Annotated in this window: 62 protein-coding genes and 1 tRNA gene (2 of these 63 running past the window's edge); 24 read left to right on the forward strand and 39 right to left on the reverse strand. The window is 51.9% G+C overall.

Going from position 1 to position 56,994, the window contains the following annotated elements:
- Nucleotides 1–1,109, reverse strand: partial view of an acetate--CoA ligase gene (acsA, locus tag AC0LWM_RS08165; protein WP_474674413.1) — the 5' portion only. Its footprint begins 616 nt before the window's first position; 1,109 of the gene's 1,725 nt are visible here — the first part of the coding sequence; it begins with the start codon at nt 1,107–1,109; its stop codon lies beyond the left edge, outside the window.
- 237 nt (nt 1,110–1,346) lie between these two features.
- Here acsA and AC0LWM_RS08170 point away from each other — a divergent pair, with 237 nt between their 5' ends.
- Nucleotides 1,347–1,979, forward strand: a complete 633-nt coding sequence (locus AC0LWM_RS08170; RefSeq protein ID WP_474674414.1) for a GNAT family N-acetyltransferase — start codon at nt 1,347–1,349, stop codon at nt 1,977–1,979.
- A gap of 26 nt (nt 1,980–2,005) precedes the next feature.
- The gene (locus AC0LWM_RS08175) at nt 2,006–3,184 is read left to right on the forward strand and encodes an acetoin utilization protein AcuC (protein WP_474674415.1); all 1,179 of its coding nucleotides are present in this window, start codon (nt 2,006–2,008) and stop codon (nt 3,182–3,184) included.
- Between the two features lie 82 nt (nt 3,185–3,266).
- Here AC0LWM_RS08175 and AC0LWM_RS08180 read toward each other — a convergent pair whose 3' ends face one another.
- The 15 genes from AC0LWM_RS08180 to crcB form a co-directional block, all read right to left on the reverse strand.
- Nucleotides 3,267–3,965, reverse strand: coding sequence for a 5'-methylthioadenosine/adenosylhomocysteine nucleosidase (locus AC0LWM_RS08180; protein ID WP_474674416.1), 699 nt, complete (start codon nt 3,963–3,965; stop codon nt 3,267–3,269).
- Between the two features lie 53 nt (nt 3,966–4,018).
- Entirely contained in the window at nt 4,019–5,023 is a 1,005-nt protein-coding gene (gene ccpA, locus AC0LWM_RS08185) for a catabolite control protein A (RefSeq protein ID WP_474674417.1), read from the reverse strand.
- A 180-nt stretch (nt 5,024–5,203) separates the two neighbouring features.
- Nucleotides 5,204–5,623, reverse strand: coding sequence for a hypothetical protein (locus tag AC0LWM_RS08190; protein WP_474674418.1), 420 nt, complete (start codon nt 5,621–5,623; stop codon nt 5,204–5,206).
- Between the two features lie 111 nt (nt 5,624–5,734).
- Complete coding sequence (locus AC0LWM_RS08195; protein ID WP_474674419.1) at nt 5,735–6,145, reverse strand: VanZ family protein; 411 nt, start codon at nt 6,143–6,145, stop codon at nt 5,735–5,737.
- Complete coding sequence (locus AC0LWM_RS08200) at nt 6,142–6,684, reverse strand: type 1 glutamine amidotransferase domain-containing protein (RefSeq protein ID WP_474674420.1); 543 nt, start codon at nt 6,682–6,684, stop codon at nt 6,142–6,144. Before AC0LWM_RS08200 ends, AC0LWM_RS08195 begins: the two co-directional genes overlap by 4 nt.
- 26 nt (nt 6,685–6,710) lie before the next feature.
- The gene (ptsP, locus tag AC0LWM_RS08205) at nt 6,711–8,447 is read right to left on the reverse strand and encodes a phosphoenolpyruvate--protein phosphotransferase (RefSeq protein WP_474674421.1); all 1,737 of its coding nucleotides are present in this window, start codon (nt 8,445–8,447) and stop codon (nt 6,711–6,713) included.
- Nucleotides 8,440–10,332, reverse strand: coding sequence for a glucose PTS transporter subunit IIA (locus AC0LWM_RS08210; RefSeq protein ID WP_474674422.1), 1,893 nt, complete (start codon nt 10,330–10,332; stop codon nt 8,440–8,442). The genes ptsP and AC0LWM_RS08210 overlap by 8 nt, the downstream gene beginning before the upstream one ends.
- A gap of 165 nt (nt 10,333–10,497) precedes the next feature.
- Nucleotides 10,498–10,824, reverse strand: a complete 327-nt coding sequence (locus AC0LWM_RS08215) for a spore coat protein (RefSeq protein ID WP_474674423.1) — start codon at nt 10,822–10,824, stop codon at nt 10,498–10,500.
- 32 nt (nt 10,825–10,856) lie between these two features.
- Complete coding sequence (locus tag AC0LWM_RS08220; protein WP_474674424.1) at nt 10,857–11,093, reverse strand: hypothetical protein; 237 nt, start codon at nt 11,091–11,093, stop codon at nt 10,857–10,859.
- Nucleotides 11,094–11,174: 81 nt separating this feature from the next.
- Nucleotides 11,175–11,645, reverse strand: coding sequence for a hypothetical protein (locus AC0LWM_RS08225; RefSeq protein WP_474674425.1), 471 nt, complete (start codon nt 11,643–11,645; stop codon nt 11,175–11,177).
- Between the two features lie 154 nt (nt 11,646–11,799).
- A complete protein-coding gene (thiE, locus tag AC0LWM_RS08230; RefSeq protein ID WP_474674426.1) occupies nt 11,800–12,456 on the reverse strand; it encodes a thiamine phosphate synthase in 657 nt (218 codons plus the stop codon).
- Nucleotides 12,437–12,871, reverse strand: coding sequence for a CoA-binding protein (locus AC0LWM_RS08235; RefSeq protein WP_474674427.1), 435 nt, complete (start codon nt 12,869–12,871; stop codon nt 12,437–12,439). The genes thiE and AC0LWM_RS08235 overlap by 20 nt, the downstream gene beginning before the upstream one ends.
- Before the next feature lie 36 nt (nt 12,872–12,907).
- Entirely contained in the window at nt 12,908–14,209 is a 1,302-nt protein-coding gene (gene aroA, locus AC0LWM_RS08240; RefSeq protein ID WP_474674428.1) for a 3-phosphoshikimate 1-carboxyvinyltransferase, read from the reverse strand.
- Nucleotides 14,210–14,231: 22 nt separating this feature from the next.
- A complete protein-coding gene (locus AC0LWM_RS08245) occupies nt 14,232–14,657 on the reverse strand; it encodes a fluoride efflux transporter FluC (protein ID WP_474674429.1) in 426 nt (141 codons plus the stop codon).
- On the reverse strand, nt 14,654–15,058 hold the full coding sequence (gene crcB, locus AC0LWM_RS08250; RefSeq protein ID WP_474674430.1) for a fluoride efflux transporter CrcB: 405 nt from the start codon (nt 15,056–15,058) through the stop codon (nt 14,654–14,656). The genes AC0LWM_RS08245 and crcB overlap by 4 nt, the downstream gene beginning before the upstream one ends.
- 123 nt (nt 15,059–15,181) lie before the next feature.
- Here crcB and AC0LWM_RS08255 point away from each other — a divergent pair, with 123 nt between their 5' ends.
- A complete protein-coding gene (locus tag AC0LWM_RS08255; RefSeq protein WP_474674431.1) occupies nt 15,182–15,487 on the forward strand; it encodes a rhodanese-like domain-containing protein in 306 nt (101 codons plus the stop codon).
- Here AC0LWM_RS08255 and AC0LWM_RS08260 read toward each other — a convergent pair.
- Nucleotides 15,474–16,001 (reverse strand): shikimate kinase, encoded by a 528-nt coding sequence (locus tag AC0LWM_RS08260; protein WP_474674432.1) that lies wholly within the window; start codon nt 15,999–16,001, stop codon nt 15,474–15,476. The genes AC0LWM_RS08255 and AC0LWM_RS08260 overlap by 14 nt on opposite strands.
- A 110-nt stretch (nt 16,002–16,111) precedes the next feature.
- Between AC0LWM_RS08260 and AC0LWM_RS08265 the strand changes: the two genes are divergently transcribed.
- The gene (locus AC0LWM_RS08265; protein ID WP_474674433.1) at nt 16,112–16,432 is read left to right on the forward strand and encodes a hypothetical protein; all 321 of its coding nucleotides are present in this window, start codon (nt 16,112–16,114) and stop codon (nt 16,430–16,432) included.
- Here the strand turns inward: AC0LWM_RS08265 and gndA are convergent.
- The 6 genes from gndA to AC0LWM_RS08295 all read right to left on the reverse strand — a co-directional run bounded on the left by gndA (nt 16,429) and on the right by AC0LWM_RS08295 (nt 23,658).
- Nucleotides 16,429–17,841 carry an NADP-dependent phosphogluconate dehydrogenase gene (gndA, locus tag AC0LWM_RS08270; RefSeq protein WP_474674434.1) on the reverse strand — a complete coding sequence of 471 codons (1,413 nt, stop codon included), beginning with the start codon at nt 17,839–17,841 and terminating at the stop codon, nt 16,429–16,431. The two genes, AC0LWM_RS08265 and gndA, sit on opposite strands and share 4 nt — an antisense overlap.
- 45 nt (nt 17,842–17,886) lie before the next feature.
- Nucleotides 17,887–19,527 (reverse strand): gluconokinase, encoded by a 1,641-nt coding sequence (locus tag AC0LWM_RS08275; RefSeq protein WP_474674435.1) that lies wholly within the window; start codon nt 19,525–19,527, stop codon nt 17,887–17,889.
- Nucleotides 19,528–19,686: 159 nt separating this feature from the next.
- A complete protein-coding gene (locus tag AC0LWM_RS08280; protein WP_474674436.1) occupies nt 19,687–20,283 on the reverse strand; it encodes a hypothetical protein in 597 nt (198 codons plus the stop codon).
- Between the two features lie 133 nt (nt 20,284–20,416).
- A complete protein-coding gene (locus tag AC0LWM_RS08285; protein ID WP_474674437.1) occupies nt 20,417–21,577 on the reverse strand; it encodes an ABC transporter permease in 1,161 nt (386 codons plus the stop codon).
- Nucleotides 21,570–22,700: an ABC transporter permease gene (locus AC0LWM_RS08290; RefSeq protein ID WP_474674438.1), complete on the reverse strand. Its 1,131-nt coding sequence runs from the start codon at nt 22,698–22,700 to the stop codon at nt 21,570–21,572. Before AC0LWM_RS08290 ends, AC0LWM_RS08285 begins: the two co-directional genes overlap by 8 nt.
- 22 nt (nt 22,701–22,722) lie before the next feature.
- Nucleotides 22,723–23,658, reverse strand: a complete 936-nt coding sequence (locus tag AC0LWM_RS08295; protein ID WP_474674439.1) for an ABC transporter ATP-binding protein — start codon at nt 23,656–23,658, stop codon at nt 22,723–22,725.
- A gap of 184 nt (nt 23,659–23,842) precedes the next feature.
- Here AC0LWM_RS08295 and AC0LWM_RS08300 point away from each other — a divergent pair, with 184 nt between their 5' ends.
- The 6 genes from AC0LWM_RS08300 to AC0LWM_RS08325 all read left to right on the forward strand — a co-directional run bounded on the left by AC0LWM_RS08300 (nt 23,843) and on the right by AC0LWM_RS08325 (nt 30,792).
- Nucleotides 23,843–25,012 carry a sensor histidine kinase gene (locus tag AC0LWM_RS08300; RefSeq protein ID WP_474674440.1) on the forward strand — a complete coding sequence of 390 codons (1,170 nt, stop codon included), beginning with the start codon at nt 23,843–23,845 and terminating at the stop codon, nt 25,010–25,012.
- The gene (locus tag AC0LWM_RS08305) at nt 24,987–25,652 is read left to right on the forward strand and encodes a response regulator (protein WP_474674441.1); all 666 of its coding nucleotides are present in this window, start codon (nt 24,987–24,989) and stop codon (nt 25,650–25,652) included. Before AC0LWM_RS08300 ends, AC0LWM_RS08305 begins: the two co-directional genes overlap by 26 nt.
- Before the next feature lie 27 nt (nt 25,653–25,679).
- Entirely contained in the window at nt 25,680–26,309 is a 630-nt protein-coding gene (locus tag AC0LWM_RS08310; RefSeq protein WP_474674549.1) for a YktB family protein, read from the forward strand.
- Between the two features lie 167 nt (nt 26,310–26,476).
- The gene (locus AC0LWM_RS08315; protein WP_474674442.1) at nt 26,477–26,968 is read left to right on the forward strand and encodes an AraC family transcriptional regulator; all 492 of its coding nucleotides are present in this window, start codon (nt 26,477–26,479) and stop codon (nt 26,966–26,968) included.
- Between the two features lie 165 nt (nt 26,969–27,133).
- Nucleotides 27,134–28,888: an ABC transporter ATP-binding protein gene (locus AC0LWM_RS08320; RefSeq protein ID WP_474674443.1), complete on the forward strand. Its 1,755-nt coding sequence runs from the start codon at nt 27,134–27,136 to the stop codon at nt 28,886–28,888.
- Nucleotides 28,885–30,792 (forward strand): ABC transporter ATP-binding protein, encoded by a 1,908-nt coding sequence (locus AC0LWM_RS08325; RefSeq protein ID WP_474674444.1) that lies wholly within the window; start codon nt 28,885–28,887, stop codon nt 30,790–30,792. Before AC0LWM_RS08320 ends, AC0LWM_RS08325 begins: the two co-directional genes overlap by 4 nt.
- A 525-nt stretch (nt 30,793–31,317) precedes the next feature.
- On the opposite strand, the gene AC0LWM_RS08330 is transcribed toward AC0LWM_RS08325, so the two are convergent.
- Nucleotides 31,318–32,016, reverse strand: a complete 699-nt coding sequence (locus tag AC0LWM_RS08330) for a phytanoyl-CoA dioxygenase family protein (RefSeq protein ID WP_474674445.1) — start codon at nt 32,014–32,016, stop codon at nt 31,318–31,320.
- A gap of 23 nt (nt 32,017–32,039) precedes the next feature.
- Complete coding sequence (locus AC0LWM_RS08335; protein WP_474674446.1) at nt 32,040–32,861, reverse strand: helix-turn-helix transcriptional regulator; 822 nt, start codon at nt 32,859–32,861, stop codon at nt 32,040–32,042.
- Nucleotides 32,862–33,122: 261 nt separating this feature from the next.
- Here AC0LWM_RS08335 and AC0LWM_RS08340 point away from each other — a divergent pair, with 261 nt between their 5' ends.
- The 3 genes from AC0LWM_RS08340 (at nt 33,123) to AC0LWM_RS08350 (ending at nt 35,646) form a co-directional block, all read left to right on the forward strand.
- Nucleotides 33,123–33,869, forward strand: coding sequence for an ABC transporter ATP-binding protein (locus AC0LWM_RS08340; protein WP_474674447.1), 747 nt, complete (start codon nt 33,123–33,125; stop codon nt 33,867–33,869).
- Nucleotides 33,866–34,894: an ABC transporter permease gene (locus AC0LWM_RS08345; RefSeq protein WP_474674448.1), complete on the forward strand. Its 1,029-nt coding sequence runs from the start codon at nt 33,866–33,868 to the stop codon at nt 34,892–34,894. The genes AC0LWM_RS08340 and AC0LWM_RS08345 overlap by 4 nt, the downstream gene beginning before the upstream one ends.
- 65 nt (nt 34,895–34,959) lie before the next feature.
- Complete coding sequence (locus AC0LWM_RS08350) at nt 34,960–35,646, forward strand: TetR/AcrR family transcriptional regulator (protein WP_474674449.1); 687 nt, start codon at nt 34,960–34,962, stop codon at nt 35,644–35,646.
- 71 nt (nt 35,647–35,717) lie between these two features.
- Here AC0LWM_RS08350 and AC0LWM_RS08355 read toward each other — a convergent pair whose 3' ends face one another.
- Nucleotides 35,718–36,899: an MFS transporter gene (locus AC0LWM_RS08355; protein WP_474674450.1), complete on the reverse strand. Its 1,182-nt coding sequence runs from the start codon at nt 36,897–36,899 to the stop codon at nt 35,718–35,720.
- Nucleotides 36,900–36,969: 70 nt separating this feature from the next.
- Nucleotides 36,970–38,253: an MFS transporter gene (locus AC0LWM_RS08360; RefSeq protein WP_474674451.1), complete on the reverse strand. Its 1,284-nt coding sequence runs from the start codon at nt 38,251–38,253 to the stop codon at nt 36,970–36,972.
- Between the two features lie 115 nt (nt 38,254–38,368).
- Between AC0LWM_RS08360 and AC0LWM_RS08365 the strand changes: the two genes are divergently transcribed.
- Nucleotides 38,369–39,838, forward strand: a complete 1,470-nt coding sequence (locus AC0LWM_RS08365) for an aminotransferase class I/II-fold pyridoxal phosphate-dependent enzyme (protein WP_474674452.1) — start codon at nt 38,369–38,371, stop codon at nt 39,836–39,838.
- Nucleotides 39,839–39,854: 16 nt separating this feature from the next.
- Here AC0LWM_RS08365 and AC0LWM_RS08370 read toward each other — a convergent pair whose 3' ends face one another.
- Nucleotides 39,855–40,145, reverse strand: a complete 291-nt coding sequence (locus AC0LWM_RS08370) for an SAV0927 family protein (protein WP_474674453.1) — start codon at nt 40,143–40,145, stop codon at nt 39,855–39,857.
- A gap of 134 nt (nt 40,146–40,279) precedes the next feature.
- On the opposite strand from AC0LWM_RS08370, the gene AC0LWM_RS08375 reads away from it, so the two are divergent.
- Entirely contained in the window at nt 40,280–40,699 is a 420-nt protein-coding gene (locus tag AC0LWM_RS08375) for a DUF1885 family protein (RefSeq protein WP_474674454.1), read from the forward strand.
- Between the two features lie 42 nt (nt 40,700–40,741).
- Here the strand turns inward: AC0LWM_RS08375 and AC0LWM_RS08380 are convergent, their stop codons facing one another.
- The 3 genes from AC0LWM_RS08380 to AC0LWM_RS08390 form a co-directional block, all read right to left on the reverse strand.
- On the reverse strand, nt 40,742–41,050 hold the full coding sequence (locus tag AC0LWM_RS08380; protein ID WP_474674455.1) for a DUF1292 domain-containing protein: 309 nt from the start codon (nt 41,048–41,050) through the stop codon (nt 40,742–40,744).
- 62 nt (nt 41,051–41,112) lie between these two features.
- Nucleotides 41,113–41,679 carry a stalk domain-containing protein gene (locus tag AC0LWM_RS08385; protein WP_474674456.1) on the reverse strand — a complete coding sequence of 189 codons (567 nt, stop codon included), beginning with the start codon at nt 41,677–41,679 and terminating at the stop codon, nt 41,113–41,115.
- Nucleotides 41,680–41,801: 122 nt separating this feature from the next.
- Nucleotides 41,802–42,011, reverse strand: coding sequence for a hypothetical protein (locus AC0LWM_RS08390; RefSeq protein ID WP_474674457.1), 210 nt, complete (start codon nt 42,009–42,011; stop codon nt 41,802–41,804).
- Between the two features lie 180 nt (nt 42,012–42,191).
- On the opposite strand from AC0LWM_RS08390, the gene AC0LWM_RS08395 reads away from it, so the two are divergent.
- Nucleotides 42,192–42,929 (forward strand): MBL fold metallo-hydrolase, encoded by a 738-nt coding sequence (locus AC0LWM_RS08395; protein WP_474674458.1) that lies wholly within the window; start codon nt 42,192–42,194, stop codon nt 42,927–42,929.
- A gap of 70 nt (nt 42,930–42,999) precedes the next feature.
- A complete protein-coding gene (locus AC0LWM_RS08400) occupies nt 43,000–44,583 on the forward strand; it encodes an ATP-binding protein (RefSeq protein ID WP_474674459.1) in 1,584 nt (527 codons plus the stop codon).
- Nucleotides 44,584–44,646: 63 nt separating this feature from the next.
- Here the strand turns inward: AC0LWM_RS08400 and AC0LWM_RS08405 are convergent, their stop codons facing one another.
- The 4 genes from AC0LWM_RS08405 to AC0LWM_RS08420 form a co-directional block, all read right to left on the reverse strand.
- Nucleotides 44,647–45,090: a GNAT family N-acetyltransferase gene (locus tag AC0LWM_RS08405; RefSeq protein ID WP_474674460.1), complete on the reverse strand. Its 444-nt coding sequence runs from the start codon at nt 45,088–45,090 to the stop codon at nt 44,647–44,649.
- 772 nt (nt 45,091–45,862) lie between these two features.
- Nucleotides 45,863–46,018 carry a hypothetical protein gene (locus AC0LWM_RS08410; RefSeq protein WP_474674461.1) on the reverse strand — a complete coding sequence of 52 codons (156 nt, stop codon included), beginning with the start codon at nt 46,016–46,018 and terminating at the stop codon, nt 45,863–45,865.
- A 63-nt stretch (nt 46,019–46,081) separates the two neighbouring features.
- Nucleotides 46,082–46,249, reverse strand: coding sequence for a hypothetical protein (locus AC0LWM_RS08415; RefSeq protein ID WP_474674462.1), 168 nt, complete (start codon nt 46,247–46,249; stop codon nt 46,082–46,084).
- A 98-nt stretch (nt 46,250–46,347) separates the two neighbouring features.
- Complete coding sequence (locus AC0LWM_RS08420; protein ID WP_474674463.1) at nt 46,348–47,112, reverse strand: YheC/YheD family protein; 765 nt, start codon at nt 47,110–47,112, stop codon at nt 46,348–46,350.
- 153 nt (nt 47,113–47,265) lie between these two features.
- Here AC0LWM_RS08420 and aepX point away from each other — a divergent pair, with 153 nt between their 5' ends.
- The 5 genes from aepX to AC0LWM_RS08445 all read left to right on the forward strand — a co-directional run bounded on the left by aepX (nt 47,266) and on the right by AC0LWM_RS08445 (nt 52,200).
- Nucleotides 47,266–48,168, forward strand: coding sequence for a phosphoenolpyruvate mutase (gene aepX / locus AC0LWM_RS08425; protein WP_474674464.1), 903 nt, complete (start codon nt 47,266–47,268; stop codon nt 48,166–48,168).
- Nucleotides 48,165–49,337: a phosphonopyruvate decarboxylase gene (gene aepY, locus AC0LWM_RS08430; RefSeq protein WP_474674465.1), complete on the forward strand. Its 1,173-nt coding sequence runs from the start codon at nt 48,165–48,167 to the stop codon at nt 49,335–49,337. The genes aepX and aepY overlap by 4 nt, the downstream gene beginning before the upstream one ends.
- Nucleotides 49,325–50,455 (forward strand): 2-aminoethylphosphonate aminotransferase, encoded by a 1,131-nt coding sequence (locus tag AC0LWM_RS08435; protein ID WP_474674466.1) that lies wholly within the window; start codon nt 49,325–49,327, stop codon nt 50,453–50,455. Before aepY ends, AC0LWM_RS08435 begins: the two co-directional genes overlap by 13 nt.
- Nucleotides 50,452–51,186: a YheC/YheD family protein gene (locus AC0LWM_RS08440; protein ID WP_474674467.1), complete on the forward strand. Its 735-nt coding sequence runs from the start codon at nt 50,452–50,454 to the stop codon at nt 51,184–51,186. Before AC0LWM_RS08435 ends, AC0LWM_RS08440 begins: the two co-directional genes overlap by 4 nt.
- A gap of 162 nt (nt 51,187–51,348) precedes the next feature.
- The gene (locus AC0LWM_RS08445; RefSeq protein WP_474674468.1) at nt 51,349–52,200 is read left to right on the forward strand and encodes an ATP-dependent DNA ligase; all 852 of its coding nucleotides are present in this window, start codon (nt 51,349–51,351) and stop codon (nt 52,198–52,200) included.
- Nucleotides 52,201–52,725: 525 nt separating this feature from the next.
- Here AC0LWM_RS08445 and AC0LWM_RS08450 read toward each other — a convergent pair.
- The 4 genes from AC0LWM_RS08450 to AC0LWM_RS08465 all read right to left on the reverse strand — a co-directional run bounded on the left by AC0LWM_RS08450 (nt 52,726) and on the right by AC0LWM_RS08465 (nt 55,437).
- Nucleotides 52,726–52,801 (reverse strand) — tRNA-Val (locus AC0LWM_RS08450).
- Nucleotides 52,802–52,876: 75 nt separating this feature from the next.
- Nucleotides 52,877–53,263, reverse strand: a complete 387-nt coding sequence (locus AC0LWM_RS08455) for a YhjD family protein (RefSeq protein WP_474674469.1) — start codon at nt 53,261–53,263, stop codon at nt 52,877–52,879.
- A gap of 216 nt (nt 53,264–53,479) precedes the next feature.
- Nucleotides 53,480–54,415 carry an aldo/keto reductase gene (locus tag AC0LWM_RS08460; RefSeq protein ID WP_474674470.1) on the reverse strand — a complete coding sequence of 312 codons (936 nt, stop codon included), beginning with the start codon at nt 54,413–54,415 and terminating at the stop codon, nt 53,480–53,482.
- A 20-nt stretch (nt 54,416–54,435) separates the two neighbouring features.
- Nucleotides 54,436–55,437, reverse strand: a complete 1,002-nt coding sequence (locus AC0LWM_RS08465) for a Gfo/Idh/MocA family protein (protein WP_474674471.1) — start codon at nt 55,435–55,437, stop codon at nt 54,436–54,438.
- A gap of 118 nt (nt 55,438–55,555) precedes the next feature.
- On the opposite strand from AC0LWM_RS08465, the gene AC0LWM_RS08470 reads away from it, so the two are divergent.
- A complete protein-coding gene (locus tag AC0LWM_RS08470; protein WP_474674472.1) occupies nt 55,556–56,389 on the forward strand; it encodes an AraC family transcriptional regulator in 834 nt (277 codons plus the stop codon).
- Between the two features lie 90 nt (nt 56,390–56,479).
- Nucleotides 56,480–56,994, forward strand: the 5' portion of a protein-coding gene (locus AC0LWM_RS08475) for a protease complex subunit PrcB family protein (RefSeq protein WP_474674473.1). Its footprint extends 427 nt past the window's final position; 515 of the gene's 942 nt are visible here — the first part of the coding sequence; the start codon lies at nt 56,480–56,482; its stop codon lies off the right edge, out of view.

Raw genomic sequence — 56,994 nt, forward strand, 5'->3', positions numbered from 1 at the left:
TTGCAAATGAGCTGAGCGCCCGTTTCCGTCATCCACCACGTGTCGTGAATACGCTGTTTGTACACTTTCAGGCCCCAACGGACGACTTCCGGATTAAGCGGCTCACCTACGCTGAGTACATGACGGAGGCTGGACAGATTGGACTGTGCCACGATTTCGTCGCCTGCGCTCATCAGCATGCGGAACGCGGTTGGCGCACTGTACCAGACGGTAACGCCATACTTCTCGATTGTTTTGTACCAGTCTTGCGGATTGAACCGTCCGCCGCGAATGACGTTCGTTGCGCCGTTCAGCCAAGGCGCAAAAATGCCGTACGAAGTACCCGTAACCCAGCCTGGGTCGCCCGTACACCAGTACACGTCGTTTTCTTGCAAATCAAGTACGATTTTGCCGGTATAATAGTGTTGGATCATTGCATTTTGAACATGATATACGCCTTTCGGCTTACCTGTTGAACCGGAGGTGTAATGAAGAATAAGCCCGTCCTCGCGGTCCAGCCATTCGATTTCGGCTTGATCCGAGGCTTGCGCCATTTCCGCATAATAATCGATTTCGTCTTCACCTGCACCCACATCGTTGCCGACAAGAACGACGTGCTTCAGCTCTGGCAAATCCGCGCGGGGAACCCGCTCCTTCAAGGCCGGCGTCGTAATGATCGCAATCGCGCCGCTATCCTGCAAACGGTCGCGTACCGCGGTTTCCATGAACGCTTCGAACAGCGGGCCAACAACCGCGCCGATCTTGAGCGCGCCGAACAAGCAGAAATAAAGTTCCGGGGTACGCGGCATAAAGATAAAGACGCGATCACCCTTCTTCACGCCGTGGTTTCGCAGCACGTTCGCGAATTGGTTCGATTTCTTGCTCATCTCTTCAAACGTATATTTTTCTTCTCGTTGATTGTCGCTATAATACAGCGCGATTTTATCTTTTTTCGCTGATGCGGCATGACGGTCGATCGCCTCGTACGCCATGTTGACTTTGCCCGTTTCATGCCAGGAAAACGCCTTTTCTACCTCTTCCCAACGAAACGACGCATACGTTTCTTCATAATTGCCCAAATTCGAGTTGGCCGCCGTTACGGCTACCACTTCACCTTGCAAGTTGCCCATCTCTGATCTCCTCCTATTGACAAATAAATGCATACCTGACTCTTATACCGCTTTCAGTTAACGCTTACAACAATATGGGTTGGGACATGCGTTTCATATGGTGAAACCCGATGCCAAAAAATATGTACATTTTATGGCATGACTATTATAGCATAACGTTTCGTATTCGCCTATCGCTTTTCAAACATTCGTTTTTTTGCTATAAGTGAGTAGAGATAACGAAAAGGAGCTGCTGTTGTGGAATACATCAAATTGTATCATGCGACAAGCGTCCCGTTTCGCGGCGAGACGTTGATCGTTGAAGGACCGGTGAGCGGCGAGGAGCTGCGCAAGCTTACGATGCACGCCGATTTGCGCGCATTTCGCCGTCCCCACGAGCAGCACGAAGCTCTAATCGAAATTGCCGGACTGCCGGAGGGGCGTATCATCGTTGCGAGGCACGGAGAAATGATCGTCGGTTATGTCACCTTTCACTGCCCGGATGAAATGGAAAGCTGGTCGGATGGCAATATGCCGGATTTAATCGAGCTCGGGGCAATCGAGGTCGCCAAAGACTACCGCGGGGTCGGACTCGGCAAGCTGATGATCCAAACGGCGTTTCTGGAAGACCAAATGGAAAATTTGATCGTGTTTACGACCGAATATTATTGGCACTGGGATTTGGAAGGAAGCGGGTTGAACGTCTGGGAGTATCGCAAAATGATGGAAAAGCTCATGGAATCCGTCGGCATGATCTGGTATGCGACGGACGATCCGGAAATATGCTCTCATCCGGCCAATTGCCTGATGGTGCGCATCGGCAAGCGGGTCCCGCTTTCGTCCGAGGAAAAATTCGACCGCGTTCGTTTTCGCCAGCGGTTTATGTACTGATGTACCAATAGGGGGTTCGATAAGGAATGTCCGCAAAACCCGCATTTATATATCACGAGGATACGTTGAAATACCGTTTTAACTCCGAGCATCCGTTCAATCAGCAGCGGGTGACGATGGCGATCGATTTGCTGCACAAATCCGGGGCGCTTGCACTGGATGACATATACCGCCCCCGCAAGGCGGCCGATGACGAATTGCTCTGGATTCACGGGCAATCTTACATCGATGCGGTGAAAGCGTTAAGCGTGGATGTACCTAACGAGTCATGGCAGGAAAAAGCCGAAAAGTTCGGTCTGCATACGGAGGACACGCCATTTTTCCCCGGTATGCACGAAGCGACGTCCACCATTGTCGGCGGCTCGATCGAAGCGGCGGAGCTTGTCATGTCCGGCAAGCGTCCCCACGCGCTCCATTTGGGCGGCGGATTGCATCATGCGATGGCGAACCGGGGCTCCGGCTTTTGCGTTTACAATGACGCCTCTGTCGCAATAGCTTACATAAGACAGCACTATGGCGGCAAAGTCCTTTACATCGATACGGATGTCCATCACGGCGACGGCGTGCAGTGGTCGTTTTATACCGAACCGGACGTATGCACGTATTCGATACACGAAACCGGCAAATATCTGTTTCCCGGAACCGGCGCCGTTAACGAACGCGGCGACGGCACCGGGTTCGGATATTGCTATAACATTCCGCTGGAACCTTACACGGAGGATGAATCGTGGCTTGCCAACTTTCGTACATCCATCGAAAGGGTAACCGCTTTCTTCAAACCCGACGTGATCATCAGCCAGCATGGCTGCGATGCGCATGCCTTCGATCCGTTGTCCCATATTCATTGCAGCATGAATATTTATGCGGAGATGCCGCGCATCATTCATGACTTGGCTCACCAAGTTTGTAACGGACGTTGGATTGCACTCGGCGGCGGCGGATACGACATATGGCGGGTCGTCCCGCGGGCATGGAGCATGCTCTGGCTGGAAATGTCGGACCATCCGCTGATGGAAGCCATACGCCGCGACCCGCTTTTGCCGCTACCGGCCGAATGGCACGCGTTCTGGCAAAGAAATGCGCCGGTGCCGATGCCGACGACGTGGCTGGACGACATCTCCGTATGGCCGGCCATGCCCCGTCGCGAAGCGATTACGGAGAAAAATACGCAAACCACGGAAATCGCCATGCAATACATTCCGTAATATCCTAAACATAAGACGGACCCAGCGCTAGATGCGATGGGTCCGTTTCTATGATGAGCATATCGTTGATGTGAGCCGAATCTTACAGCTGACCCAGCATCTCTTCGATAATGCGATACGAACGATCAGCCGCAAGTACCGTGAATTCGTTAAAGTTCACATGGGCCGAACCGTCCGCTTTATCCGACATGGAGCGGATGATAACGAACGGCGTGCCGTTCATATGGCATACTTGCGCCACGGAAGCGCCTTCCATCTCCGTGCAAGCGCCCGACAACTCGTCGTACAGCGATTTAACGGCTTCGCGGCTGGCAACGAACTGGTCGCCGGACAATACTTTGCCTTTGACGAATTTGCCGTACAGCTTCTCCGTTGCGCCGCAGGCCGCTTCGACAAGCTTGCCGTCCGCAGCGTATTCCGAAACGTCCTGGAACGGGATCACGCCGCGAGCAAAGCCTAACGCCGTGACGTCCACGTCATGCTGCAGGCAAGTCGATGAAACGACGATATCGCCGATCTCCAGCGCGGGGTCTACCGCCCCCGCTACGCCGGTGAATAGGATCGAATCCACGCCGAAGTGATCGATCAAAATTTGCGTACAAACCGCCGCATTCACTTTACCGACGCCGGATTTGCACAGGACGACCCGCTTTCCGGCAAATTGTCCTTCATAATATGCGATCCCGGCTTTCACCGTTTTGTTCGCTTGCTCCATATGCTCCAATATGCGCTCGATTTCCTCGTTCATTGCGCCGATTAATCCGATTTTGTTATAGCTCATCCGAATGGCATCCTCACTTTCGTTCATCACAATCAGTCAACAGAAAAGGCTCATTATGCATGAGCCACGGAAAGTCTCGTTATGATTTCGTGCGGCAATACAACACGCGTGTTCTCTACCGTTTCCTTCTTCATCAGCTTCGTCAGCAATCGCATCGATACGGCGCCGATATCGTACATCGGCTGAGCGACCGTCGTCAGCTGCGGACGTACCATCGAAGCCATGCGAATGTTGTCCACGCTAATCACGGAAATGTCTTGCGGCACTTTTAAGCCAGCATCTTGAATGCAATGGATGGCGCCGATCGCCATTTCGTCCGTTGCGGCAAACACGGCCGTAGGTCGTTTCTTCAATTCCAGGAAATATTTCATCGCATCGATACCGGATTCATACCGGTAGTTTCCGATCCGAACGTAATTTTCATCGTAATTCAAGCCGGCTGCTTCCAATGCATTCTTGTATCCGTGGAAACGGGCATATCCATTGGACGGATCCTGCAGCGTACCGCTAATCATCGCGATATCGCGATGTCCTTCCTTGATCAGCGTTTCCACGGCGTCATAAGCCGCTTTCTGATGATCGATATCGACCGAAGGAATCGTACCGCTCTCGTCGGAAGTCGCGCACAAAACGATCGGCACGGAAGAGGTTTGGAAAGCTTGAATATGCTCGTCCGTTACGGCACCGCCCATGAACAACAGCCCGTCCACTTGTTTTTCAAGCAGGGTGTTGATGACGCGGATTTCCTTATCCTTCTTCTTGTCGGCGTTACACAAAATAATATTATAGTGGTACATATTCGCTATATCCTCGATACCGCGGGCAACCTCCGAAAAGATCGGATTCGAAATATCGGGAATGACGACGCCGACAGTCGTTGTTTTTTTGCTTGCCAATCCGCGGGCGACCGCATTCGGACGGTATCCTAATCGTTCGATCGCTTCAAATACCTTTTTACGCGTCTGCGGCTTCACATTCGGGTTATTGTTCACGACCCGTGAAACCGTGGCCATCGATACTCCAGCTTCTCGTGCTACATCATATATCGTTACCGTCACGTTCTTCTCTCCAATAACAAAAAATTTTTTTTCGTCCATTCCATATTACGTCAATGATACGATAATTTCGACCTTTTCGCAACCTGTGGGCAGGATTCCGACAAAATTCCAACTTCATTGATGTGACACGAAACGCCCTTATCCTTACGGGGAACCGTAAACATTCGGGCGCTGATAATGTTACATCCGATAACCGGACGTCGAATAGCTTGCGATTTGCGACAAACGATTGCGGATTTCTTCGGCCCATTGCTGATCGCCGATCGACCCGGCAAGCAGAAGCATATCGAGAAGCTGGTTCACCCGTTCCTCGATGATGGCACTGATGGATTGATTGACTTGATCCTTCTCCGATACGCGGAACATCAAGTTCGACACTTCATTGATATCGTTGAACAACAGTGATTGGCGCTCTGGATCTACGCCGAGCGTTGCGATCAATCCGGTCAAGTCCGGCTTCACTTCCGGGAGAACCTCGCTGCGGTTACAGGATGAACATGAAAAGATCGGCACGTTATCGATCTCAACCTTATTGGAATAGATGACCGTCCTAAGCTTGACTTCCATCTCTATACCGCACTTGCAAACTTTCAGCAACACGACCCTCTCCTTCGCCGACTATACGACCTAACTATGTATGTAAGATGTATATTCGACCTTCCTCGTTTAACTCCTTCAACGAGAGAGATAGTATTTTTTACCGCACCGAAGCTACAATCTTAGCTTCTTGTACGTGCGCTCGAAAGCGGGAATCGTCGTCGCCAGCATGGCGAGCGCCGCGCCGATCGCATCGTTGCGCAGGTCGGCGACATCGGGCGAACGTCCGGCGACGAACGTCTGATGATACTCGTCCGTGACCCCGTATACAACACACAGGGCAATAACGAGCAGCTTGCCCTTCCATGTCGTCGACAAGGATCCGAGCGCCCAGTAGAAACTTAAAGCCAAGCCGAAATAAGCGATAAAATGTCCCCAGTCGAAGCTGCTCATTTGAGGAAACAACGTATGGAAAAAGGGCAACAGCGTATTCAAATCGTCCCCGGTGCGACTTGACGCATAAAAAATAAAGGCCATCACAACGATGGCCGGAATAAAGTGGAGCAATCGCTTTGCCCGCATCATACTGTCCGCTTTCCTGCTTTGCTCGCCAGCACGTCGACAAAAGCTTTCGTGAAGGCCGGCAAATCCGGCGGACGCCGTCCGGAGACGATATTACGGTCCACGACAACCTCTTCGTCAACCCATGTCGCGCCGGCGTTTTCGATGTCATCCTTAATGCCCGGAGTCGAAGTCATCGTATAGCCTTTGCATATTTTGGCCGATATCAATACCCAGCCCGCATGGCAAATTTGAGCGATCGGCTTCTCGTCGTTGTGAAATTCCTGTACGAGCTGCAGCACTTTTGCGTAACGGCGCAATTTGTCCGGCGCCCAGCCGCCGGGAACATACAATCCGATATAATCGGCGGACTGCACGTCGTCGAACGAATAATCCGTCGTCAGCGGAACGCCGTATTTGCCGTGATATACAGTTCCGCCCTTCGGTCCGACCAGATCCACCTGTGCGCCGGCTTCACGCAGCCGGTACACCGGATACCACATCTCCAAATCCTCGAATTCTTCGTCGACAAGCGCAAGTACTTTGAAGCCTGACAGTTCCATTCCAATCCACTCCTCTATTGTCTGTTTCAATTCGCTTTCGAAAAATGCCGCTCCGAAAAATCGCCCAGCAGCTTGCCGATTTGTTCGCTCGTCCGGCAAGCGAGCACCTGCTCGACAAGCTGCTTGCAAACGTCCGCATCGCTTTCCAAGATCCGGTTTTTGACCGGCAGCATCGATTGCACCGACATGCTCAAATCCTGAACGCCAAGCCCGAGCCAGATCGGTACGGCTTTAACGTCGCCGGCCATTTCGCCGCATACGCCGACATGGATGCCTTGGCGCTTCGCCGCATCAACCGTCGCCTTCAGCATGCGCAAAACCGCCGGATGAAACGGATCGTACAAATGTGCAATTTGCTCGTTCATCCGGTCAACCGCCAGCACATATTGGACAAGGTCGTTGGTGCCGATGCTGAAGAAGTCGACTTCCTCCGCCAAATAATCGGCGATGACAACGGCGGCGGGCACCTCGATCATAATGCCGACCTCGATCTTTTCATTGTACGGCTTTCCTTGAGCGGTCAGTTCCTGTTTCGCCTGCTCAAGCAATGCGTTCGCGCCGCGAATTTCATCAAGCGAGGAAATCATCGGATACATCACTTTGACGTTGCCGTGATGGCTCGCCCGCAAAATCGCCTTCAATTGGGTTTTGAACATTTCCTTGCGGTCGAGGCTGATCCGGATCGAACGATAGCCGAGCACCGGATTTTCCGATTCCGGCAGCGGAAAATAATCCAATTCCTTGTCTCCCCCGATATCCAGCGTACGAATAATCAAAGGTCGGCCTTCAAGCTTCTCGGCGGCGGAACGGTAAACTTCATACTGTTCGTCTTCCTTCGGAAACGTATCGCGGTCCATATACAAAAATTCGGTACGGAACAAACCGACGCCCGCGGCATTATACTGCAACGCCAGCTCCAGATCCTTCACGGAGCTGATATTGGCATCCAAGTGCACTTCGAAGCCGTCAGCGGTCCGGGCCGGAACGGAGATCAGCGTCTGCAGCCGGCTGTTCCATTCGCGCAGCCTTGCCTGACGGTTCACGTATTGCTGTACGGTCTCTTCCTCCGGGTTAATATGAACGATGCCTTCCTCGCCGTCGACGACAAGAAAATCTCCCGTCTGAATCGGATTGTCCAGTTTGCCTTCCAACCCAAGCACAAAAGGAATGCCCATCGCACGCGCCATGATCGCGGAGTGCGAGGTTTTGCCCCCCATCATCGTGACGATGCCGAGCACATTGGTAGGGTTCAAATGCGCCAGTTGGGACGGCGACAGCTCCTTGGCAACCAGAATATATGGCTGCGTATCGGATGGAAGCGTTACTTCCGGTGCGCCGAGCAGATGCTTGAGCAGCCGGTTTCCGACATCCTTGATATCAAGCGCGCGTTCCTTCATATAGTCGTCATCCAATAGATCGAACATCGTGACAAAATGATCGATGACTTCCTTCACGGCAACCTCCGCGGCCTTATATTGCCGCTGAATGATACCTTGAATCTCGTTCATGAACACCGGGTCTTCCAATATAGCGAGATGAGCGTCAAATATATTCGATTCTTCGTAGCCGACTAGATCGGAAATTTCCTTCTTAATAAATTCCAGCTCGTTTTTGGAAGTACGAACTCCCTCGTACAGCCGTTCGAATTCCATAGCCATGTCAGTGACGTCGATGCGCTGATCGGGAAGCTCCCACTCCCAATGCGGCAGAACGAATGCCTTGCCGATGGCGATTCCCGCCGAAGCGCCGATGCCGTTAACCATGATGTTCTCCCCCTTCGACCGCGTTCTCCTTCATGACGACGGACATGACCGACGCCTGGCCTTTTTTCACCGCTTTATAAGGGGCGAAGCTCCACGATTTTACTTTATCCGGATTCGTAATGACCATCGGCGTAGCCATCGACTTGCAATTTTTGCGGACATTGGCCAAATCGAAACGAATCAGCAATTGTCCCGCCTTCACCTCATCGCCGACCTGAATGTGCGAAGTAAACCATTTGCCTTTCAGATGCGACGTGTCGATGCCGATATGCAGCAGTACTTCAAGCCCTTCGGCGGTTGCGATCCCCACGGCGTGAAGCGTCGGATAAATATGCATGACTTTGCCGGCAACCGGCGAAACGAGCTCGCCTTTGTCGGGCATGAACGCAACCCCGTTGCCGACCAGCTTGCCCGCGAATATCTGATCCGGCACATCCTCAAGCGGAATCATCCGTCCTTGCACCGGCGAGCTGAATAACACTTGTTTTACGTCCCTACGCACCACTTTCATGATCTCCTCGCGTATGAGTTCGGAGAACGTGCCGAATACGACTTGAACATTGCCCCCGCCGAGCCGAATGACGCCGGCTGCGCCAAGATTGCGCAGGGCGTTGATATCGAGCCTTTTGTCGTTGACAAGAGTCAGCCGCAGCCTGGTTATGCACGCTTCCATCGTCTTGATGTTCTCTTTGCCGCCAAGCGCCTGCAAGATGAGCGGCGAACGATAAGGAATGTCTCCCGCCCAATCGTCGAGCGATGAACCTTCTTCCCGGCCCGGTGTCGGGATGCGATACCGCCGAATTGCCCAGCGGAACATGAAATAATAAACGATTCCGTAGGCAATCCCAATCGGGATCAGCAAATAACCGTTTTTGGACAAATGGGCGTTAATAATAAAATCGATCGCGCCGGCTGAAAACGAAAACCCGTGGTGAATGTCAAGCGCCTGCGCAATCCACATCGATAGTCCCGACAATACCGCGTGAACAACGAACAAATAAGGGGCTACGAACAAAAATGCAAATTCGATCGGCTCCGTCACGCCGGTCAGAAACGAAGCGAGCGCCGCCGTCAGAAACGTCGCCCGAATTTTCGGCTTCAGGTCCTCGCGAGCCTCTTGGATAATCGCCAGCGCAATGGCCGGAATGGCGAACATCATCGTCGGGTACAAGCCCGCCATATAAATGCCCGCGTTAGGATCTCCCGCGAAAAACCGCGGCAAATCGCCGTAAATCACTTGGCCGTTCGCGCCATGATACGTGCCGACTTGAAACCACATGAAGTTGTTCAAAATATGGTGCAGTCCGAAAGCAACGAGCAGCCGGTGCAGCATGCCGTACAGGAAAGCGCCGAATCCGCCGAGTCCGAGCAGCCATGCGCTGATGGATTCCAAGGCGTGCTGCAAATAAGGCCCGACCGAAATCAAAATGCCGGCGAACAATACCGCCGCAAAGCTCATAAACAAAGGGACAAACCGCGGCCCGCCGAAAAATTGAATATATTCCGGCAGTTTTATATCTTTGAAGCGATAATAGGATAACGCTGCCATGATTCCGATGACGATTCCGCCGGGTACGCCGGGTTGAAATTCGGAACCTGCATAACGCTCGATTGAAAATTGAAAAATCAAAAAACCGACAAATGCTGCCATACCGGCGGTTCCCGAATTGTTCGTCAGTCCCAGCGCGACGCCTACGGCGAAAATAAACGGCAAATATGTAAAAATCGTATCGCCTGCATGGACTAACAAATCGCCAAAGTCGCCAAATCCGGTCTGGTTCCATGGTAAAGAGCCGAGGCTGATCAAGATTGCCGCAGCCGGAAGCGTCACCATCGGCAGCATGAGCGCCCTGCCTAATTGCTGCAGGTTTCCCATTAAGTTCAAACCTTACTCCTCCTTACCGTGACTGCGGAGATTAGAAATCAATCAGCGTGCTGATCTTATGATACGATGGTAAAGCTTATCCGCCCATTTGTCAAAAGGATTAAACAAAAACGAAACACCCCCTGCATTCAGAGGGTGCCTGATCGGCCGATCATCCGATATGAATTAAAGCTTGGGAAATTGGGTTTTATAATTGGAAAATTGAGTTGCCGTTTGGCTGATTTCCTGGGCTTCGGCCGTTTTCATCTTATACCAGCCTTTGGAAAACATGACGTCGAACAGCTTATACTGCTCGCCGTGAAGGTCGATCAAAATATTTTGCACATCCTGATGAAGCTTCGGATTTTGCATTTCGTTCAGACCTACGTTATACCCGTTCGTCATGCTTTTTTCCATCGACAAAATATCGTTGATCCAGTCGCGTTCGTTCATTTCCGGCCCCTTCACTTGCGGAAGCTGGCCCGTCTGCGGCATTTCCAGAGTAACCGGCATGCGTTCATCCTCCTTGACGAAATGGGAGCGGCTTATAACGTAACGGTGGTTTGCAAATGGGACAGCAGCGTATCGTAATGCTGCTGGTGCTTGCGGCCGGCTTCCTTGATCGTGTTTTGAATTTGAAGGTCGGTGCAGCGCGAAGCCGCCTCGCTGCATTTTTTCATCGCGAGAAGCTCCCACGACAAAAAGTCTTTGATGTAATGCAATTCCTTATCGGTCAATACGTTACGGTTTGACGTCGTTTGATTCGCGGGTGAGTTCTGCATCGGTATACCTCCGCTTCATTTGTCGATTGGGCGCTGGAGTAAAACACGCAGCGAACATAAATGCCCGCTGCGTGTTTTGGCTTAGAATCGGTTAAATGTGCTCGTACGATACCCTGCGTTGAAAGCATTGACGGACTGGGCTACGCTAGTGCCGAAGCTGCTAGGTTGGCTTGCGTCCGAACGGAGGTATTGGTCATGTCCAGCTTGGTTGCCGCGATAGTTCGCCGTATGGAACGATTGTGGGTTCGCATATTGCGAAGACTGGCTGTAGCCGGAAGAAGCGAAGCTTTGCGACTGAGCAAATTGGCTTGGGCTGAAAGAAGAGTAACCGCTCGTTTGGCCAAACGACTGGTTCCGGGATTGCTGGCTTTGGTCGTATGCGGATTGCACGTAACCGACAGGCTGATAAGCGCGTTGTGGTCCGCGATATTGCGAAGTTACTTGCGAACCGCCGAAATGTTGTTGCGGTTGATTGGAATCCGAACGAAGGTAGTTGTCATGTCCAGGTTGGTTGCCGCGATAGTTCGCAGTATGAAAGGATTGTTGATACAAGGGAGTGCCTCCTCAAAAGATGAAAGTCTTCATGGCCGATCCCGCCCGCTCCGGATACGCCCCGATGGACGCACTGAAACATGCATTGTCTCGATCCTGAAGCCTTTCTTATTGTCTCTTGAGGAGTTTGTTTTTATGTTGGATACTGCTGGGTCTAGCTTCTGCCGTCCGCGATACGGCGCAGCGCGGAGGCCGCCTGGAGCGGATCGGCTGCGCGCGTAATCGCAGACACGACGGCTATGCCGTCGGCACCCGCATCGATCACGTTCATTGCATTGTCCGCCGTAATTCCGCCGATCCCAACGATAGGGATTGCGGACTTGCTGCGGATGCTGCGAATAAGCTCCGTTCCGATCGGCGCTCCCGCATCGGCTTTCGTGCCGGTAGCGTAAACCGCTCCGACGCCGAGATAGTCGGCTCCGTCGTCTATCGCCTTGGCCGCTTCTTCCGGCGTGCCGGCCGATACGCCGATAATCGCTTCGTCGCCGAGCAATCGGCGCGCATCCGCGTAGGGGATATCGTCCTGACCGACATGAACGCCGTCGGCTTCAAGCAGCATGGCTACATCGACGCGGTCGTTGACGAGAAACGGCACGCCGCGTTCCCGGCATAACTCCCGAAGGGCCCGCCCTTCGGAGAGTACCCGGTGCAGCGGCGCCTTCTTCTCGCGCAGCTGGATCATCGTCACGCCGCCTTCGATCGCAAGCTTTGCGATCTCGAGAGCAGGCGCTTCGCCGTCGCCCAGCCCCATGACGAGGTATACGCGCAGCGCCTGCCGGAGGGAGAGCCGATCACGCATTCGTTTTGCCATGCGGCAGCAGAATCGAGTCTTCTACTTTAATGCAGCGGTCCATCACGACAGTAAGGCCGCCTTGCCGTGCAATATCGGCCGCTTCCTCATTCGCGATCCCAAGCTGCAGCCAGAATACTTTTGCTCCGATTTCAACGGCTTCCTCGGCGAACGGGACGACGTGCTCGCTGCGGCGGAATACGTTGACGACATCCACCTTCTCCGGAATGTCCTTTAAGGAAGCATAGCTTTTTTCGCCTAAAATTTGCTCCGCATTCGGATTCACCGGAATGATCCGGTATCCCTTCTTCTGCATCGCTTCGGACACCATATGCGAAACGCGCTCCGGATTATCGGACAATCCGACGACGGCGATCGTTTGCGCGTTCAGGAGCAATTGTTTGATTTCATCCCTCGACGGGTTTTCAAAAGTCATCCTGCAAGCCTCCTCTATATTGATCATTGCGTACGATTAAGCTTTGGACTCAACCCATTCCACCTGTGCGCCCAACGCTTTGAGATGGTCAAAATAAATCGGGTACGACTTGGCGACATGGTGGGCGTCCCGGATCCGAATCGGCTGCTTCGCCCGCAATCCGACGACCGTCAATGCCATAATGACGCGGTGATCGTAATGCGCGTCGATTTCGACGCCGCCCTCCACGCCTTCCGGACGGCCATGGACGATAATTTCGCTGCGCCGTTCTTCAACATGGGCTCCCGCCTTACGGAGCTCGTTCAAATAGTCGGTAATCCGGTCGCATTCTTTATACCGCAAATTTTCTACGTTATAGAAGCGCGAAGTGCCTTCGGCAAATACCGCTGCCGCAACCATCGCCAGCACCGCGTCCGTCGCCGCGTCGCCGTCGAATTCAAGCGCCTTCAGCTTCCCGTTGCCGCGAACGTGAACAACGTTATTCTCATGCGTGAGCGGAACCCCCATCGTGCGCAGCACATCCACGATCGCCCGCTCGCCCTGTTTGCTGTTCTCCATCAGCCGCAGCAAGCGTACGTCGGATTGCGTGACGGCCGCAGCGGCAAGCACCGCCGCAGAGCCCGGGTAATCCCCTTGCACGATATACTCTTTCGCGGCATATTTTTGCCTTCCCGGCACTTTTAAATGCATGTAATCCTCGCTCGCGTGAACAATAATACCCGCTTGTTCCATGACCTCGAGCGTTTGGCCGACGACGACCTTCGATTTCAGGTCATGCAGCACTTCGATTTCGCTGTCTTCATCAAGCAATGGCGTTACGAACAACAGAGAGCTCAGAAACTGCGAGCTGACATTGCCGGAAACCGTAATTTTGCCGCCCTTCGGATTGCCGCCGCGAATCGTGATCGGCAGTTTGCCATTATTGTGATCGACGGATACATTCATTTGCGAGAGCGATTCGATCAAGTCGTCATGCGGGCGTTTGCCAAGCGACTCCGGATAGGTGTTCACGAAAGTCAATTCAGGGCAAAATGCTGCCACCGACATCAAGAAACGAAGTACGGCCCCGGCATTGCCCACATTCAATTCGCTCGCGTGTTTCGGATTTCGGCCGAAGCCGGTAATGACGATTTTTTCTTCATCTTCTTCGATGACGGCGCCCAAATCGCGGATACAGCGGCGCATCGCATCACTATCCTCGCTGTGCGCGGGATAATAAATCGTGCTTGTCCCTTCCGCTAAAGCGGCAACGAGCAAGTATCGCGTCGTGTAGTTTTTCGAGGATAACGCATTGATTTCCCCTTTTAGCTCGGCCGTTGGTGTAACGATCATATCCATTCGTATCGCTCTCCTTCAAATATTATGATGTCATTGTCCATTGCCCCAACCCGTACCCGGCAAATGCCAAGCCGATGCCGAGCGTATAGGACGCACCCAGATACAGCGTTAGTCGTCGCCGTTCCTTGCTGCGGGCAAGCTGGACTACTTGTACGTTCAAGGTAGAAAATGTCGTAAAACCGCCGAGAAACCCCGTCCCGCACAATAAGTAGAACGGATCGTAAGGATCGGCTCCGCCGCCGAATCCCGCGCCGAGCAGCCAGCCAAGGATCAGCGAACCGGAAAGGTTGATCAGCAATGTGCCAAGCGGAAAAGGTCCGGAATAACGTGCTGCGAACATGCGTCCGATACCGTAACGGCATACCGCCCCGAGCGCGCCTCCCAAGCCGATTGCGGCCAGCCGAATGGCTTGATCCCATAAGTTCATGCTATACAGCGACTCGTTCACGTCGGGTCGCCTCCCGCCTTATGCATCCGCGATGCAGCGAGCCTGACGATCCCGTCTCCTGCCCATGCCATGAGCCATCCGCCCCATAAGCTCAGCATGATATAGCAGATCGCGGCTACATAATGGTGCTGCCGCAGCAATCCCATCGACTCCGCGCTGAACGCCGAAAATGTCGTAAATGAACCGATAAATCCGGTTCCGATCGCTTCCTTCACCAAATGGGAAAGCGAACGGAGTACGGCATATTGGAGCAAAGCGCCTAGCAGCAAGCTTCCCAGCAAATTAATGAGCAGCGTGCCGTACGGAAAAGCCCCGCCCCATAAGCGATGTACGGCGTCGCCTAGCAAAAATCTGCTTATCGCACCGAATATGCCGGCAGCGCCGACTACCCAATAAACCATAAACACGCCTCTTTCCTGACCGTTGTATCTCCTTGGGACAGCGCAGTCTTCGCTGCGTTGACACCTTCAGAAATAACTTTTAAGATAATAATGAATTCACTTATAACAGGTTGGAGGCGCTTCATGAATACAGTCGGCACCATTACTCCTGCGGAGATCAAGCGACGCATCGCGAATGGAGAAACATTGAACCTGATCGACGTCCGCGAGGATGACGAAGTCGCGCAAGGTATGATCCCGGGCGCAAAGCATATCCCGCTCGGACAAATCCCGCAGCGTCACCAGGAAATTCCGCGCAGCGGCGAAATTATTCTCGTATGCCGGAGCGGCGGACGCAGCGGCAAAGCATGCGATTATTTGCAGTCCATCGGTTTCGAAGGCTTGAAAAATATGACCGGCGGTATGCTCGAATGGGCTAACGAAGCGTAGCTTCTTCGCGGTACCGCTCCAAAATGATACCGACAATGGCTTCTACAGTCAATTGGGAGGTATCTATTTTTATATCGGCGAAGTCATATGCCGTTATGCGGTTCGCCAGCAGCGTATGAACCCGCTCGCTGACGTCACCTTGAAGCAGCGGCCGCTTCTCGTCTCTGCGCACCCGTTCGATTATAACGTCCGGATCGGCCGTAAGCGCCACGACGCAGCCGCCGGCAAGCATCGCCTGCCGGTTCGGCTCCGCCAAGACGGCGCCGCCACCGGTCGAAACGACTTGATCTTTGCCGGACATCACTTCGGCAATGACACGGGTTTCGATATTTCGAAAATACGCTTCACCATCTGCAGCAAACATTTCAGCAATTGTCCTGCCTTCTTGCCGCTCGATTTCCGCATCGGTATCGATGGATTGCCACCCGAGCCGTTCGGCGAGCACCCGGCTTACCGTCGATTTGCCCGTTCCCATAAATCCGATCAATACGATGTTGTTCCGCTTCGGATTCATCCGGCTCACCTCACAGATCTGCTAATTTCCGTTCCATGTATAAAAATATAAGTTTTGTCGTAAAGATGATAATGCAATTGATATTTTGGTAGACGAAGGAGCTGAAAACGATGCAGCCCGTGGTACCCAAACCCTCGCGCACGCCCGGTGCTACACCGAATCCGACTGCCGCTCGATTGGAGCGTATCCTTGATCCGGCACATCCGCTCTGCAAAGACGATATCGTCTGGGTGCTGGAATTTATTAAAAAAAAGGTGGCTGATAAAGACCCGGCATTATTGGATCTATCTCAGCCACGATTGTTAAATAATTTCCATTCCTTCGCGGAAATCGCCATGCTTCTTATTCATCGCGGCAGCTATGGGGAAACCGAGCGTTTGCGCACATGGCTGTACGAGGCCGCACATGGCTTGCTCCCGCCTTCTTCTTAATTGTCCATCCAATTGAAGTGGAACGTTCCTTCTTTGTCTACGCGTTTGAACGTATGCGCGCCGAAGTAGTCGCGCTGTGCTTGCAGCAAGTTAGCCGGCAGGCGCTCCGTGCGATAGCTGTCGTAATACGAAAGCGCGCTTGCGAATCCCGGTACCGGTACGCCGTAAGCGACTGCCGTCTGCACGACCGTTCTCCAAGCGTCTTGATAATTTTCGACGATCCCTTTGAAGTACGTGTCCAGCAGCAAATTTTTCAGAGCCGGATCGCGATCGTACGCATCTTTGATGTTCTGCAGGAAACGGGCGCGAATGATGCAGCCGCCGCGGAAAATCATCGCGATATCGCCGTAGCGCAAATTCCAGCCGTATTCCTCGGAAGCGGCGCGCATTTGTGCGAAGCCCTGTGCATAGGAGCAAATTTTGCTCGCGAACAACGCCTTGCGAACCGCTTCGATGAATTGTTTGCGGTCGCCCGTAAAAGCAGGCGTTTCCGGACCGCGCAGCAGCTTGCTTGCCATGACGCGCTCTTCCTTCATCGCCGACAAGAAACGCGAGAACACGGACTCCGTAATGATCGAAAGCGGAACGCCAAGGTCCAAGGCGCTTTGGCTTGTCCATTTGCCCGTTCCTTTTTGTCCTGCCGCGTCCAGAATGACGTCTACCATCGGTTTGCCGGTTTCCGGATCGGTCTTCGAGAAAATGTCCGTCGTGATCTCGATCAAATAGCTGTCGAGTTCCCCGCTGTTCCACTCTTTGAATATTTCATGCAGCTCTTCCGTGCTGACGTTCAATACCGATTTCAGCAAATGATACGCTTCGCAGATCAACTGCATGTCGCCGTATTCGATGCCGTTGTGAACCATCTTCACGTAATGACCGGCACCGTCCGGACCGATATACGTGCAGCATGCGTCTTCGCCGACTTTAGCGGAAATGCTTGTAAGAATCGGCTCAACCAGCTTATATGCGCTCTCTTGGCCGCCAGGCATGATGGAAGGCCCTTTCAGCGCGCCTTCTTCGCCGCCGGAAACGCCCGTGCCGATGAAACGGAACCCAAGCGCTTCAAGCTCTTTGCTGCGGCGCTGCGTATCCGGGAAGTAGGCATTGCCGCCGTCGATCAGGATATCGCCTTCCGTCAGATGTGGAACGAGCTGATTGATCGTATCGTCGGTCGCTTTGCCGGCTTGAACCATAATCAGGATTTTGCGAGGCGTTTCGAGCGATTGAACGAACTCCTCAATGGAGTATGTACCCGTTAAGTTTTTGCCTGCGGATTCGCGGATCAAATCTTGCGTTTTTTCCGGAGAGCGGTTGTATACCGATACCGTGAAGCCTCTGCTTTCGATGTTTAAAGCGAGGTTTTTCCCCATGACCGCGAGGCCGACCACGCCGATTTGTTGTTTAGCCATCGATTTCTTCCATCCTTTATCGTAATGTTTAGACCTACAATATACCTATTTTACTCTTTTACCTTGGGTTTGAAAAGCAGCAATGTCGGCGAATTCGTCCTGAAGCTTGTCGAAAATGCGTTCAAACAGCGTAATCAGCTCGTTATACCGGCGATGATGCTCCATGTTCGGCATGTGGCGTACGGTTTTTTCGCGGCCCGGGCCGGAATCGGAACCGGAGACGGATGCGCGAGCGGTTTCGGATTCGGCGGCGGAACCGTCCAGGACGTTGCCGTCGACCGCGTTCCAGCTCGCAAACGCTTCGAAGCCGGGGGCGGCTCCCATGGCGACGAAGCCAAGCTGGGCCGCGCCAAGCGCCGAGCTTTCGACGGTGGGCGGCACCGTTACGGGCAAGCCGAGCACGTCGGCGAGCATTTGCCGCCAAAGCGGCGAACGGGCAAACCCGCCGGAGGCGATGACTTCATGCGCCGGACCGTGCAGCTCCTGCAGCGCATCCGCCACCGCGCGGACGCGGAACATGACGCCTTCGAGCGCGGCGCGGATCATCTGCTTCTTGCCGTGCGACAGCGTCAAGCCGAAAAAAACGCCGCGCGCACTCGCGTTCCACGACGGCGCCCGTTCCCCCGCCAGCAGCGGCAGGAACAGCAGCCCGTCCGCGCCGGGCTCCACCTCGGCGGCAAGCCGCATCAGCGCGTCGTACGGGTTCTCGCCGCGGCGGCGGGCCTCCTCCGCTTCGAGCGTCGCGAGCTCGTCGCGCACCCAGCGCAGCACGACGCCGCCGTTGTTCAGCGGTCCGCCGACGAGCCACGCGCCCTCGTGCAGCGCGTAGCAGAACAGCCGCGCGGCGGGATCGACGAGCGGCTCCGATGCGAGCGCGCGTACGGCACCGCTCGTGCCGATCGTCACGGCGATCGTGCCGGGTCGTACGGCGCCCGCGCCGAGATTGGCGAGCGCTCCGTCGGAGGCGCCGACGACAAACGGCGTCCCGGCGTCAAGCCCAAGCGAAGCGGCATCGCCTTGACGCAGGCCGACGAGACGATGCGTCACGGGCACCGGCTCGGGCAGCTGCGTCTCGGCGATGCCGGCGAGCGCGAGCGCATCTTCGTGCCAGCGCAAAGTTTCTAGTCTCAGCATGCCGGTCGCGCTAGCTAGGGAGACATCGCATACCCATCGCCCGAACAGCTTCGCGAGCATATACTCCTTGATGCCTGCGAACATGGATGCACGGGCGTAGATGTCTGGCGCATGGTCCTTCAGCCATAGCAGCTTCGTGAGCGGCGACATCGGATGGATCGGCGTTCCCGTTTCCAGGTATAGCTTCCGTCCAAGCTCACTGGTACGCAATCGCTCGGCATATTCCGAGCTCCGATTGTCCGCCCAAGTGATCATCGGCGTTAGCGGAACGCCTTCGGAATCGAACGCAATCAAGCTATGCATGGCCGAGCTGAACGAAACGCACGATACGTCTTCTTGACCAAGGCCGGATTGCCTGACGGTTTCGCGTATCCCTTCTAGAACAGCCGAACAAATAAGCTCCGGGTCCTGCTCCGCATAACCGGGCTGCGGCGTCGACAACGGGTATTCCACCGCATGCGAAGCGGCGATCCGCCCGTCCGAGGAAACGATCAGCGTCTTGGTGCTTGTCGTCCCGATATCGATGGCAACGACGTACGAAAGCTTGTCCATTTCGAAATTCCTTCCTGCTTTAAAGCGGTCATGTATTCAATCATCTAATATAGATCATACCACAACGCATGAATTAGATTCAGTCGATCGCCTCAACAACAAAAAACACTCCATCGTTCTCGGCTGACGCCGTTTCCGCGAAGTGTTTTTTAACCGTCATTACATTTCAAGCTGCAGCATCTCCTGTCTGATCGCCGTAAGCCTTTCCTTGCATGCCGCCGCCGCGGCTGCATCCTCGCCTTGTATCGCTTCGTGCAAAGAAGCTAATTCGTAATCCATCTCCAGACGCAGCACATGAGTGCGCTCCTCGGCCCGTTTGGACTTGAAGGCTTGAACGATTTCCTCTGTCGTGACAACCGGCGCCTTCTGGAACAGTACTTTTTGCTCCATACCGCAAATCTCGACAAGGCGAATGATTTCGCCGAACATAATATTTTCGACTAATATTTGCCGGTCCTTAAACCGCTTGACGATTGCATGACCGCGCGTATCCCCGATCAGCTTCTCCATGAGATCCGCCAGCTTCTCGTCCCGGAACGAGTAGTCTCCAACGATTTTATAACGATTATGGATTCGTTGGAACTTCAGCTTCACCAGCTTGCGTCCCGTCCGAATGGAAATGATGAATTGAAGATCGTTCTCGCTCCAGTACAGGGAATAACCTTCTTGGATCAAGTCTTTGATGAAATTTTGGATTTGCCGGCGGTCGAAACGTAACTCCAGGTTGCAATATTCAACTTCATAGCTTTTGTTCACGGCAATCCCCTCCCGAATCCTCTTCATTTCACAGAATGTTCTGACAATTCCCCCTCATCTTTATCTTATACTCCATTTTATGTTTTAGCAACTTGGTTTCTTGACTATTTTTTTCGAAAAATTAAGCGTTTCTTTACAACGCTTCCGACTCGCCCGGCTTCAAAAGATAAGTGCCGAAAATGAGCAGCACCGCCGCAAACAACAGCAGTATGCCGATGTTCATTTCTACATCTCTCATGCCGGCACCGGAGGACAGCCGAATTACAGCATCGATCGCCCACTTCTGCGGGATAAAATCGGCCAGCCGCCGCATAAAGTCCGGCACGGCGCTGAGCGGCCAGAAGCAGCCTCCCGCGAGGCAGGTGATCACCGTCACATTCATGCCGATAAAGCGCAAATTTTCCCTCGATTTTATGAGTCCGCCGACAGCGCTGCCCATCCCGATGCTGGACAACAGGAAGCACTCCAGAATGATAAACAGCTGGTACACCGGCAGGCCGAAATCATATTGCAAGACTATGCTCGTCAATCCGAGGAACAGCACGATTTGCGCCGTACCGAGCGCCAAGCAGCCGATCCAATATCCGAGCACCACTTCGATGTCCTTCACCGGCGTTGCGTAGATCCGGGTCATCGTTTTATTCTCCCGGTCCTCCATAATGACGTGTATCGAAGTGCTCGTCAGGATCATGATGAATAACAACAAACTGCCGACAATGAGCTGAAAATGCGCGTTCGTCCGAATTCCTGAAGCGGCGGTCGAAGCAGTTAGAACCGGCTGGGGTTCCCGCTCAATATCCTTTTGACCGAGCGCCTCTTCCTGCGGTAGTTGCCGGTCGGTACGGTTGTGCACGGCAGCAGAGAATTTGTTCTCCATCCGCTTTGCGGTTTCTAGCAACACATAACCGAACAACGCGCCGTCTCTGCTCCCGTTTTCCAGGACGATGACGGCATGCTGCTCCCCATTGAGCCGAATTCCGTCCGAATAATCGGCCGGAATAACGAAGCCGGCACTCACCGTGCCTTTCGAAACGCTTTCTCTCAATACGGCCTCATCATCCATCTGAACAAGCCGAAATACGTTGCCGCTTGATAATTCCGCCATGAGGTCCTCGTGAAGCGGCCCCTTGTCTGCGTTGACATAGCCGATCGGGATTGCGGACGAAGCGGATTGACCGAAAATCGTGACGATTGCCGCTATGACGGCGACAGGAAGCAAGATGACGAACGCGACCGCTCTTCGGTTGCCCACCGTTCTTAAGAACATATGCCGAGCAATAACGAAACTATTCATAGAACGCCGCCTTTCTAGAACGGATTAACGCTAGGAGCAGCAAGCCGGCGGCAATGAGTCCAAGAACGAGCGTATTGCTTCGCACGATAGAAGCGTCCCCGCCCAGCATCAGCCGCAATACACTGTCCGCAGCCCAGTGATTGATCGTAAATAAACCGATCGATCGGACTGTCTCGTTTAAGCTAGGCACCATGCCGCCGCTGAAAAAAGTCATGACGAAAACGATGATCGTAAATACGGACTCCACTGTATTTCTTGTTTTGACTATCTGAGCGACAAGAAAGCCAAGGCTCATCCCGGCAATGATCGTAAGCGTGCATATGAGCGCGAGCCACCCGAAACTTCCCCAAGAGACGTTGAACAATATCGAGGTCATCCCGATCAGAAACAACGCCTGGAAAGTGCAGAAACAGAATATGCCGAGCAGCTTGCCCAGAATAAATTGCCAAGGCAGCACCGGCATCGCGCAAATGCGGGCGAAAGTATTGTTTTCCTTTTCCGATATGATGCCGAGCGACGCGGACATGCCAGAGAACAACAAAAACATGATCACATAAGCAGCCGAGAAATATTGCGTCGCCGAACCTTCCGTTCCTGAACGCGTGATATGCTCGACTCGGATCCTCTCGCCCGGTTTGCTCCACTCGCCATTTCCAGCTTCCTTGTATGCAGGTTCTTCGTTGTTTCGCGCAATAAATTGTTCGATCAGAACTTTCGCCGTTAGATTCGACTCTTCGCTTGGTCCGGGATGCAGCTTAAGCTCCGCCCACGGTCCGTTTCGGCGCGGCTCCGCCACAGGAATCGAAATGCCGAACATCACACTACCTTCCTTGAGCCGTTCGCCGATTTCCTCCTCGGAAGACAGAGTGACCGTCTGAATGAACCGTGCTACATCCGGTTGGTTCAAATAATGCTCTAGCGATTGGCTCACGGAGCTTTGATTTGGACTCCAAATTCCAATTTTGACGGGAGGCAGTTCCTCGTTCCCGTGCTTAAAATCAATCGATAACGATTTGCCCAATATGAAGATTAACAACAAGGGCAAAATGAACAGCAAAAAAAACACGGACGGCTTTTGGGTAATTTGCCGCAGCTCGAATTGAGCGGCCGTTAAGATCGTCATTCGATGGTTCCTCCTCCCTGCCTTAATCGCGCAATGATTGTCCGGTTAAAGACAAGAACAGGGACTCCAGATTCGGCTCCTCGCGCACAAGGGAATAAATATGGACTTGGTGCTTGGCCAGTATGAACAAAATATCTTGCAGCACCATCTGCGAAGGCTGCAGTACCAGTTCGAGCTCGTTGTCCAAAGCACGGACATCCGCGATGCGAGGATGCCGCCTAAGCTCGTCCAGCGCCGCATTCGGGATTTGGTTGACTTTGACGACCAGCTTCTCCTCGCGGCTCAGCTTCTCTCGCAGCTCTTCCTTCGAACCGGTCACGATCAATCTTCCGCGTTCCATAATGCCGACCCGTGTGCTGATCGCCTCTACCTCTTCCAAATAATGGCTTGTATAGATGATCGTCGAGCCCATGGCATTCAGTTTTTTGACCGACTCCAAAATATGATTTCTCGACTGCGGGTCGATGCCGACAGTCGGTTCATCCATAATGATCAGCTTAGGACGATGCATGATGGCGCAGGCGATGTTCAGTCTTCGCTTCAATCCGCCGGAAAATGTCTTCGGCTTTTCTTTCGCGCGTTCAGATAAGCCGACGAACTCAAGCGCCTCCTGAACTCTTTCGGTTAATAGACTGCCACGCAATCCGAACAACCGGGCGAAAAAGGTTACGTTCTCCGCAGCGGTACATGATTCGTAAATGGCCAATTCCTGCGGAACGAGGCCGATCCGCCTCTTCACCTCAAGCGGTTGTGCCGAGACGGAATATCCGTCGATCGTGATTTCCCCTCTATCCATGCCAAGCAGCCCGGCCATCAGCTTGATCGTCGTACTTTTGCCCGCTCCGTTCGGACCGAGCAAGCCGAATATTTCACCCGCTTCGATCGATAGATTCAAATGATCGACCGATAGATGCGTTCCGTATCGTTTCACGACGTCTCTTGCATGAACAAAGCTCATTCCCATTCACTCCACTTGTATAGGTGATAAGTACATTGTAAGCTCTTATCCTCCCCTCCGCACGTCAATTATGTCACGAAAAAAGGTGACGAAAGTCATTTCTCTCTTTTTATCTGGCGAAAGTGTTCTAAGATAGTCCTAAATGCTATAATGGGAAGCACAATCGTGCAAAGGGAAGGTGCTCATGGCTGGGCTTCTGAAGTGGATCCGGTATTCTCTTGTCGTTGTGCCCGCGGTCGGGAACGCGTTCTTGACGCCGTCCGGACCGACGCCCGAATACATACTGTATATTCTGCTGGCCGTCTTCATCGTGCAAATCCGCGAAAGGTGGCTTTCTGCCGCCGCTCGGACGGTGTGGGTGGAGATCGTCTACTTTGCTTTCCTGTCCTACCGATTCGAAGGCATCTTATTTTTTTTGTTCGAGTCGACATTGTTGTCGCTGTACGGATCGCGGGCAACCGCCCGATTCAAAACGTTTATGCTTCTCCCGATCGCCGCTTTCATGAATGCCGCCCTTTCAGGCCATTCACCTTTCGCGGTTCTGGTCGCCAACATCGCATTCTTCGCTTTTGCCGCCTCCCTGGCCATGATGGCTTCGGCATCGTTCCGCAAGCAAGAGATGGAGATGCTGTATGACGAATTAAGCCGCAACCATTATGAGCTGGATGAAAATCGGCAGAGGCTGTTCGATTACGCCAAGAAGGTCGAACAAATGGCTCAAGTCGAAGAACGCAATCGAATATCCAAGGAGCTGCATGACGAGCTGGGGCATCGGTTAATCCGCATGAAGATGATGATGGAAGCAAGCTTGCATATTTATCCGACACAACCGGATAAAGCGATGGATCTGTTCGGTCAAGTTCGAGACCAGCTTACGGCAGGTATGGAAACGATGCGATCCACCGTACGGAATATGGCGCCGGACGAGCAGGAAGTGAACAGCTATTCGCTCGACAAACTGATTCGCGAGATCGGCACCGATAGCGGAATCACCGTCGCTTATCATATTCGCGGTCTCCCGCATCCATTGTACCCGAGTATGGAATATGTGCTGTATCGCAATGCCCAGGAAGCGATCACGAATGCGATCCGCCACGGGAACGCAGACGAGGTCGAGGTTACGCTTGCCTATGAACGGGATTCCGTCGTACTGACGGTTGGCAATAACGGTTCCGTGCCGGAGCACGATATTCGTAAAGGACTTGGGATGCGCGGCATGGAGGAGCGAGTCGCGCTGCACGGCGGCCGGCTTGAAATCGCTCACGAAAGCCGCTTTGCGGTCACAACGGTACTGCCTTATCTGCGCACCACGGAAGGAGCTGAATGGAATGATACGCGTTTTGCTCGTCGATGACGACCCGTTTATTCGCGAAAGCTTAAAGCTGATTTTCGACATGAACCCGCTCCTCGAAGTTGCCGGAACGTGCCATCACGGACGGGAGGCGCACGAATTTCTTCTGCGTAACGGACCGGTCGACGTTGTTCTGATGGATATCCGCATGCCCGAATGCGACGGCGTGGAAGGCACCAAGCTGGTCAAAACCTCATTCCCGCAAACGGCGGTGCTGATATTGACTACGTTTGACGACGACGATTACATCGTAGAAGCGATACAAAACGGAGCGAACGGATATTTATTAAAAAATATTCCGCCCGACCGGATCGTCGAAGGGATTAAAACGGTCCACCAAGGAGACCTGCTGATCCATCCGGGTGTCGCCAGGAAGCTGGCAGCCCTTTTGCAGCCACGCCCGCAAACGCAAGCAACGGCAGGCAATCCCGGCGGGAAGTCGATCGACGAATATAATTTGACCCCTTCGGAGAAACAGATCATCGTCCTGATCGCCGATGGAAAGTCGAATAAAGAAATTGCCGGGGAGCTGTTTCTCAGTGAAGGAACGGTGAAAAACTATATAACGGATATATTGAGCAAGCTCGGTCTGCGGGACCGTACGCAAATCGCTATTTTTTATTTGAAGCAATCGGCACAATGATCAACTGGGGGTAGCTAACTAATGTCTTTGACTTTTACGGGATTTACGCAGCATGATTTCGAAACGTTCTCGATCGATGGGCTTGAGCCCCGAATGGAGGCGATCCAGAGTCGCATACAGCCGAAATTCCGCGCACTCGGCGAGGCGCTGGCTGCTCCGCTCGGCGCTTTGGCGGGTAACGAGATGTTCGTTCATATCGCAAGGCATGCCCGGCGCAAAGTGAACGCGCCCAAGGATACGTGGATGGCTTTCTGCAACAACAAGCGCGGGTACAAGCAGCACCCGCACTTCCAGATCGGAGTATTCGACGACCATGTATTCCTGTGGCTGGCGTTCATCTACGAGCTGCCGAATAAAATTGCGATTGCCGAGGCTTTCCTTAAAAATGCGCGCAAGGTGAAACGGGAAATTCCGAAAGACTACCTGCTTTCGTTCGACCATATGCAAAAAAGCGCCGTCGTTGTCGGCGACTTGACGGAAGGTCAGTTCAAACAGGCATTAACCGATTTCCGCGATGTCAAAAGCGCCGAGCTGCTGATCGGGAGGCATATCCTGGCGGATGATCCGTTGCTGACGGACGGCGAGGCATTTATTCGAATGGCGGAGCATACGTTTGAAACGTTGATGCCGTTATACCGGCTTTCGCTGAAAGCTTAATGCTATGAAAGGAGCCGGCTGCTTTGCCGGCTTTTTTATGTGGAACAGGATTGGGATTGAATGTGATCGCCGTATTCATCCATTGACATTCCGAACGTAGGTTCGATATAATGGTTTCACATTCCAGTTCGTGAATCGAAAAAATCGAGAGTAGAGGAGAACGTCTAATGATTCTGAAAGAAGCGACGAACGTATTGCCGAATATGAGTCCTGTGATCGTTGAGCATGGAGAACTGAAGCTGATCGGCATCCCTTGCGTCAGTTTGCACGACATGGGCAGCAAATATAGGAACGCCAAGGAAAGCCTGCTCTCTTCTACGCCTTACTTGCCAGGAATCGTCAATCCGCAGATTCATTACGGCATGTGGCCGCAGGTTCCGGGGCAGGATCGCCCGGAGACGCATGCCTACATTTTATGCGTCGAAGTCGAATCGTTCGACGGCATACCGGAATGGTACATTAAGCTGACGGTGCCGCCGCAGCAATGCGTCGTCGTGGCGAGCGAATCCGGCGACTTCGATGCCGCAGGCGAAATGATCGACACCTATTTGCGGGAGCACTCCCTTACTGTCGGACCGGGCAACCGGAAATATACCATATGCGAACGTTACAATTACGAAGGAGAAGGCTTTGCCCGCTACTCGCTTCCTCTGCTATAGCTTGACCGTCCCTATCCTCCAATCCGGCACCGAACCGCTTCGGTGCTTTTTGTTTCCCGCAGGAAAAATTCGATAAAGTCATATGATCCGATTGACGCTTTTTACATTATCCACTAAATTTATTGGATACACAGCCTTGAATCGCAAAGGAGGGAGCCATCCCGAATGTCTCGTACGAAAATACCGCTGCGCCAATATACCGCCCTTCTGGCGGATTATTTGCGGCCGCAGTGGAAAAGCATCACGCTGCTCTGCATCCTGCTTCTGGCTTCGATCGGGATGCAGCTGATCAATCCGCAGCTCATCCGACAGTTCATCGATTCCGCGCAATCGGGAGCGGAATTGGAAGCCCTTTTATACGCCGCGGCCTTTTTTATCGGTGTTTCCCTATTGAACCAAGTATTTACCATCTTGGCCACTTACATCAGCGAAAATGTAGGCTGGGCCGCGACGAACAAGCTGCGGGGCGATGTCGCCTCCCACTGTTTGCGCCTCGACATGACGTTTCACAAATCGCACACGTCCGGCGCGCTGATCGAGCGCGTAGACGGCGATATCAACTCGCTCGCCAACTTTTTCTCCAGCTTCACCGTATCGCTGCTCAGCAATATGCTGCTCATGGTCGGTATCCTCGCCCTCATGTTCGTGGAAGGCTGGCAGATCGGTCTCGCCATGACTTTGTTCGTTGTGTTTGCTTTCATGGCCGTGCAATACGTACGAAGGCTCACCTCTCAAAACTGGCGGAAAGTCCGCGAGATGAGCGCCGAATTCTACGGATTTCTGGGAGAACAGCTGGAAGGCACGGAAGATACGCGCGCCAACGGAGCGACCGGGTATGTCATGCGCCGCTTCTATGAGATGATGCGCAAATGGCTGCCGCTGCGGAGGAAAGCCTTCTTCGGCTTCGCCTGGATGTGGAACACGACCATTGTTGTATTTGCCATGGGCACGGCCGTCGCATTCGCAATCAGCGCATATATGTGGCATCGCGGCGCGATTACGATGGGGTCGGTCTATATGATCTTCTATTACACCGAGCTGCTTGCCAAGCCGATCGAAAAAATCCGCACGCAAATGGAGGATTTGCAAAGAGCCGATGCCAGCATCACGCGAATTCGCGAATTGCTCGAAACCCGCTCGGCCATAACCGAAGGTGCCGGCGTTCCGATCCCGAATGGCGCGCTAGCCGTTCGGTTCGACCGGATGACGTTCGGTTACGAACCGCAAACGGCGACTCTTGCCGACATTGATTTTACGCTGAAACGCGGGCGGTCGTTAGGCGTTCTCGGAAGAACCGGCAGCGGCAAAACAACGCTCGCCCGGATGCTGCTCCGCTTCTACGATCCGCAGGAAGGCGGCATTTATTTGGAGAATACGAACATTCGCGACGCCCATCTGCGCGAGCTGCGCAGCCGGGTCGGGATGGTTACGCAGCAGATCGAAATTTTCCAAGGTTCGATTCGCGACAATTTGACCTTTTATGACGACTCGATCCCGGATTCCCGGATTCTCACCGTCCTTCAGGAGCTTGGCCTTGACACATGGCTTCATGCTCAACCGGGTGGGCTTCATGCGCCGCTGGATTCCGGCGGCGGCGGATTGTCGGCAGGCGAAGCACAGCTTCTGGCGTTTGCCCGAGTCTTCTTGACCGACCCGGGCGTCGTGATTCTCGACGAAGCGTCGTCGCGGCTGGATCCCGCCACCGAGCAGAAGCTCGAAATGGCCATTCGCAAGCTGCTTGAGCATCGCACATGCATCATGATCGCCCACCGTCTTGCTACGATACAGCAAGTCGACGATATATTGATTCTGGAGGACGGCCGGATCGTTGAATTCGGCGAACGGACGAAGCTGGCCGCTGACCGCAACAGCCGGTTCAGCCGGATGCTCTCCGTTGGCATGGAAGAGGTGCTGGCATGACGAATTTTCAATTTTTCTGGTCGCTGTTAAAATCGCGTCCAGGCTTATACATGTTGAACGCTGCGGCCTGGACGCTCATTTATTTGGTCCCGATAGCGCCGGGCTGGGTGACGAAGCAGTTTTTCGATTCATTGACCGGAAACTCTCCGTACGGCTTTACAATATGGGCCATTGTCGCATTATTGATCGCTGCCGCATTTGGGCGCGTCGCACTTATCTTATGCGGGGTTTTGACCGACGTCCATTACCGCTTCCGGATGGGAGCGCAGCTCAGGCACAACATGCTGAAGCATGTGCTGACCGAGCCTGGAGCTCGAGCGATTCCTTGTTCTCCCGGCGAAGCGATCAGCTACTTCCGCGATGACGTCGACGAAACCGAGGAAGCGTTAAGCTGGTCCGTCGACGCCTTCGGCGTAGCCGTGTTCGCTACCGTCGCTTTTTTCATTCTAGTCAACATCAACTCGACATTAACCGTTTTCGTGTTCCTCCCGCTAGTCGTTGTCGTCGGCTTAGCCCAGCTGGCTACGACCCGGCTGTATAAATACCGGGCGGCGAGCCGCGAGGCGACAAGCCAAGTGACGGGGGCAATCAGCGAAATGTTCGGCGCCGTCCAAGCGATTCAGGTTGCGGGTGCCGAGGACCGAGTCATCGATCGGTTCCGGAGCTTAAACGACAAACGCCGGGCTTCGATCGTCAAAGACAAGCTGTTCACGCAAATGCTCGATTCCGTCTTTGCCAATACAGTGAATATCGGAACCGGCCTCGTGCTGCTGATCGCCGCGCAGTCGATGCGCGACGGCAGCTTTACGGTCGGCGACTTTTCCTTGTTCGTTTATTACTTGACGTTCGTCACTGCATTTATCCAAAACTTCGGCAAGTTTCTGACGCATTACAAGCAAACCGGCGTATCGAAAGACCGGATGATCGCTTTGCTTCAAGGCGCACAAGGAGAAACACTGCTTGAACGCACCCCGCTCTATCTGAGCGGAAGCTTGCCCAGCACGGAGCAGCCGAATAAGCGGCCGGAGGATCAGCTTGCGCTGCTTGAAACGGAGCGGCTTACCTATCGTTATCCGACGACCGGCCGGGGCATCGAGGAGATTACGCTGCGGCTGCCGCGCCATTCCTTCACCGTTGTGACGGGCCGGATCGGCTCCGGCAAAACAACGCTCGTCCGCGCGCTGCTCGGGCTGCTGCCCGGCGATAGCGGCGTCATCCGCTGGAACGGCGAAGCCGTCGCCGACCCCGGCAGCTTCTTCACGCCGCCGCGCAGCGCGTATACGCCGCAGGTGCCGCGGCTCTACAGCGACTCGCTGCGACAGAACATCCTGCTTGGCCGCAACGAGTCTGCGGACATCCTGGACGAGGCGCTGCACGCCGCCGTCCTGGAGCGCGATGTGACCCAGTTGCCACGCGGGCTCGATACGACGATCGGCCCGCGTGGCGTCAAGCTGTCCGGCGGCCAGGCGCAGCGGACGGCCGCCGCGCGCATGTTCGCCCGCGACGCCGAGCTGCTCGTCTTCGACGACTTGTCGAGCGCGCTCGACGTCGAGACGGAACAGAAGCTGTGGGAGCGTTTGTTCAGCCGCGGAGGTGCGACCTGCCTTGTCGTGTCGCACCGCAAAGCCGCTTTGGCCCACGCCGATCACATCATTGTGCTCAAGGATGGCCGCATCGAAGCCGAAGGCTCTCTGGAGCATCTGCTGGCCACAAGCGAAGAGATGCGCCGCCTTTGNAAGCCGCTTTGGCCCACGCCGATCACATCATTGTGCTCAAGGATGGCCGCATCGAAGCCGAAGGCTCTCTGGAGCATCTGCTGGCCACAAGCGAAGAGATGCGCCGCCTTTGGAGCGGCGAGACCGAGGATTAAGTCAAAGCCGCAGAAAAGCATGCCCGGCTCGTAATGAGTTTGGGCATGCTTTTGTTTTGGGTGCAGTAGATATGTTAAATGTTTCTTTCTTTATTTTCCGTTCTAATGAGATCCAAGGGGTTCCAAGGGGTTCCAAGGTGCTCCATGGGATTCCAATTCGTTTCGACGAGCAAAAATGTTGTATGTTTTGCAACAACAACGTTGAAAGTAGCAAAGCAGCAAACAATTCTTGTACTGGATACAGCAATTCTCCCTAAAAACCAACTGGTTTGCCGAAAATGTTGTACCCAGCACAACATGATCCCGAAAAACCTATGACATTTCTTACATTGTTGTATAAATTGCAACAATGCCGCGACTTCTCCATTGATGTGGTCGACCACCGTCATTCGACATTACACCACCGCGCAGGGAGCTACCACCCGACTCACCAGATTAGGCGAACATACCCGACAATCCGACTTACCGGACTTACCCTACCTAGTATAATTTATTGACTAAGCCGACTAAGCTCCGCTTTTAGACAACCTGCCTGCTTTAGCCAAACCCAACTCCCTACTTAAACACCCTCGCTTACGGTAAATGCCGCTTTCGCCCATTCATATTCCAAATCTTCCTCCGCCCCGTTCTTGTAGGTCGAGATTAACGCCCATCGGTCTTTGCCGGATTGATTCGGGTACGATGCGTGGAACAACAGGTCGTGAAATAAGATTACATCCCCCTGGGATGCCGGCAAATCCACGATTTGCGACGAATCGATGTCGGACGGCTTCAGCCGGTTGCCGAAACCGATTCCGTCGGAAGCGTCGCCTCCATGCTCGATCGCTCCCGAAGCATGGGATCCCGGAACGACGCGCAAGCAGCCGTTCTCCGGCGTCGCCTGATCGAGCGCGATCCAGACGGACAGCTTATGCTGGCCGAGCCAATACGGATAATCTTGATGCCACGGGGAGCCAAAATCGGTCGCGGCGTTTTTGAACACGATTTTATCGCTTAAAAAAACGATATGTTCGCCGATGATTTCCCGCAATGCCAACACTAGCTTGGGATGGGCCGCCGCAATTCTGAAGGCGTCGCTTGCGGCAGCCATGCCGACATATACCCCGGTTTTCGTCACTTCTCGGGCTTCCCCTTCGGGTAGCTCCCGAATGACTTGTCTTGCGGCTTCTTTCAGCCGAGCGACCTCTTCTTGCGTAAACAGTTGACGGAGCGCAACATACCCGTCCCGCACATATTGTGTCTTTAACGTTTCAACCATCTTCTTCTCCTCCTTGTTAGGTCCTAATCTAACCCTTTTTCCGCTGACTTCCCCCAATGAGCCCATCGGATCTGCGTCGGCGTGCTCCCTGTTTCCGCCTTCACGCGGCGCGCGAAATGATACGAGGTTTTGAAGCCGCAGCGTTCCGCAACTTCGCCGACGAGCAGTCCAGTCGTTCGCAGCAGCTCAACCCCGCGCTCCAGCCGATATTGCCAAACGTATTCCATCGGCGTTATTCCTTCGTACTGCTTGAATACTCGAACAAGATGTCCGGGAGTCATCCGGGCTGCCGCCGCAAGTCGCCCAAGCGTCAACCCGTCGCCGTAATTCTCTTGGACGAACGATTTCACATGAGTAATCGCCGAAGGCTTGCCGGCGGCCTCCCCTTTCCGGCTTTCCGATGCGTACAGCTGAAAGACTGCCCGCGCCAACGAATGTTGCACCGCGGATTCGCCGGATAACCCTTGCCTCTGCAAATCAACCAGCACATCGACGAGCGCGTTCATATTTCCCGATAGCGGCAACGAAACCGGTAACTGCTCCAAAAATGCTGAAGTGTGTTCGTCAAGCTCATCCGGATTTACCGTCACCCACCGATGCCACGTCTCCTCCGCTTCGGCGAAGGCGATATAAACGCGATGATTCGGCGTAAGCAAAATCACTTGTCCCGGTCCGTATCTATACACCGCATCGTCCACCTCAATCCTCACCCGGCCGCTGTGCAGCAATACGAGCTGGATTTCCGCCTGCTGCCTCGGACCGTACGTACCGCCGGGAGGATATATGACCGTTCCCGCGTAACAATCTTTTACTTCGAACATCGGCACGCTTCTTGTTTCGTTCATCTTCCCCCACCTCCGATCCACAACAGCAGCGGCGCCGCAACTAATGTAAATGTACAGCATGATATGCGCTTTGGAAATGCATTGAATGCGCTATTTTGTGTCTGAAATGATCATTTGCTGATGTCGGAGCAAGATGAACCGCACCAGAAACAATTTTATTTTAAAAATGAGTGATTACTCACTTTACAACATGGTTGTCTTCGATTTACACTAAAGAAAATGAGTGATTACTCACTTTCGAAAAGTCAAGGAGGTTTACCTATGACTACTCTGCCTTGCATTGAGCTTAAGCAAGTGGGACGACGTTTCAGCCATAAAACCGTATTGCAGAACATTACGCTGCAAGTGCCCGGCGCGGAAATATTCGGGCTGCTCGGGCCGTCCGGCTCCGGGAAAACGACGCTTGTCAAAATGATCGCCGGCATCGACGAAGCGACGAGCGGCGAAACGTACGTGTTCGGCGAACGAATGCCCCGCCTTGCGCTCATGCGCCAAATCGGCTATATGGCGCAATCCGACGCGCTTTACGCCGAGCTGACGGCGCTTGAGAATTTGCAGTTTTTTGCCGCTCTTTACGGATTAAAAGGACAGCAACGCAAGCGAAGAATTGACGCCGTAATGGAATTGGTAAATTTGACCGACCATCTCAAAAAACCGATTCGCCTATATTCCGGCGGGATGAAGCGGCGGCTGTCACTGGCGATTGCCCTGCTGCACGAGCCCCGCCTGCTCATTCTTGACGAACCGACCGTCGGCATCGATCCGGTGCTGCGCAAATCAATCTGGAGCGAGTTCGAGGCTTTAAGCCGCCAAGGGACGTCCATCGTCGTTACGACGCATGTCATGGACGAAGCGGACAAATGCCATCGGCTCGGCATGATTCGCGACGGCTTGCTCATTGCCGTCGGAACGCCGCAGGAGCTGAAGGCGCAAACGTCAACCGAAACGATTGAAGAAGCGTTTCTCGTATATGGCGGTCTTACCGAACCGGGAGGTGTTCGCGCATGAGAGTCCGTGCTCTTGTCCTGCGCATATTGCGCCAATTTTTCCATGACAAACGAACGCTGGCGCTGATCTTTATCGCGCCGCTGCTTATTTTAACGCTAATGTCGCTTATTTTTAACGGGAAAACGTATTACCCGCACCTCGGGCTCGTCAATGTTCCGGATCCGTTCGTGCAGCAGCTGGAAAATCAGGATGCCATCGTAACCAAATTCGCGAGCACCGAAGAAGCCGATGCCGCGCTTGATGCAACCGACATCGACGCGATCATTCGTTTCGACGGCAGGCAGCCGGCAGTCAAGCTGGAAGGCAGCGATCCCGCCGTCAATCGTTCCGTTATTTTGCTGCTGCAAAAAACGATGCAAACGATGAATCCGTCGGCTGAAGCGCCGAAGCCGAACATTTCGTACTTGCACGGTTCGGAGAACATGGCCGCCTTCGACAATTTTGGTCCGGTGCTGATCGGTTTCTTCTCCTTCTTCTTCGTCTTCCTGATCGCAGGCGTCGCTTTCCTCCGCGAACGGACGGGCGGGACGCTGGAGAGGCTGCTCGCCACACCGCTCAAACGATGGGAAATCGTAATCGGCTACACCGCGGGTTTCGGGATCTTCACCTTGCTGCAGGCTGGGCTGGTCGCGTGGTATTCCACCCAAATCCTTGATATTATGATGGTAGGCGCTTTTGGGTACGTGCTGCTCATTACGCTGCTGCTGTCGATGACGGCCTTGTCGCTCGGCACTTTTCTATCGGCTTTTGCCAATAATGAATTTCAAATGTTCCAATTCATTCCGCTCGTCATCGTGCCGCAAGTATTCTTCTCCGGCCTGTTCAATCTGGACACGATGTCGGAATGGCTGCAGGGGCTGGGGCGGATTATGCCTTTATACTACGGTGCGGATGCGCTTCGCGACGTCATGATTCGCGGCAAAGGGTGGAACGATATCGCAGTGGATATATACGTTCTGCTGGGCTTTACTATATTCTTCATGACGGCGAACGTGCTGGCATTGAAGAAGCATCGCAAAATATAACGTCAATCGTACGCGCCCTGCGGCGATTTTCGTTATTGTCATATCGATTACTGGATGGTGAGTGAATGACGGACGATCTCGAGCAATGGATTCAAGAACTGACCAGCGTCACGGATAACAACGATAAAATGACGGAAAAGCAAATCAACATACTCAAAGCGGCAGTCGAAGTATTCGCGGAAAAAGGTTTCGCCGCATCGTCGACGAGCGAAATCGCGCAGAAGGCCGGCGTCGCGGAAGGGACGATCTTCCGGCATTACAAAACGAAGAAGGATTTGCTCCTCTCCATCGTGCTGCCGACTTTCGCCAAGTTGATTGCGCCGCTTGTGCTGCGGGATTTTCAGAAGGTGCTGGATTCGCATTATGCGCGTTATGAAGATTTTTTGCAGGCTGTGTTTGTGAACCGTCTGGAATTTGCCCGTAAAAATATAAAAATCATTAAGATTTTGCTGCAGGAGGTCCCTTTCCACCCCGAATTGAAGGAGATGTTCAAGGAAGCGGTCGGCTATAAGGTACTGGAGTCGATGTCGCGCATTGTGACTCATTTTCAGGAGAAAGGCCAAATCATCGGTTTGCCTCCCCGAACCGTAGTCCGGTTAACGGTATCCGCCATCATCGGATTTCTGCTCACGCGGTTTATTGTGGCTCCGGATTCGGAGTGGGACGAACAGCGGGAAATCGAAATGACGATCCAATCGATCTTGTACGGCCTTTCAACGTCGCACCGCCCGGAATCGCCTGCCGCGGAGTAGAACGGCACCAAAAAAGCTGCATCGGCATAGACCCTTGGTCTGTACCGGTGCAGCTTTTGTCATGATTGCCGCTAAGCAGCGGATTGAGCTGCCCGCTTGGTCCGATCCAAAGTATGGAATCTCGCCAGCAGGAACAATGCCGCCAGTGATAAAACGCCGCCTAGAATATAAGGCAGGCTGATGTTGAAGGAGAAGATCAACGTGCCGAGCAGCGGACCGAAAATACGGCCCAAGCTGTCCATCGAAGAGCTCAGACCCGAAGCGATCCCTTGTCCTACGGTCGTCTTCTGCGTAATTAGCGACGTTACGCATGGACGGATCAAAGAGTTGCCGATACCAAAAATGCAAAGGAACAAAGTTGCGTTCCAGAAGCTTGTCGAGCCGAGCAAGCTGAAGAAGCCGATAGCCGAGATGACGAGCCCGATCGCAATAACCTTTTTCTCGTCGCCGTTTTTGATCATTTTACGCACGACGCCGCCTTGAACGATCGCTCCAACGAGCCCGCAGAAGAAAAACATGAGGCCGATATCAAACGGGGTCACGTTGAATTTTTCGATCTCGAACAGCTGCAGCGTTCCTTCAAGACCGGCCAGCGAGAACGTGACGAAAAAAGCAAGCACGTACAAATACTTCAGCGAACCGGTAAAAGCCGTCCAGCGCGATACCCGCGGTCCTTGGTTCGTATTGCGCCGCTCCGCCGGCAGCGATTCCGGCAAAAATGCAAAGGCTACGATAAATGTCACTAACGACAAAACCGCCGCAGCGTAGAACGGAACGGCTAAGCTGATTCCGCTCAGCAGCCCGCCGATGGCCGGTCCGAAGGTGAAGCCGAGGCCGATGGACATGCCGACAAGCGCCATTCCTTTCGTCCGCTGCTCCTGCGTCGTAATGTCCGCCACATAAGCGACGATACATGACGTTGTCGCTCCGGAGAAAATACCGCCGAGTACCCGCGAAGCATACATAATCCATAAGTTTTCTCCCGCCAAGCCGAACAGCAGGAAGCTCACCGAAAAACCGATGACCCCGATCATAATGATCGGCCTGCGCCCGATCTTGTCCGACAAGCCGCCCCAGAACGGCGACATGAAAAATGAGACCGCCGAATACACCGACAGCATCATGCCCAGGTGGAACTCGTACGAAGCGGCGCCGCTTCGGCGTACGATTTCCGGCATGATCGGGATAATGATGCCGAAGCCGATGAAAATCGTGATCAGGATGAGCATTGCTGCCATCATTTGTCGTTTCATTGCGTGAAATCCTCCTTGCACACCGTCATTCATGTTTCATTAGCCGGCGTTTGCGTTTATCCATGTCTTTTTATCGTACCACAACTTTTTTGGAGGTGGAAATGAACAAATGAAGAACAAATAATGCGGCCAGGATGATGCCGCTCATGATGAACGGCGACTTCGGCCCCAGCGTGTCCCACATTTTGCCCGACACGATCGGACCGAGAATCATGCCCGCTCCTTCAATTGTCAGGAAAAACCCCCACACCGCACCTCGTTCTTTATCCGGAATCTCGGAGGCGATCAGCGCATTCCAAGCCGGAATGATGAGCGCATATCCGAGGCCGATCAATGCGACGAAAAAGAATAACCATGGAAGTCCGCTAACAAACGGAAACAACAAAATGGCCGCGGCGCTAAGGAGAAAGCCTACATGCAGGAACATCGCCGTTCCCCATCGATCAACCAGCTTGCCGACCGGTATAAGCATGAGGACTGTGATTGCTCCGCCTGCGATCAGAAAGTAGCTGTATTGCTGCGGCGATAACCGCAAGACGGTATGCGCGTATAATGTAATGATCGGCGTCAGCACGCCAATCGAAAACGTCTGTGCGAACATGGCGAAATAAAACAAATTGCTTACATGCAAAGACCGGTGCACCTCGCGAAAATAATGGGTAATTCGCGCCCACAACGAGCCTTGCATCGATTTGAAATCCACTAGAGGCTTTTCATTTTCCGAAGTCGCCGGTTCTTCCACTTTGCCGTTCATGACATCGGATCGCTTCCTGCCCGGAAGGAATAACGCAACGACAAGCACTACGATCATCGCAACGATCAAAATACGGAACGCTATCCCAAAGCCGCCTCCGATCACAAAATTGATCGCAACGGGACCTAACCCTACACCGCTCATCCAAGCGATATAAACGACGCTCATCACGGTTCCCCGCTCCTTGTCGCCTGCAATCAGCGTAGATCCGGTAACGACGCATGGCCAGAGAGGCGATGTTCCTATGCCCAGCAGCGCGCATGCCAGAACAAGCCATATCGCGTGACTCGACAAGGCTACGATAGCTACCGAGACGAACGTGATCAAAAGACCGCCTACCATGACGATCCGATAACCGAAACGATCGATGACCCATCCGATCGGACTACGGAACAAATTATCGCCGATATATTGCAGGGCAAGCGCCCATCCGATCGCAAACGCGGAAAATCCGAGCACGCTCCCCATATAGACGGGCAATATCGAAACGAGCAGCGCCCCCTTCACGAACTCGACGACGAACAAAATAACGAGAAGTTGGAGTACAAACGGCGACAGCAACACATTTCTTCTATTCTTCCGTTTAACAATATTCGACACCAGGGACCCTCCCATTTCGCTGAACTATCCCTTTATTGTAGACCGGTCCCATTTTTGCTATACTCAATCTGTTTGTAATTTTCATATTTGTTTGTCGAAAGGTGGGTTGTCGGGGATGGATCAGAGCCGTACTCCGTTGTTTACAGCATTAGTTAACCATGCGAAAGCAAATCCGGTGCAATTTCATATACCGGGGCATAAAAAAGGGGTCGGCATGGATCCGGAGTTTCGTTCGTTTATCGGCGACAATGCGCTTTCCATAGATTTGATCAATATCGCGCCGTTAGATGATCTTCATCAGCCGTCCGGCGTGATTGCGGAAGCGCAGCAGCTGGCCGCGGCCGCTTTCGGTGCCGATTATACGTTCTTTTCCGTACAAGGCACGAGCGGAGCGATCATGACGATGATTATGTCGGTTTGCTCGCCAGGGGATAAAATTATCGTCCCCCGCAACGTGCACAAATCGATCATGGCCGCGATCGTGTTTTCCGGCGCCCGGCCGGTGTTCATCTCCCCTGCGCGCGACGGGAATCTGGGGATCGACCACGGCATAACGACGCGCGCCGTCAAGCGGGCGCTGGAGAAGCATCCGGAAGCCAAGGCAGTGCTCGTCATCAATCCGACCTATTACGGCGTCTGCGCCGATTTGAAGGAAATCGTCGATGTCGTGCATTCCCACGGCATCCCCGTCCTTGTGGACGAAGCGCATGGCGTGCTGATTCATTTCCATGAAGGTCTTCCGACTTCGGCGATGCAGGCAGGTGCGGACATGGCCGCCACAAGCGTCCACAAGCTAGGCGGAGCGATGACCCAATGCTCGGTGCTGAACGTCAAGGCCGGACTTGTCAACCCGCAGCGCATCCAGACCGTCATCAGCATGCTGACGACAACTTCGACCTCGTATCCGCTGATCGCTTCCTTGGATACGTCGAGACGCCACCTCGCGCTGAACGGTCATGCGATGGCGGAAGGCGCCATTCGTCTTGCCCAGTACGCCCGCGCCGAGGTCAATAAAATTCCGGGCTTGTACAGCTTCGGGGAAGAAATTTTGGGAGGAGAAGCGACATTTGCATTGGATCCGACCAAATTGACGATTCATGTCCGCAATCTTGGGCTGACCGGATACGATACGGAAAATTGGCTGCGCAAGCATTACAACATTGAAGTCGAGCTAAGCGACATGTACAACATTCTGTGCCTCATTACGCCGGGTGACACGCAGGAGAGCGTCGATATTTTGCTGAAAGCGTTGCGTCATTTGTCGGAGGAGTACCACGGCAGCGAAGCGAAAGAGCTTGTCGTGATCCAAATTCCGGACATTCCGCAGCTTTCGCTGACGCCACGGGACGCTTTTTATGCGGAAACGGAGGTTGTCCCGTTCCGGGAATCGGCCGGCCGCATCATCGCCGAAGTGATCTACGTATATCCGCCGGGCATTCCGATTTTGCTCCCGGGCGAGGTCATTTCGCAGCGCAACATCGATTATATTCTGGAACACCTCAAAGTCGGCCTCCCGGTTAAAGGTCCGGAAGACCGAACGATTGAGCATGTGAAGGTGATCGTCGAAGAGGAAGCTATTTCATAAATATCGGCTTCGTCAATTAACAAGGGTCCTCGCCGCTCATGCGGGGGAGATGGTGCGTCAAGAGAAGCGCCAGCTCCTCCGCTTCTTCGTTTCCGCGAAGCTGGAACAGCTGCCTTAGCAGCTGCAAGTCGCCGAGATCCTCCTCGCAGAGCAGCGTCGATCTCCCTGTTTGCATGCAGACAACAAGCGGTTTACCCAGGAAGTATTGGGTAAATACGACGGCGATATCATACCGGGCCGACTCGGAAGCGCAGCCGATAAAGTGAATGTGTGAACGCTCCGTTACATCGTACAGCATGTCGTACATTTCATCACCCTCCTCGTCGCAGATTGCGTGCGTACAATGTGAATGCCGTATTGTAAAACCGGAATCGGGATGCTATGATGATCATGACTGAACATGAAGACGTTTCCAGTAAAGTTTAAGTGGGGTGTATCGATATGAGTCAAAGCGCATTTATACGATTTGTAGAAGGTTCGTCCGTTCCCTTGCTCTCACTTGAAGATCTGAAGCAGAAGCTGCTTCATTATAAAGAACAAACCGCGATGACCGGACAACAGCTTGACTGGGACTACGCCGAGGCGGCGTTTCCGTACACGATCGAAACGAAAGACGGCAGCGGGAACGAGTGGTTTTACTTAAAGGGCAAACATCCATTGTATAAGTATATTATATTCGGCGTAGGCAGCAAAATAGAAGACGACAAGGAACGAAATTACATACAGGTCGTACTCCCCGACGACTGCACCCACGGCGACAAAGCGAAAGGCAACGAGCTGTGCAAATATATCGCCCGCGACCTGAAGGCCGAGCTTCAGCTGTTCAACGGCCGCGTCATGTACTTCAATCCTCGCAAATGAGCAAAACAAAAAGCTCCCATTCGGGAGCTTTTTCTCGTCTTCTTATTGTTGTTCGCTTGCAGCAATTTCGTTATAGATCGCAACGACCTTTTCCCATTCTTGATCGTCTTCGATGCTTGCCAGAAATGCTTCGTCATTCTCTTCTTCGATTCGGAAAATGACGCCGTCCGATTCAGGATCGTTGCGGTCCAACAATACCGCATACGCTTTGTCGTCCGCTTCAAATGTATATACCATGACCATTTCATGCTCGACGCCGTCGTCGTCGGTGATGACGAAAACTTGATCGTCATGCTCGTGTTCATGATCATGACCGCAACCGCAATTGTCGCCGTGTTGATGCTCGCTCATCGGGAATCCCTACTTTCATGATTTGTGGTTCCCAAGTATAGTACCATTTTCATGTAATGGGGTCAATCTTCCTTGGAAAGGATGACCTTCTCCGACACGAGTTGATAATCGTCGGATTTGGCCGGTTTGATGAAAAACTTCACCGTATATTTGCCCTTCATTTTGAAGTCGTATTTTAGATCCTGCGTTTTGAACCAGAAGCTTTCCTTTTGTTCGGTTACGCTCTGTTCTTGGATGTCGGTGGATTTGCCGAACGGATCGACGATCGTGACCTTCACGGAAGAAATGTCCGACCTCAAATTATCGATTTGGCAAAATACGTTAAACGTATATTTGCCGACCGTTACGTTCTGGAATATGGACTTCTCCTGGAACAAGATCATGTGTACGTTCGGTTTTTGTATCGTTACTTTCTTATCGGTATTGTCCCATGAAACAAGCCCTTGAATTAAAGTTGACAGCTGGCCGACCGGCAAATATGCTTTTCCGTCGATAAGATACCCCCCGTCTTCTGTCTCCTCGCCGTTGACGAATACCCGGATTTTCGTACCCACCGTATCTGCGAATACCATCGATGCTCCGAATAGCGATAAGATTAATGTCAAGATGATCAGCCTTCTGACTTTCATGTAAATACCCTCCCAAGTATAATCCGTCACGAGTCGCAGAAGCAGGATGATTCTCCCGTTTCTTGTTGTTAGTATATACTCGGGTGAAAGTCAGTAGTTGCGCAGCGTTCATAAAATATTTCTTATTTCTTCGGCGCAGCCTTGCCGCGCGTCAAAATGCAAGGCACACCGTATCCGACCGCACCCGGCTCCGACATTCGCTCCATGTACCGAATGCCGCGCTCGCACTGCTGTTTGCAGACGAGACATACGTCGGAGGATACCGTTTTCATCGTGGACAGCGACCGGTCGATCGCCGATAATTCTTTTTTCTTCTTGACGTTTTTCGTCATGCGTCGCACCCTCCTGAACCGGTTTCTCTCATACCATATGCCGCTGGAGGGCGAATTTCCTGAGCTTTTGCCTAAATGCGCATATATACTTAGACAAAAGCTCTTTTTTTTTACGACAAATAATGTTAAATTTTATAAGAAGTCAAAACGCTATCGAATGGACGTATTCAGGAGGACGACATGAGTATTCAAATCGAGATGATAGGTACCGGAAGCGCGTTTGCCAAATTGTATTACAACAACAATGCCCTCGTATATGCGAACGGCTATACCTTATTGATCGACTGCGGCATTACCGCTCCGATGGCGCTCTACAAGATGGGCAAACCTTTCGATCAAATCGATGGGATCTTGGTCACGCATATTCACGGCGATCATGTCGGCGGACTGGAAGAATTCGCTTTTCAATGCAAATTCGTATACGGCATCAAACCGACGCTGTATATCCCGGAATGTCTGATCGAACCGCTGTGGGAAACAACGCTCAAGGGCGGCATGCGCCAAGACGATCACAACAGTTTGGAATCGTACTTCAACGTTGTTCCGATCGCGGCGAATACGCCGTTCACGATCCATGAAGGCCTTAAGGTCGAGGCGCTGCAAACGCCGCATATTCCGAACAAAGTCAGCTTCTCCTTTATCCTGAACGACATGTTGTTCTATAGCGCGGATATGCAGTTTTATCCGGAGCTGCTCGATGATCTGGTGAAAAACAGAGGAATCCGTCATATTTTGCACGACTGCCAATTGATTGCCCCGGGCGTCGTCCACGCGTCGCTTGAACAGCTGCTCACATTGCCCGATTTCATACAAGAAATCGTTTATTTGATGCATTATGGCGATACGATGGAGCAAATCGTCGGACATACCGGGAAAATGCGATTTATTCGGCAGCAGGAAGTTTATACGTTTGCATAACACGCACAACCCGGATGAGATCATTCGGGTTTTTCTGCTCACCATTCTTTAAGTTGGAGACGTGATCCCGTTGTTCCGCTTCGTCATCCCTCTTTTCACCTTATATTATGTATGCGCCTCCATCATTCTCGGGACGGCGGTTTCTCATCTCGCCGTTTTCATTTCGGCGGCCCTGGTGATGCTAAGTACGCTGGATATCAAGCCGTTGCGCGTCCCCTATATTGAGTTCGTGCAAATCTTGGTCATCGGCGCGTTCCACAACATGACGCAAGTGAATTGGTGCATGATTTTGTACATGCTTGTATTCGGGTATCAATTCTATAAGCTGCAAAACTCGAAAAAAGCCGTCATTTTGTTTCTGTTCACCGTGTTCACCTTCACGACGGTACGCATCTTCATCTCCCCGCTTACGCTAAACGACATGATGGAAATATTCGTTAGCCTGTTATGCTTCCTCGTCTTCCTCTACTTGTGCGAGTTTCTAGTCACCCGAGAAAAGCAAAATCGCGAGCTGAATATGGAAAAGAAACTTTTATCGACACACGATGCCTTGACCGGACTTCTGAATTACGAAGAATTTCATAAGAAGCTGCACGACTTGCTGAAAGACACGCGAGATCAGTTAATCCTCGTCATAATCGATTGCACCGATCTAAAAACGATGAACACCGAGCAAGGGTTCCATGAAGGGAACCGAATGCTCAAGCAGGTAGCCGATTTGCTTCGGATCGTGTTTACCGATGCCTTATTGATGGCCCGTTACGGAGGAGACGAATTCGCTCTTGTGCTGAAGCTGAACGACGGCTGGAATACGGTCGAGAAAATCTCCTATATCCTTAGCACGGAACTCCCTACCGTGACCGGCATACAGTTGACCTACGGGTGTTGCACATATCCTGATCAAGGAATGAGCAAAGACGAGCTGATCTTGATGGCCGAGACGAACTTGTATTCCATGAAGAGGGAAATTTGGCTCAAACGCGAGGATCAGATGCTTCGTTCCGAGAAACTGAGGGTTGTTGGCGAGCTTGCTTCCGGCATGGCGCATGAAATCCGCAATCCGCTCACAACGATCAAAGGATTCTTGCAATTGTCGCGGCAAAATCATTTCACGATCGAGCCATGGTATGCGCTCATTATGGATGAAATCAACCGGATGAGCGAACTGACCGCGGAGTTCCTGCAATTTTCTAAACCGCATGTCACGCATTATAAAATTCAGCCGCTGCAGAATTGCATCCAACGGGTGATCTACCTGATGGAATCGGAGGCGACCCGACTTGGGCACGAGATCCACTTTCATTGTGACGAAGCGGCTTTAAACGTTTTGATGGATCAGGATAAAATCGTGCAGCTGCTGCTCAATCTGGTCAAAAACGCGTTCGAGGCGATGGAAGATGAAGGCATCGTGGCGATCAAGATGCATAAGCAGCACAATCACGTCGTGTTGGAAATCCGGGATACCGGCAAAGGGATTCCGTCAACCGAACTGGATAAAATATTTAATCCGTTCTATACGACCAAAGATATCGGAACCGGGCTTGGACTGTCGATATGCCATAAGATCGTCCACGATCATAGCGGCTTAATCGAGGTGGAAAGCGAAATTCATCGCGGTACGACGTTCCGCATCATTTTCCCGCTCGCCCGCTAATAAGACTGGACTCTGTTGGATCCTCCCGAAAAAATGAAAGGACCGTAAGCCCAAGGCCGGGCATTACAGTCCTTTTGTCATTCTGACGTGTTCGATTCCTGCATCCAAAAACGGTTTATCGGATATCGTCGTATAACCCATACCGGCATAAAACGGCTCGGCATGGCATTGCGAATCAAGAACCGCTTGTTTGAACCCGGATTGTTTCGCCTTCCGTTCCAAAGCTGCAACCGTTTGTTTGCCTAATCCGAGTCCCCGATATTCATGCATCACGGCTATACGCTGAAGCTTGGCTACATCTTCCTTATAAGCCCGCAGCCTTCCCGTCGCCGCAGGTTGGCCGCGATACAATATCAACACATGGGAAGCGTCAGCCGACAACGCGTCGAGCTCATCGATCTCCAGTGCTTCTTCGACTCCTTGCTCTTCGATAAAAACTTTACGGCGTATATCAAGGCATTGCTTAAGCTGATCTTCTTGGGTTACGTGTACTATTTCAATCGTCAAGGCTATCTATTCCTTTCTTCCTTACCCGATATGCCGCAGCACTATGCGTTTCGTATTTGAAAATTGTGCCGACGGAATATCGGTTTATTTCGTTCTTCATCTTCCTTCATGCGGCGGATATCGGCATTTAATCTCATTTTGCATCCAGTGCACATTGTCCCGGACTGGATGGGACTTTGGCAATAGTCGCAAGCATATGTAAGATTCGGATATTGCGAGACGGAAATTTTTCCGAGCTTCATATATTTGACGATCGCCTTCTCTTGAATCGACGTAGCAAGGCATAACTCCGCCATCGTCGCCCTTCGGTTACGGATCATAAAATGCTCGATCGACGCCAATTGACTGTCGAATTCGTGGGTACAGCTCGCGCACATATTGCGCAAGTTTTTTTGATATACTCGTCCGCACAGGGGACAGTGTTCCACTTTGAGCTGGATGTCCATCCATATCCACCCCTAACGATCTAGTCCTTATATCCTAAATCATATCAGAAATAAGGTGGAATGCATAGAGGATCATTGAGTCAATAGAACTAATAAATGGTTAAAAATCCCGGATATTGCGTATGGTTCGACTCGCCATAGCTTTTGCGCCCGCAATCCTGTATAGTAGATTTGATATGTCGAAAACGAGAGAGGACGGAACGCAGCTATGACAATGGTTTACGTATTGTCCGCCGTCATGGGCGTTGGCATGCTTGGTCTGCTGTTGGTCGTAACGAAAAAAGCATACTCCAAAAAATGGGACGAGGAAGAAGAATAGGCAGCCGCTACTCGGTAGCGCTGCCTTTATACACTTCTGCGGTCACCGGCTGATTATATACTTCGTTCTGCACCGACAGCTGCGGCTCCTGATCGATCAACCGACAAGCCGTTATGACCTGAACGACAATAAGCAGTACGATCATAAGTACCAACTTCCTCATGCCTATTCGCTCCTCTACGTACGTAAATCGTGATGTACATAGTTTGAACGAAATTATGGCATTTTAATCTGCTTTTGGATCCTCCGGCTCATATTTGGGATGAATCCACACAAATTCCCGGTCATGCCGGAGACTGTCCCGCTGAACGAACATGGCGAGCAAATAAATCACGATTCCGACGATGATACATAACCCCAACATCCATACGATAAAATGACCGTACTCGACCATTGGCTATCCCCCCACAAATGAGCGTTTCTACATTTGTATGAAGGACAAGCTTAGATGATGACGCCAAACTAGCCCCCCGTTCGTCATCCTTATCTCTTCTATTTTCTATAGTAGGTTCTACTAATATACTTGGAATATCCTCTTATTTTATAAAATAACATTTTGTCGTTGTGATAACGGAATAAATTATAGCCTGGACTCGTATTCGGCTCTATGATTCTAAGATTTAATTTCTTGTCAATGGCTACGTCAATCCCAAGTTTACGCACTTTACTATACCTGGAAAAAGACCCCGCTACCTTATATCCAAGAGCGATCAGCTTCTTCTCGATAACGTCGCACTTGGAGTTACTCAGAACGCCGGACCCAACAAGAGCTTTCCTGAGCGTAATAGCCTTTCCTCCTAAGGAATAGTTGGTAACAGCCCTATTAGGAGGTGCCCATCTCCCTATAATCCCCATAAACACCCATTCATCCTTAGGCTTGAACATCAAAATTCGAAAGTCGACAGGCCGCCCTCTGAGATTTAGCAGTTCAACTCCTTTTTGAATCAAGTAAGGCTTTCCGAACGTAATTCTTTTCACTTTATGATGAAGATGCCGCTTGCCGGTTAACATCATGGAATGTTTCCCCTCGTGCCATTGGTAGCGGGAACCATACCGGCTTACCTTAATGATCCCTTTTCCGCCTTTTCCGTAAACCGGCTTCAAAAATACCGTCCGATATCGCTCTAAATACATTTTCAAATGATTGCGGCTCAGTGTGTTTGTTTTGATCAAGTACGGTGCCAACGATCCGTTTCTGGCTAAAATCCGCTGCCTCGTCATTTTGTTCCCTATATGCCATTCCGACATCATTTTCATCCTTTCTACTTCTACTATTCTTGCTTATTCTATTCCTCAACCCGGTGTTAAAACTCATACAACTAATCCGTATAATCCGTCCAATCAAGCGGCGGAGCAGTACAATATCATGTTATATATGTGCATCTCTTAATTAAGGAGGGATTATTTGCATTGAAGAAAACTACTAGACTCAATCAATTAATAAAATCCCATCATCCGGAATTTATTATGGAAGCCCACAACGGGATGTCGGCAAAAATTGTCGAGGAAGCCGGCTTTCAAGGGATATGGGCAAGCGGATTGTCCATTTCCGCTGCATTAGGCGTAAGGGACAATAACGAAGCTTCGTGGACACAAGTATTGGAAGTGCTGGAGTTTATGAACGATGCGACGTCCGTGCCGATTTTGTTGGACGGAGATACGGGATACGGAAACTTCAACAATGCGAGACGATTGGTCAAGAAGTTGGAGCAACGGGGAATTGCCGGAGTCTGTATTGAGGATAAGTTATTTCCGAAAACGAACTCGTTTATCAATGCACAGGCTCAACCTCTCGCCGACATCGCCGAGTTTTGCGGCAAAATCAAAGCGATGAAGGATGCACAGTCGGACGATGATTTTACCATTGTAGCCCGAGTCGAAGCGTTTATTACAGGCTGGGGGCTTAAGGAAGCTTTAACCCGCGCGGAAGCTTATCGGCAGGCCGGCGCGGATGCCGTTCTTATCCATAGTAAAAGATCGGATATATCGGAAATTCAAGCCTTTATGAAGGAATGGGGAGCAAATCTTCCGGTCGTCATTGTCCCGACGAAATATTACAAAACGCCGACAGAGCGTTTTCAGGAACTTGGCATTAGCCTCGTCATTTGGGCTAACCATAATTTTCGGGCATCGGTCAAGGCGATGCAGGAAATCTCCGCTCAAATTTTCAGGGACAATCGCATTGACGGGGCGGAAAACAATATCGCGACAGTCGATGAAATTTTTCGACTGCAGCGGGTTGATGAATTAGAAGCGGCGGAACGGAAATATCTTCCTTCCGGCGGAACGGATCCTAAGGGTGAACCTACATGATTTCGATGAAAGAATTCGGTGAACAGCTGCACCACTTGGGCTTTACTTTTTATACGGGTGTGCCCTGTTCTTTTTTGAATAGTATGATCAACTACGCCATCAATGAGTGCGAATACGTTGGAGCGGCAAATGAAGGAGATGCGGTTGCGATTGCAGCGGGAGCCTGGCTCGGCGGAAAAAAAACAGTCGTCCTGATGCAAAATTCGGGATTGACGAATGCCGTTTCTCCCCTTGTCTCACTGAACTACCCTTTTCGTATTCCTGTCCTCGGATTTGTCAGCCTGCGGGGGGAGCCGGGAATTTTCGACGAACCCCAGCACGAATTGATGGGACAAATTACAGAGCAAATGCTCTGCTTGATGCAGGTGGAATGGCAATATCTTTCTTTGGACCCGTTCGAGGCAGGCAAACAGCTGCTGCACGCAGTTTCCGTCATCGAGCAAAACAAGCCGTTTTTCTTTGTTGTGCGAAAAGGGACGTTTGCAAAGGAGCCGCTGCAAAAACAGGTGACGAATACTACTATCAATGAGCGAAAACTGGTGAAAAAGACAGCAGACCAAACGCCATCCCGTTACGAAGCCCTTACCGTCATCAACCATAATAAATGCGAAAATAACGTGCTTCTTGCTACTACCGGAAAAACCGGGAGAGAGCTTTACGAAATTGAGGATAACAACGGAAATTTATATATGGTCGGCTCTATGGGATGCGCTAGTTCGTTGGGACTTGGCCTTGCGTTGGCGCGGCCGGAGAAGTCCGTCATCGTCATTGACGGGGACGGTTCTGTGCTGATGAGGATGGGAAGTCTCGCAACGAACGGTTATTATGGTCCGACCAACATGCTGCATATTTTGTTGGATAACAATTCCCACGATTCGACGGGTGGACAAAGCACCGTTTCCCATCATGTCAATTTCGTAGAAATTGCGGCTTCCTGCGGTTATCGTCATTCTATCTATGTTCACAATCTGAAAGAAATGGAGCATGCAATCCAGGAATGGGAACAAACAAAATGCCTTACCTTTCTTTATATGAAAATAGCAAAAGGCTCCAAAGATCAGCTTGGTCGGCCCCATATCAAGCCTTATGAAGTGAAAGACCGGCTGCAACGGTTTCTAAACGGCGAACCTCCTATGAAAAAGGACGGCGGATCGGAATGCTATCGATAAAACGAAATATACTGCTAAATCCCGGTCCCGCTACAACGACCGATAGCGTCAAATTCGCCCAAGTCGTTCCCGACATTTGTCCGCGAGAAATGGAATTCGGTCGGTTGATGGAATCGATATGCGAGGAACTTACACGGTTCGTGGCTGACCCGCTTCATTATACAACCATTTTGTTCGGAGGCTCCGGTACGGCCGCTGTGGAAGCCATCCTAAGCTCTGTGATCGGAACAAGCTCGGTCATCATCGTCAATAATGGCGCTTATGGCAAGCGGATGTGTCAAATCGCCGAAACATACGGATTGACCGCTCTTGAATTCCAAAGCGCTCCCGACCAGCCAATCGATATGAATATGCTGGAACAGAGGATGATGAATGCTCCCCATAAAGTTTCCCATCTTGCCGTTGTCCACAATGAAACGACAACCGGACTTCTGAATGACATTCAGTCGATCGGAGAGCTTTGCCGAAAGCACCAGATCGAGATGATCGTGGACGCAATGAGTTCCTACGGTGCCGTTCCGGTCCGAATGGAACAAATGAATATCGCGTTCCTCGCGGCAAGCTCGAATAAAAATTTGCAAGGGATGCCCGGCGTTTCTTTTGTCGTCGCAAACAGAGACAGTTTGAACAGACTGAAGCAAGTTAAAGCGAGAAGTTATTACTTGAATCTATATGAGCAATACACTTATTACTCCGAGACGCGTCAAATGAGATTTACTCCACCGGTACAAACTTTGTATGCGCTGGAACAGGCGATCAAAGAGCTGAAAGATGAAGGTATCGCAGCTCGATACGCTAGATACTGCAAATCGTGGGATACATTAGCCCGCGGTATCCGTCGGCTGGGATTAACTTATCTCGTACAGGATGATCACCATTCCAAAATCGTGACATCGATCGTGGAGCCCGATTGTGAGGAATACGATTTTCAGCAAATGCACGATTTTTTTTACGCGAGAGGCTTTACGATTTATCCCGGCAAGCTGGAGAAGCAGGGCATGTTTCGCGTAGCCAACATAGGAGACATCACGTACAAAGACATTGAAGCGTTTCTGAGATTGTTGGAGGCGTACCTCGAAGGAATTGGCTGGTTGCCAAGAAAGGCGGATGAACAATGAAGAAGCGTGCAAGCAAATGGTTAAAATATAGATTCATGGTCAAATCGAATCGGTTGGCTTCACACCTTCCGAAAACAATGCTTTTCTCGAGAAGCGCTTTTTGGTACATGCTGGACAAATATGGCCAGATCATCGTGAAACCGACACTGAGCAGCAGAGGCGCGCGAGTCAAAATGATTACTGCGCTCGGAAACGGCGCTTACGAATTTCATCTTGAGAACGTTAAAACCGTCTTTCACTCAAAAGAATCTCTTTATGCTTACGTTCTGAACAAAGTGAAAAGCAGCAGGCGCGAACATCTGGTTCAGCGCCGAATCAAACTGGCCACGATCAATAGCCGGCCCTTTGACATGCGTGTCATCGTCCAACGCCATACATCGGCTTCCCCATGGCACGTAACCGGCAGACTGGCCAAAGTAGCCGGCAAAGGTTATATCGTCACGAATATATCCCGAAGTAAAGGAACCGTTATGCATATAAAGTCGGCTATTCGCCGATCTTCACTGGCCAAATCCACAAACACATTGGTTGATGAAGTAAACCGCGTGGCCCTTCTCTCCGCAAATCGTTTGAGTAAATTGTATCACGGCCATCGAATTTTCGGGTTCGATATGGGCGTTGACAAAAATGGCCGCGTCTGGGTGATTGAGGCCAATTTGAAACCGCTGATGTCCCATTTCCACAAGTTGGGGGACTATGAAATGTACCGCCGTATTCTATCATTCAAGTAAATAACAAAAGTCGTTGCGATCCATCAGCCCTTGGCCTCCTCCAAAAGGAAATGCCAAGGGCGTTATTTGTGACATCGTTCAATAAAACCATTGATGCGTTCCCAATACTTACCTTGTTTCCAAGAGCATATATTTTGCTACCATGGATTTGAGGTGATTCATTTGTTTATAGCTCCGATGCTTCTTACAACAGCAAAATCCGCATTTTCCCATGCTGATTATATATTTGAGCCCAAGATTGACGGCCACCGGCTGATCTTGTCGCGCCAAAACGGACGGACCCGCCTTTATACGCGGCATCAGGTGGAGTGTACGCGACAATACCCGGAGCTGCTTCATATTGCAATCGACGATATCGTATTGGATGGAGAGGTCGCTTGCGTTGATCCTCAGACCGGCGCGATCGAATTTGAATCCGTAATGGAACGGTTCTCTGCCCATAAGGACGAAAAAATCAATTCGCTAGCCGCGTCGCTGCCGGCGAACTATATCGTATTTGATATCCTGCGCTTAAACGGCCAAGACTTGCGCGGATTACCGCTAATAAAACGTAAAGAAATTCTAGCTCATCTCAATTTCGGAAACGAACGCGTATCGAAAATACTGTATATCGAGAGGGAAGGCGAGCGGCTTTTTGAGGAGATCAAATCGCGACAGCTTGAAGGAATCGTTGCAAAGAGGAAGGAAAGCACATACGTAAGCCGCCGATCGGCAGCATGGCAAAAAGTAATCAACTGGCAGTATGCCGAAGTAGTCATCGCCGGCTGGCGCAAAAGCGAATTCGGGTGGCTCGTTGCAGTTGATGACGGCGGCCAGTTGCGGCCGGCGGGGATTATTGAGCTTGGCGTCACTACGGCGCAGAAAAAAGCGTTCTTCAACGTCAGCCAATCAATAATTACCGGGGAGAATACAGATTATGTATTTGTGGAGCCACGGCTACGGTCAAAAGTTAAAATGCGGAATTGGACGCGAGCTGGATTATTGCGCAGCCCGGCATTTGTTCAATTTATATAGGGCTGTAGCAGATTAATAAAAATTCATAATTCAAATATCCGCACTCGAACCCCCTAACTTTTCCTGTTATAATATGTTTAATTATGCAAAGGAGGGGAAAAACGATTTGAATAAGACAAGACTTCTGCTATGGAGCTTCATCTTACCGCTTTCTTCAATTTGGTGGGGGACTTTTCATCAAGATGGGTATCAAGTATTTAAATTGGGTTTTCCTTTGAACTTTATTACGTACCATGGTTTGGAAGCCCCTACCAACAATATTTTCATTTTTGAACGCTTTTTCACTACAACTTCATTTAGAGCAGATATCTTTATAATCAGTGTATTAATCACCTACTATTCACTCTCTTTATTAATCAAATTCATTAATCGGGTCAAGTCACGCTCCGCTTGATTTTCAACAAAACTTTATATCGTCCCCAACTCGTCTCCAACCTACTCATATCTCCTTAATTCAACTTTGGCAAGGTCAGAACAAAAAATAAAAAAACCCTTGATTCCTCAAGGGTTATCGCATTTGTATTATGGTGATCTGAACAGGGTTCGAACCTGTGACCCCCACCCTGTCAAGATGGTGCTCTCCCAGCTGAGCTATCAGATCGTAATTAGCAGCGACAAGATATATAATACCAAGGAGCAGCCCATATGTCAACACAATATTTAATTTTATTTGAGATTACTCCCCTAAGCTGCTCTCCAACGCTGTCACACCGAAATAATGACCAAGCTTCCTTACGACTTCACCGCGGACTTGATTCCATGGCAAATGCACATGACGGCGATCGCCGCGGCATACAAACGTAATCTCGAGACCCTTCTCCGCTCGGCGTTCTTCATAAATGATCACCCCTTGCAGCCGGATCGACTTCCGCATAGCGGCAATGTCTTTCATAATCATCTCTTGCGCTTGCCTGAACGTGCTGGCGGAGACGGGAAGCATCCTGAGCTGAAGTATGTTCATGACTTTCAAATCGCGTTCCAATAAATCAAGAATAAGGGGGTACAGCATGTATGTTGTGACTAGCATAAGCTCTTCATCCGTATGTAATATCGCCTGGTTCATTTCCGCATCTCTCCTCCAACAAAGAACATTTGTTCCCGTATCTACTTCTATTCTACCGAACATACATTCCATTGTCAAGCTCTTCCAACGAAAAAAAGTCCCGTTCCCCGAAGGAAACGAGACTTCCGAAATGTTAACCGAGCTTAAGCTGCTCAACACCAAACTATTCGTGCATACCACACTCGATTACGACCGAGTCATCTTCCCGAGCAATCCTTACCGCGATTCCTGCGCTAAATCCAACCAACGGAACTCACCCTGCGTCAGCTCCACATCCAATGCTATTGCGCTGGAGCGCAGCTCGCTCACCTTGTAGGGTCCGACGAGCGCACAAGTCGGGAACGGCTGATGCAGCACGTAAGCAAGTGCAATCTGGTTGGCGTCAACTCCCTTCTCCTTTGCCAAAATCTCGGCCCGGCGCAATCTTTCCCAGTTGGCATCGCTGTAGTAGACTCTCACCGCTTCGGCGTCGTCCAGCTTATCCGGAGCGAACCGCCCGGTGAAAAATCCTCCCGCCTGCGACGACCAGGACAGCAGAGGCATCTGCGAACGTTCATGCCATGCGGCATAATCCGAATCCACGGAAACGCAGCCCGGCCAACGCGGTTCATTCGGCTTCGCTAAGCTGAGGTTCGGGCTGTTGCACACAAACCCGGTCAAGCCATGCGCGGCGGCGTATTCATTCGCCTCTTGGATTCGCTGATACGTCCAGTTCGAGACGCCGAGTGCTAGACAGCGGCCGGCTTCCAGCTCTTCATTAAGCGCTTCCAGTATGTATCCGACCGGCGTATTGACATCATCACGATGCAGCATATAGATATCGACATAATCGCTGCGCAGCCGCTCGAGCGATTCCGTCAAATCATCGGCGATCGCCTGCTTCGTCATCCGCGGCCCGAGATGATCATGATGCGCACCTTTGCCGATGATGACCATATCGCCCCGATTGCTCCGCGATTCCATCCACAAACCAACGGCTTTGGCACTTTCAGCACCGTAAACATGGGCTGAATCGATCGTATTACCGCCAAGGGACACATAAGCGTCCAGCATCTCGTTCGTAAATTCCATACTCGCGTTATGAAACATCGTCGAACCGAGAATGAGCTGCGTGCAGCCTTGCCGAACGCCAGCGACATTTATTTTTTTCATGAGATTATCTCCATTTCCGATTAGGATAGATTAATTCGTTTTTTCTGACGCGCAGACGCCAGACACGCATCGATAACTTTCATGTTGTTTACGGCATCTTGAGGCGCAAAGCGGAGCGGCGTTCCTTCAAATACGGCTTTAGCAAAATCGTCTACCTGCAGCACATATTGGTTCGGTACCGATACCGTTTCCTCGCGGCGCTGCCCTCCGCTCACAACGATAAACCCGTCCGTCCCCGGACTTGCGACGAAGGCCGAAGGGATTTCAATCCGTCCCGACGTGCCGAGAATTTCGAACGTGTTGCGGAAATCGGCCCACATACCGCAGTCAAATGTCAATGAGACATCGCCTTCAAACTCAATCAAGCCGGAAGCCATCATATCGACATCCCCGTGCTCCGGCGAAAACAACGCCCGAGCTGTAACCGCTTCCGGTTCCTTGCCCATAATAAGCCGTGCCGCGCTGATCGGATAACAGCCTATGTCATAAACCGACCCGCCCCCCCATGCGGCAACATAACGAAAGTTAGACTTGTCCCCCGCGTTATTGAACGTAAACGTGCCGTGCAACCCGCGAAGCTCTCCGATTTCGCCCGAACGGACGATTTCGGCGATGCGTTCGTACCGCGGATGGTGTCGGTACATGAACGCCTCTGCCAGCAGTACGCCTGCGCGTTCTGCTGCCGTGACCATCTCCTCCGCTTCGCTTGCCGTAAGCGCCATCGGCTTCTCGCATAAAATATGCTTGCCCGCCTCCGCAGCCCGAATCGCCCATTCGCGATGCAAATGGTTCGGCAGCGGTATGTACACTGCATCAATATTGTCGTCAGCCAATATTTCTTCGTACGAGCCGTACGCCCTCGGAATGCCTAGCTGTTCCGCCGTTGCTTTCGCTTTCTCCAAGCTTCGGCTCGCAATGGCCAGGACAGTACCGCTCGTAGATTGTTGAATCGCCGGAATGACGGCGCCTTTCGCAATGCCGGCGCAGCCGATAATTCCCCAGCGCAAAGTTCGATCGCTCATTGCACACCCTCTTTTCTTTATAATTAATTCGATATTGTTATTATAAATGTGAAGGTATAAAATGAAAATGGCACTATATTGACGTGCCTACAACAATATTGTTATCGGAGAGTTGCTCATGGAAACCCACTTCACGCTGCCGACCATCAGTGACAAGCAATTTTTCTGTTTTCCCGAATCGGTCGGTTATAATATCCGGAGTGCGGATCACAGCGTGACCCGCGAGGTAGGCACCCGCAACGATTTTAATATTCATTTCGTGACGAACGGCAAAGGCTACGTCGAAATCGACGGAATCGCGCACACGCTGCATAAAGGCGACGCCGTCTTGTATTTTCCGCTGCAAGCGCAGCGCTATTATTCCGACCTCGGCGATCCGTGGGATGTTCGGTTTGTTCATTTTTACGGCCACCTGCTCAAGGACTTCCTTATCGAAAAAGGACTGCACCGCTCGCAATTGTGGACGATGCGGCAATGGAAGCCGCTCGAGCAGGCATTCGAAGCGTTGACGGCTGAAATGAACGAGAACAAATTCCTCTACCCTTCCCGGTTGTCCATGCTAACCTACGGTATACTGACCGAATTCATCAACCAGGCCGTTCCGCTCACGCCGAATAAAGGCAGCGACAATATCGACCGCATCATTCAACTGCTGCCCGACATGCAGAACTCCGCTTGCCTCCCGTTTTATTTGGATGAGTGGGCGGACCGCGCCAAGGTGAGCACATATTATTTTTGCAAATTGTTCCGCCAGGCGACCCAAATGACTCCGCTTACGTTCATCACCTTATGCCGCATCCGCCATGCCAAACAAATGCTCTTGGAGCACAAGGACGCCACGATCCAGCAAATCGCCCATGAGTCGGGGTACCCCAGCGTCAGCTATTTCAACAAGCGATTCATGGAGCAGGAGGGCATGACGCCTTCGGAATATCGCAATCAATACTTTTAACTCGCGCTGCAACCTTTGTACAGCATCGGCCGTCTGAGGAATTACAAAGAGGAAATACATTCTAATTGAGCTGAAAAGGAGCTGTTTGTGGTGAGAAAGAAGTGGAGCGTCGTCCTATTGTTGATTTGCGCGTTCATGCTGGCTTTGGGCGGATCGGTATCCGCCGTTGGATTTGACGATTTGAAAGACGAGGCAGGCAAAGATAAAATCGAAGCTTTAAAGGAGAAAGGTTTGCTGCAAGGCATCTCCGACCGGAAGTTCGGACCGAAGAAGCAGCTGACGAACGCGGAAGGCATCGCATTGATCGTCAAAGGATTGGGACTGAACCTCGACACGATCAGATTTATTAAAGCGCCGCTGGCGAGCGACTATTATACGAAAATTTCCGACAAAGCGTGGTATGCCGGGGCGTTCGTCATCGCCCAATACAAAGGTCTGGAAGTGCCCCAAGATATCGATCCGGGCAAAATGATGACTCGCGAGCAATTCGCGAACTACCTGTACAAAGCGCTGATTACGAAAATCGATCTGGTGACGACAGAGCAATTCATCGTCCTAAAAGATGACAAAGACGTCGATTCGAACTACATGAACGCCATTCAGAA

This window comes from Paenibacillus sp. sgz302148, from assembly GCF_056120465.1.

Coding starts and splice junctions, on each gene's coding strand:
- AC0LWM_RS08260 (WP_474674432.1), bottom strand. CDS start 16,001: ATGAATCCGAAGCGGAACAACATCGTATTGATCGGATTTATGGGAACG.
- AC0LWM_RS08340 (WP_474674447.1), top strand. CDS start 33,123: ATGACTACTCTGCCTTGCATTGAGCTTAAGCAAGTGGGACGACGTTTC.
- AC0LWM_RS08470 (WP_474674472.1), top strand. CDS start 55,556: ATGGAAACCCACTTCACGCTGCCGACCATCAGTGACAAGCAATTTTTC.
- ptsP (WP_474674421.1), bottom strand. CDS start 8,447: ATGGTTAACGGCATCGGCGCTTCGGCGGGAATCGCCATCGGCAAGGCA.
- AC0LWM_RS08345 (WP_474674448.1), top strand. CDS start 33,866: ATGAGAGTCCGTGCTCTTGTCCTGCGCATATTGCGCCAATTTTTCCAT.
- AC0LWM_RS08255 (WP_474674431.1), top strand. CDS start 15,182: ATGAATACAGTCGGCACCATTACTCCTGCGGAGATCAAGCGACGCATC.
- AC0LWM_RS08285 (WP_474674437.1), bottom strand. CDS start 21,577: ATGAATAGTTTCGTTATTGCTCGGCATATGTTCTTAAGAACGGTGGGC.
- AC0LWM_RS08385 (WP_474674456.1), bottom strand. CDS start 41,679: ATGAAAGTCAGAAGGCTGATCATCTTGACATTAATCTTATCGCTATTC.
- AC0LWM_RS08375 (WP_474674454.1), top strand. CDS start 40,280: ATGAGTCAAAGCGCATTTATACGATTTGTAGAAGGTTCGTCCGTTCCC.
- AC0LWM_RS08435 (WP_474674466.1), top strand. CDS start 49,325: ATGCTATCGATAAAACGAAATATACTGCTAAATCCCGGTCCCGCTACA.
- AC0LWM_RS08335 (WP_474674446.1), bottom strand. CDS start 32,861: ATGAACGAAACAAGAAGCGTGCCGATGTTCGAAGTAAAAGATTGTTAC.
- crcB (WP_474674430.1), bottom strand. CDS start 15,058: ATGGTTTATTGGGTAGTCGGCGCTGCCGGCATATTCGGTGCGATAAGC.
- AC0LWM_RS08200 (WP_474674420.1), bottom strand. CDS start 6,684: ATGGAACTGTCAGGCTTCAAAGTACTTGCGCTTGTCGACGAAGAATTC.
- AC0LWM_RS08235 (WP_474674427.1), bottom strand. CDS start 12,871: ATGACTTTTGAAAACCCGTCGAGGGATGAAATCAAACAATTGCTCCTG.
- aepY (WP_474674465.1), top strand. CDS start 48,165: ATGATTTCGATGAAAGAATTCGGTGAACAGCTGCACCACTTGGGCTTT.
- AC0LWM_RS08175 (WP_474674415.1), top strand. CDS start 2,006: ATGTCCGCAAAACCCGCATTTATATATCACGAGGATACGTTGAAATAC.
- AC0LWM_RS08300 (WP_474674440.1), top strand. CDS start 23,843: ATGGCTGGGCTTCTGAAGTGGATCCGGTATTCTCTTGTCGTTGTGCCC.
- AC0LWM_RS08265 (WP_474674433.1), top strand. CDS start 16,112: ATGCAGCCCGTGGTACCCAAACCCTCGCGCACGCCCGGTGCTACACCG.
- AC0LWM_RS08180 (WP_474674416.1), bottom strand. CDS start 3,965: ATGAGCTATAACAAAATCGGATTAATCGGCGCAATGAACGAGGAAATC.
- AC0LWM_RS08415 (WP_474674462.1), bottom strand. CDS start 46,249: ATGGTCGAGTACGGTCATTTTATCGTATGGATGTTGGGGTTATGTATC.
- gndA (WP_474674434.1), bottom strand. CDS start 17,841: ATGGCTAAACAACAAATCGGCGTGGTCGGCCTCGCGGTCATGGGGAAA.
- AC0LWM_RS08295 (WP_474674439.1), bottom strand. CDS start 23,658: ATGAGCTTTGTTCATGCAAGAGACGTCGTGAAACGATACGGAACGCAT.
- AC0LWM_RS08215 (WP_474674423.1), bottom strand. CDS start 10,824: ATGCCGGTTACTCTGGAAATGCCGCAGACGGGCCAGCTTCCGCAAGTG.
- AC0LWM_RS08275 (WP_474674435.1), bottom strand. CDS start 19,527: ATGGACAAGCTTTCGTACGTCGTTGCCATCGATATCGGGACGACAAGC.
- AC0LWM_RS08305 (WP_474674441.1), top strand. CDS start 24,987: ATGATACGCGTTTTGCTCGTCGATGACGACCCGTTTATTCGCGAAAGC.
- AC0LWM_RS08370 (WP_474674453.1), bottom strand. CDS start 40,145: ATGTACGACATGCTGTACGATGTAACGGAGCGTTCACACATTCACTTT.
- AC0LWM_RS08420 (WP_474674463.1), bottom strand. CDS start 47,112: ATGAAAATGATGTCGGAATGGCATATAGGGAACAAAATGACGAGGCAG.
- AC0LWM_RS08320 (WP_474674443.1), top strand. CDS start 27,134: ATGTCTCGTACGAAAATACCGCTGCGCCAATATACCGCCCTTCTGGCG.
- aroA (WP_474674428.1), bottom strand. CDS start 14,209: ATGGATATGATCGTTACACCAACGGCCGAGCTAAAAGGGGAAATCAAT.
- AC0LWM_RS08195 (WP_474674419.1), bottom strand. CDS start 6,145: ATGATGCGGGCAAAGCGATTGCTCCACTTTATTCCGGCCATCGTTGTG.
- AC0LWM_RS08350 (WP_474674449.1), top strand. CDS start 34,960: ATGACGGACGATCTCGAGCAATGGATTCAAGAACTGACCAGCGTCACG.
- AC0LWM_RS08355 (WP_474674450.1), bottom strand. CDS start 36,899: ATGAAACGACAAATGATGGCAGCAATGCTCATCCTGATCACGATTTTC.
- AC0LWM_RS08330 (WP_474674445.1), bottom strand. CDS start 32,016: ATGGTTGAAACGTTAAAGACACAATATGTGCGGGACGGGTATGTTGCG.
- AC0LWM_RS08465 (WP_474674471.1), bottom strand. CDS start 55,437: ATGAGCGATCGAACTTTGCGCTGGGGAATTATCGGCTGCGCCGGCATT.
- AC0LWM_RS08460 (WP_474674470.1), bottom strand. CDS start 54,415: ATGAAAAAAATAAATGTCGCTGGCGTTCGGCAAGGCTGCACGCAGCTC.
- AC0LWM_RS08315 (WP_474674442.1), top strand. CDS start 26,477: ATGATTCTGAAAGAAGCGACGAACGTATTGCCGAATATGAGTCCTGTG.
- AC0LWM_RS08380 (WP_474674455.1), bottom strand. CDS start 41,050: ATGAGCGAGCATCAACACGGCGACAATTGCGGTTGCGGTCATGATCAT.
- thiE (WP_474674426.1), bottom strand. CDS start 12,456: ATGGCAAAACGAATGCGTGATCGGCTCTCCCTCCGGCAGGCGCTGCGC.
- AC0LWM_RS08455 (WP_474674469.1), bottom strand. CDS start 53,263: ATGAACCAGGCGATATTACATACGGATGAAGAGCTTATGCTAGTCACA.
- AC0LWM_RS08395 (WP_474674458.1), top strand. CDS start 42,192: ATGAGTATTCAAATCGAGATGATAGGTACCGGAAGCGCGTTTGCCAAA.
- AC0LWM_RS08440 (WP_474674467.1), top strand. CDS start 50,452: ATGAAGAAGCGTGCAAGCAAATGGTTAAAATATAGATTCATGGTCAAA.
- AC0LWM_RS08410 (WP_474674461.1), bottom strand. CDS start 46,018: ATGAGGAAGTTGGTACTTATGATCGTACTGCTTATTGTCGTTCAGGTC.
- AC0LWM_RS08390 (WP_474674457.1), bottom strand. CDS start 42,011: ATGACGAAAAACGTCAAGAAGAAAAAAGAATTATCGGCGATCGACCGG.
- AC0LWM_RS08220 (WP_474674424.1), bottom strand. CDS start 11,093: ATGCAGAACTCACCCGCGAATCAAACGACGTCAAACCGTAACGTATTG.
- AC0LWM_RS08290 (WP_474674438.1), bottom strand. CDS start 22,700: ATGACGATCTTAACGGCCGCTCAATTCGAGCTGCGGCAAATTACCCAA.
- AC0LWM_RS08365 (WP_474674452.1), top strand. CDS start 38,369: ATGGATCAGAGCCGTACTCCGTTGTTTACAGCATTAGTTAACCATGCG.